A 57671-nucleotide genomic window follows, 5' to 3' on the forward strand; every position below is an offset into this window, starting at 1 on the left:
TGCAAACCGGGTTGCCAAATCGATGATTTACTGCCTTGGAATATCAAAAGCTAGGTGTGGATTGCCGGACGCTTACGCTATAAATACACCGCTAAGCAAAATAAATAATACCATGCTCATCAAACTGCTGAAAAATTAAGGTGCATATAATAGCGTTAAACTGGCTAAATTTAAAGCAACGCATGCTGCTAATCAGCAATAATGCTTAATCAATTTGAGGGGCAAATCAGACACAAAAAAGCCGAGCAACTTAAATACTCGGCTAATCAATATAGATTTATAGCGGCTTACTTGTCAGCACGGCCCATAAACTTATGCTCTGCAGTATTAATACGGATGCGATCGCCCGTAGAAATATGCTCTGGCACTTGAATAATTAAGCCGGTTGATAAACGAGCAGGCTTTGAACGCGCGCTGGCTGAAGCCCCCTTAATTGAAGGGTCGGTTTCCTCAACTACAAGCTCAACACTTGAAGGAAGATCAAGCCCAACTGGCGCACCATCAATCACAATAACGTGCACGCCTTGGGTCTCTTCGTTAACAAACTGAATCTCTTCAGCTATGGCCTCTTTAGCCAAGTTGTAAGGCGTATAATCTTCGTTATCCATAAAGACATACTCATCACCATCAATGTACGACAGCATGGCTTCACGACGGGTTAAATCTGCAAGGTTAAGCATATCGCTGTCTTTAAATGTTTCGTCAACTTTGCTACCCGTGACCACATCGTATAAACGCATACGGTATAAACTACCACCGGCACGACCTTGTGGTACAGAACGTACGATATCTTTTACTACTAATACACGGCCATTAAAGTCAATAGCCGTCCCTTTTTTAACATCACTTGCCTTTGGCATGGGTGAATTCCTATTGTTTTTTTGAATGCGAGAAACATACCACGAAACTGATTTTGTTCAACAATAAAGTGATATGATTAGCTTCTTACTTCGTACTGACTCATAAATCTGTAATTTAGACTTAAACTCGTGTTATCTAGTGGCAAAAAGCTGCTATGGTTAAGTTATCGATTATGACCTCAAGGAATGGCTCATGAACCAACAAACTGTACATACCTATTTAATGAACAAGCCGTTAGTTAAACTAACCCAGCCTTTTGCTAAAGATGTTGATGTGTATAAAGTAAATCATAAAATGTTTGCCACTCTTGCACTTAGCAATGAGGGTGAAACTGACGAAAATGGCGAACCTATTTGGTGGCTAAACTTAAAGTGCGATCCTGATGAGGCGCAATCATTACGGGATATTTTCCCTGCCGTTATTCCTGGTTATCATATGAATAAACGCTTATGGAATACTGTGATTTTGGATGGGACTGTGCCACAGGGTGAAATTGAGCGTATGATTGATAATTCGTTTAATTTGGTGGTCGACAACATGCCTGACAAGGATAAAAAGGCCATTGAAGCGTTACTGTAAATAAGCGTCCATATCGCAACTTTTTACCAATTCGCTTAATTAAGTATTATTGTTGATTATCGAACACAAAAAAGCCGCATAATTTGCGGCTTTTTTACGTTAACTTAAAACATTAATCTTTCTGTTCAGTCATCTCATTTGGAGTGTCAGTTGATTTATCATCACCTTGCGCTAACTCCACTTCAGCTTTATTAGCGGCTGTTGTGTAAAACTTATCGCCCTTGTCAGCCATTGTAAGTAAAGTATCACAAGGTGTAAAAATAGCGTTGCTGTTAGCCAGAGTAGACATATCAGAGCTTATTTTACCTGCGCCTAATTTATCCATATAGCTAAACGGGCCACCTAAGAACGGTGGGAAACCAATACCAAAAATAGCACCAATATCACCATCACGCGGGCTGGCAATAATACCGTCATCTAAACAGCGAACGGCCTCATTAAGCATTTGTGAGATACAACGCTTAGCAATTTCGTTTTTATTTAAACGTGGAGCTGGGGTTACACCTAGTAGCTCATAGACTGACTCATCAACCTTTTTGCCTTTCTTGTCGTATTCATAAAAACCACGACCCGTTTTACGGCCTAAGCGTTTTGAATCAATCATGCGCGAGAAAGCATCTGGGCCTTTAAAACGCTCACCGAGTTCTTTTTCAAGAATTGGCGCGATTTTAGAACCAATATCAATACCGACTTCATCAAGCAGTGCCAACGGCCCTACTGGAAAACCAAACTCAACTAAGGCTGCGTCAATTTTTTCAATTGGCTCACCGGCAAGCATTAAGTTTGCCGCTTCATTGAGGTATGGCGCTAAAATACGGTTAACATAAAAACCAGCCATATCTTTTACCACAATTGGCGTTTTACCTTGCTTACGCGCAAAGTTAACTACACGAGCAATCGTTTCTTTTGAGGTGCCTTCGTGAGGAATAATTTCTACCAGTGGCATTTTCTCTACTGGTGAGAAATAATGTAAACCAATTACATTTTCAGGACGCGCTGCTTTAGCTGCAATTTGCGAAATAGGTAATGACGAAGTATTACTGGCAAAAATTGTGTTTGCTTGGCAATGCTGCTCTACATCAGCAACCATACCTTGCTTCAGTTCTAAGTCTTCAAATACGGCTTCTATCACTAAATCTATGTGTTTAAAACCGCTGTAATCGGTAGTGCCGGTTATACGGTTCATCGTTAACTGCATATCGGCTTTAGACATAATACGGCGTTTAAGACGCTTATCTAAAATTTTGTAAGTGTAGTTCATGGCATTACTTATGCCCTGCTCTGCCACATCTTTAATTCGCACCGGCAATTTAGCTTTGACCGCACTCACATGGGCAATACCTGCGCCCATTAAGCCACCACCTAACACGGCAGTTTTACTAATCGCGGGAGCATCATCATTGCGCCATTCTTTTTTCATTTCAGTGGTTGCAAAGAAAATACCGCGCAGCGCTTTAGACTCATCACTCATTACCAATGTGGCAAAACCTTCTGCTTCGGTTTTATACGCTTTCATTTCATCAAGCTCTACGCTTGCACGTACCGCTTTAATAATTGCAAGCGGCGCAGGGTAATGACCACAGGTTTTTTTAAGAACGTTTTCTTTAGCTTTTTTAAAGATAAAGTTACGACCAAATGGGTTTGACTCTAATAGCTGACTGATCTTATCAAGTTTAGGCTCTTTAGCTTGTGGCTTTTTCTTTGCCGCAAACTCTTTGGCCACTTTTAGCAGTACGCTTTGTGGTACACAATCATCCAATACACCGGCTTTTTTAGCTTGTTTAGGACGAATTTGTTTTCCGGTTAGCATCCACTCAAGGGCTTTTTGAATGCCCACGATTTTAGTTAAGCGCTGTGTACCACCACCGCCAGGTAATAAACCTAGTTGTACTTCTGGTAAACCAATTTTAGTTAAATCGCTATCGGTACCTACGCGGTAATCACAGGCTAAAGCAAATTCTAAACCGCCACCAAGCGCTGCGCCATGTATAGCACTAACTGTGGTGTACGGAAGCTTTTTCATATCAAAAAATGCTTGATGGCATAATTCGCTAATAGCTAATGCATCTTCACGCTTTTGCACGCTGTCTAGCATTTTAACATCGGCACCAGCAATAAAGTTATCGCTTTTACCACTAATAAATACCATACCTTTAACTGCGTGCTCTTTAGCTTGTGCTAATAATGCTTTTAAATCATCAGCAAAGCTATCTCGCAGGGTATTCATTTTCTCACCCGGCACATCAATGGTCACTACGGCTATTTTGTTATCATCAACCGTTAAATTAAATACTGAATCTGTCATTACGCACTCTCCAATACAAAGGCTGCACCTAAACCACCCGCAGCACAGGCAGTCGTTAACGCTAAACCACCGCCACGACGCTTAAGCTCGTATAAACTTTGTGTAATTAAACGCGCGCCGGTTGCCGCAAATGGATGACCATATGCAAGCGAGCCGCCGTTCACGTTAAACTTATCCATGTTAATTTCACCTATGGCTTTATTACGCCCTAAGTGCTCTTGTGCAAATTTATCTGAAGCAAACATTTTCATATTCGCTAAGGTTTGCGATGCAAACGCTTCGTGCATTTCAATTAGATCTAAATCGGCTAACGTAATACCTGCTCTATCAAGTGCGATAGGCGTTGAGTGAGCCGGCCCCATTAGCATGTCTTTTTCTACGCCAATCGCTGAAAACGCAAAACTGCGTACGTAGCCTAAAATTTCGTAACCCAATGCTTTTGCTTTGCTTTCGCTCATCATTAACACTGCGGCTGCGCCATCGGTTAATGGGGTTGCATTGGCTGCAGTGACTGAGCCGTGTTGACGGTCAAATACCGGCTTAAGCTTGGCATAACCTTCAACCGTTGAGTTTTTACGAATATTGTTATCTTCTTCAATAAAGCTTTTATAAGGCGGTAAATGAGCCGTCATTACTTCATCTTTAAGCTTGCCATCAGCCCAGGCTTGAGTTGCCAGTGAGTGAGAACGATGCGCTAAGGCATCTTGATCTTCACGGCTAATGTTATGGGTTTTAGCCATTTGCTCGGCTGTTTGTCCCATTGATAAACCCGTTGAGTACTCAGCAACCGCTGGCGGCACTGGCAATAAATCTTTTAAACGTAGTTTTGAGAATATTTTTAAACGCTGACCAAGCGTACGTGCTTTGTTTAAATCAACTAAGCTACCCGCTAATTTTTTACTTACACCAATTGGCAATACAGATGATGAATCGGCACCACCGGCAATACCTACGCTTACAGAGCCTGCCATAATTGATTCGGCAACGTTTGCTATCGCTTGAAAACTCGTCGCACAAGCACGCGATACAGAGTACGCATCAACCGATACTGGCATCCCAGTACCCAATACAATTTCACGCGCAATATTTGGCGCTTCTGGCATTTGCACTACTTGACCAAAAACCAATTGATCGATTTCTGACTTGTCGAAATTTAATCGCTCAAGCATTTCATTAACTACTAGCTTACCCATATCCAATGCTGGTACATGGTGGAACGCAGTCGCTTGCTTAGCAAAAGGAGTACGTAAGCCGCTTACGATGGCAATACGGTCGCCTTTTGGTGTTTTAAGTATGTTTTGCTCAGACATTTATTATTCTCTCCCGCTGACAGGTCAGACCTGTATGTTTTCTCCGATTCTAAACAACCCGTGTGATAAAGCCAATAGATAAAGGTAAATTAATACAAAAGCGCCATTGTAAATCACTACATACATTGTATGAGGGTAATACAATAGGCTTTTTTAGCTGGTTTTACAAAGTTTTATGTTAGGCTAAAAAATCGTTAAAAAATAACGAACTATTTTTAAAAAATCAGTCTAACTCTTGAGTTATCCACTTATAAACCTTATAACTAGCTCAGTATTTGTTACCTAACCAATTTAGGTATTATTTAAGCTGACGAGGACAGTCTACTTATTATGGCAGCTAACGCATTTTCACAATTAAAAACGTATTTAGACACCCAAATTATTGGCCAGCCTGCGCTCACTCAAGCACTATTAATTGCTATTTTAGCCGATGGTCATTTATTAGTTGAAGGCCCACCAGGGCTTGCAAAAACACGCGCTGTTAATGCCTTAGCAAAAGGTATTGAAGGCTCGTTTCAGCGTGTTCAGTTTACCCCAGATTTATTACCAGCCGATGTGACCGGCACCGATATTTATCGCCAACAAACCAGTGAGTTTGTGTTTGAAAAAGGCCCTTTATTTCATAACCTTATTTTAGCGGACGAAATAAACCGAGCACCAGCAAAAGTACAATCGGCTCTACTAGAAGCAATGGCCGAGCGCCAAGTCACGGTGGGCAAAAACACCTATCCACTCAGTGACCTGTTTTTAGTGATGGCAACACAAAATCCGCTTGAGCAAGAAGGTACTTACCCGCTACCAGAAGCGCAATTAGACCGTTTTTTAATGCACCTAAGTATTAATTACCCAGGTGCTGAGCATGAGCTTGATATTTTACGTTTGACCCGTGGTGAAGCACTTAAAGATGAAGCCCCAGTGCTTGAGCAAATTTCACAACCCGATTTGTTTGCTGCGCGAAAAGCAATTTTAGGTCTGTATTTGGCCGAGCCATTAGAGCAGTACCTAGTGCAACTGATCATAGCCACTCGAGAAGGCGCAAACTTAGATGAGCAACTTGGCCGCTGGATTGAATACGGCGCCAGCCCACGTGCCACGATTGCTTTGGATAAGTGTGCCCGCGCTCATGCGTGGCTAAGTGGCCGTGATTTTGTATCGCCTGACGATATACAAGCTGTTGTGCATAATGTATTACGCCATCGTATTATTCTAAGTTACGAAGCACAGGCCGATGGTATTACTAAAGATCAGGTCATTAGCCGTATTGTTGAACTAGTTGCTGTACCTTAAGTTATGCAAACACACGTTGATTCTCAGGCATGGCTTAAATTAAGCCATAGCCACGGTGTTAATTTATCGCTTAAAGAGCTGATGTATTATAAAGCAAAAGCGCAACTGCTTGAGCTGGCACCTAAAGTTAGAATAAAAAACACCTTAGCAGGGCAATACCTTGCGCCCCACAAAGGCCGAGGTATGGAATTTGCCGAAGTGCGTCACTATCAAAACGGTGACGATATACGCTCTATTGATTGGCGCGTTACCGCGCGCACAGGCGAAACCCACACTAAACTTTTTCAAGAGGAAAAAGAGCGCCCGGTATTTGTGTTTACTGACTTTTCAAACTCAATGCTATTTGGCTCGCAATTACTGTTAAAATCGGTGCAAGCAGCACATATTAGCGCCTTAGTTGCGTGGTCAGCGTGTCAGCGTGGCGACAGAATTGGCGGTATTGTGTTTAATCAGCACTCGCATTTAGAGCTAAAACCCAGCGCTCGTGAAAAAGCGGTATTAAAACTATGCCATAATTTATGCGATGCGCATCAGTTAGCTCTTGAGAACATTGATAAGCCGGCCGCGAATAATTTTAGCGATAACCTCAAACGTTTAAATCACTTAGCTAAGCCCGGTAGTTTGGTTTATATCGTGTCTGATTTTAACGCCTTGGATGACGCCAGCTTCAAGCAACTGGAACTTTTGGCGCGTCATTGCGAACTGATTGGGTGTCATATTAGCGACCCCTTTGAACATCAATTACCTGCTTTTAAACAAACGGTAACCGTCAGTGCTAATAATCAGCAATTTGCCCTGCCCTTAATGGACAAGAGCTTTAGACAACGATTTGCCAAAAATGCCGAGCACGCATTTAGCGCGCGCATTAATCGCTTAACAAAGTCTGGACTCACCCTATTATCATTTGATGCAGCCACTGCGCTGGAACTGCAATTAGTGAGAAAATAAATCATGCAAACCTCTCCACTTGATGGTCTACACGATATTATTGCTCCCACCCAAGTCGACTGGTGGCCACTCGCTCCTGCTTGGTGGGTTGTTATTGCAATTGCTGTGTGTTTATTGTGTAGCTTAATTGTCATTATTTATAAAAATTATCGCTTTAAAAAGCCAAAACGTGATGCCATTGCATTAGCTAATCAACAACAGTCAGCGCAGCAATTACATGTCATTTTAAAGCGTTTAGTGATCACCTATTACGATCCGCGTTTGGCCGCGCAGTCAACAACGCATTGGTGCAACACATTAAACCAACTTTCAGCGATTGGCTTTACAGAAGAAGAAATTTTAAGCCTATATAACGCTAATCAAACACAGGCAGCACTTAGTGATAAATTTCGCCAAGCTATTAAACAATTTAAACTAAAGGAGCCGCTGCATGTTTGAATTTAGCTGGCCATGGCTGTTTTTATTATTGCCGCTACCTTTAATATTGTTACTATTAAAACCCGCCGCCAATGATGCCAACACGCGTCTGCGCATTCCAAGTTTTGCATCACATAATTTAAGCAATCAAAGCATAGAGCCAAGTGCGCGTAAATTGAATATTATCGAGTGGTTGCTGTGGTTATTATTAGTGACCGCATCAGCAAATCCAACGTGGTTAGATGAGCCCATATCGCTACCCAACGAAGGCCGCGATATAATGCTCGCTGTGGATTTGTCAGGGTCAATGACCGAACAAGACATGGCTTACAATGGCCAATATGTTGACCGTTTAACCATGGTTAAAGCAGTGCTAAGTGACTTTATAGAGCAGCGCCAAGGCGACAGACTCGGCCTTATATTGTTTGGTGATACCGCTTTTTTACAAACCCCATTGACGCGTGATGTGAAAACCGTCAGTAAAATGCTCTCTGAGGCGCAAATTGGTTTAGTAGGACGCGCCACGGCGATTGGTGACGCTTTAGGTTTATCGGTAAAACGCTTTGCTAGTAAAAAAGAAAGTAACCGTATTGTGGTGTTGCTTACAGATGGACAAAACACCGCAGGAAATTTAAACCCAGAAGATGCGCTGCTACTTGCCCGTGAAGAAGGTATAAAAGTGTACACTATCGGAGTCGGTTCAGATAACCCGCGCGGCTTTAGTTTATTTAATATGGGCTCTGGGGGCAGTAACCTAGATGAGGGTTTATTGAAAAAAATTGCTGAGCAAACAGGCGGCCTGTATTTTAGAGCAAAAGATGTCGCTGGCCTGCAACAAATTTACGCTGAGCTTGATAAGCTTGAACCAATTAGTGCCGATGAGCAAACCTTTCGCCCACAAACAGCCTTGTTCTATTATCCGTTATTACTGGCCATTTTACTCATAAGTGCAATGGCATTGATAAAAACGGTGCGCGCAATGAAGGAGCCAAACTAATGGATTTTGAATTTATTCGTCCTGCTATTTTATGGCTGTTACTCCCTGCCTCAGGGTTATTTTTTATCGCCTTACTAAAACATAAAAAAACCCAGTCAGCGCCACTTATTGCGCCGCACTTGGCATCATTTGTAATGAGTGAATCAAACAATACAGCTCGCCAGCCGCTGTGGCTGGTTGCGTTATTTTGCAATTTAGCGATTATATTTAGTGCAGGGCCAAGCTTTGAAGAGAAACAAGTACCCGTGTTTCAAAGTAAAAGTGCCCGCGTTATTGTCATGGATATGTCCTACTCTATGTATAGCACCGACATTGCTCCCAATCGATTAATGCAATCACGTTTTAAAGCCCTCGATATGGTTGAGCTATTTAAAGAAGGCGATACCGCGTTAGTGGCTTACGCAGGCACTGCCTATACCATTTCACCACTGACCAACGACGCTAAGACTCTTGCCAACCTTATTCCTAGTTTAAGCCCTGAAATTATGCCAGATAAAGGCTCAAACGTACTCGCTGGCTTAGATATGGCACAAGAGCTACTAAGCCAAGCCGGCTACCTCGATGGCGATATTATTTTGATCACCGATGGTATTGAGCAACAACAGCAAAGCGATGTAAGCCGTTTTACCAACAGTAGCCAATATCGACTTAATATTTACGGCGTAGGCACCGCGCAAGGAGCTCCTATAAAGTTACCTGAAGGCGGGTTTTTAAAAGATAATTATGGTCAAATTGTGGTGCCAACCCTCAATGCATCTTTACTTGAAGGACTTGCAAAAAATAGCGGTGGTCAGTTTGCCGATTATCAGCCAAGCAATAGCGATATTGCCGTTTTTTCACCGCAAGCAAACAGTGAAGTATTAAAAAGTGAAAAACCAAATTTAGCCTTATGGCGAATTGACGCCGGTATTTATGGTTTGCTTATTTTACTGCCTTTAGCTTTGTATTTATTTAGACGTTCTGCATTAGTTAGCGCAGTACTGTTACTTAGCTTTTTACCTCAACAAAATGCGCATGCCGCAGAGCTGCCAACCCTGTTTAAAAATACGGATCAACGGGCATTAGAGGCATACAACAACAAAGAGTATCAACAAGCAGCTCAGGCTCGCTCAAGCGCTCTCAAAGGGGCTGCACTTTATCAGCAAGGGCAATTTGATGCTGCCTTGAATGAGTTTAGCCAAGATAAGTCAGCAACCGGTTATTATAACTATGGCAACGCCTTGGCTAAAGCAGGACAATTAGAGGCTGCCATTGACGCGTACAAACAAGCGCAAGTAAAGCAAGATAACTTTAGTGAAGCCGCTGAGAATCAAGCGCTTGTTGAGCAGTTACTGAATCAACAGCAAGATCAACAAAATCAGCAAGGTAATGATTCGCAAAATCAAGATGAGCAAAGTCAAGATGATGCAGATAAATCAAAACAAGATCAGCAAAAAAATGGCGAGAAAAATAACGCTGATAAAAGCGAAGAGGACAGCCAAAACAGTGAGCAACAGCAATCGGATCAGTCCTCGGAACAATCAAAAGATCAACAAGGCCAATCTGGTGAGCAATCAGACAAACAAAATGAGCCTGACATGCAAGCTCAGTCACAAAACCAACAAAATGAGAATAAAGACGAGAATACACCGCAGCAAGATGAGCCGCAAAATCAACCGAATGAAATGAGTGAGCAACCGCCCTCTGATGAGCAAAAACAGCAGGCACAGCAACAAGCCATGCAGGCACAAGCCGCTGAACTCACTAATGAAGAAAAAGAAAAAGTACAGCAACTAAATCAGTTATTAAGAAAAGTGCCCGACGATCCCGCTATTTTATTAAGAAACAAAATGCAATTAGAAGCCCAAAAAAGACAATATCAACGTCGTCCAACAGGAGTAGAAAAATCATGGTAATGCGATTATTTTGCTGTTTATTGCTATTAACTGCCATGCCATTAATGGCCGCCACCACTTTAGAGGCAAGCGTTGATAAAAACCCAGTATTAGCGGGTGAATTTTTTATGCTTAATATTAGCATTGATGATTCAATAAAAGGGCAACAACCCGACACCTCAGCATTATTAAAAGATTTTGTAGTCGGCCCTATGAGCTTAAGTAGCCGCACTAACATTATTAATGGCAGTATAAAAAAACAAACCTCTTGGTCTGTTAAACTAATGACCCGCAAGGCGGGTGAATACACCATTCCCAGTTTTAGTGTTGCAGGGCTAAACTCGCAACCAATTAGTTTATCGGTTAAAGAGCGCAGCAGCGACGCAGATAAAAATAACGATATATTTTTAAAAACCTCACTCTCAAACAACAGCTTATTTGTACAAGAGGCTGGCGTTTACACCATTAAGCTTTACTTAGCTAAAGAGCTTCTTGATGGCAGCTTAAGTGCGCCAAGTATGGAAGATGCCCAACTTACCCAACTAGGTAAACAAAGCGAAGAGTATGAACTGGTTAACGGTAAACGTTATTTAGTGATCACCCGTAATTATTTAATTCAGCCTCAAAAAAGTGGCGCCTACACTATTGCAGCTCCCGTTTTTCAAGGGCGTATTCAGCAAAACTATCGTCAATTGGAAGTGTCAGCGCTTGGCGATGAGCAGCAAATTGAGATTAAACCTATCCCTGAAAACTATCAAGGAGACTGGTTACCCAGTGAACTGGTGAGCTTAACCGAGCAATGGCAGCCAGAGGATAATACCGTTGAAGCCGGTACGCCGATAACACGTACAATTATGCTCACCGCGCTAGGGGTGACTAAAGAGCAGTTACCCGAAATTGATATGCCTACTATTAATGGTATTCGCAGCTACCCTGATGAAAAAGAAACCAATAATGCGGTACGTGATGGTCGAGTGGTATCACAGCAAAGCGCCTCATTTGCGCTATTGCCACAAACACCTGGCACTTACACATTGCCTGAAATTAGCTTGCCTTGGTATAACACCAAAATAAATCGAATTAGTTATGCGACCTTACCTGAGCGTACTATTACAGTAACACCCAGTACAACAGCGCCAGTGCAAACGCTTGATCCGCCAGCTGAAAACAACCTAAATAACACTATGGCAGAGTCAACGAAGCAAGCAGTTACAGTGCAACAGCAAACTGCCACACCACTGTGGCTAATTATTGTGGCCGCGCTTGGTTATGTTTTATGGATTGCGACGTTGATTTTTTACTTTAATAAACGCCCAGCTAAAGAAGTGCAACAAGCGGCTCAAACAACTAATAAAACAAATCAACAACCATCTTTAAAAGCCCTGCTGGTATTAGCTAAAAGCCATGACGAAAAAGCATTTTACGATGCGCTTAATCAGTATGCGCTAACCCTTACAGGTAAAAAGGTAGGGGCGCTATCCCATTTATGCGCTATGATAAACAACCCAGAGTTCACCGCGCAGGTAAACAATTTACAAGCACAGTTGTACAGTAAGCAAACGGCTAGCGCCAATTTAGACGCTATAGTTAGCATGTTAAAGGCACATCAATCGCAAACAGCTAAGCCATCATCACCTGCGTTAAAAGAGCTGTATTCTTGATCTCAATTGTATTTTGCTTTTTTGACCTATAATAATTTTTAACTAAAAAGTGCTTATGTTTGGAAATAAAAAATCGAATGATCGGGTCTTACTAAATATGGCTGAAAAACAACAACGCTACGAAGCCCTGGTTCACGTTTATCATAAGGAACTCTATCGCTTCGCTTACTGGTTATGTAACGATCCGAATATTGCAGATGACTTAGTGCAAGAAACCTTTTTACGTGCTTGGCGATCGCTTGACTCGTTACTCGATCAAAAAGCAGCTAAGCCATGGTTGCTAACAATTTTAAGACGCGAAAATGCGAGGCGCTTTGAGCGCAAGCAATTTGATTACAGTGATGTAGATAACGACACGCTAGTGGATCAAACCAGTCATTCTTTAGATGATGAAATGGAGCAAACCGTTATTCAACGGCAAATTTCATTGTTGGCCGATGAATACAAAGAGCCCCTACTATTACAAGTGGTTATGGGCTGCTCTGGGGATGAGATTGCAGGCATACTCAATTTAAACAAAAATACGGTTATGACACGTTTATTTCGAGCAAAAAATCAACTTAAAGAGGCACTAAGCCGTGATGATGAACAACTTAAAGGGGCATCAAAATAATGGATGAACTTGAGTTTCGTCGCCGCACGATTGCACAGCCAAACGAGCTAGACAAAGAACTACTGGAATTTGCAAACAGCAGTCCCGATAGACAACAATTTTTAAATGAAAACAAAACATTTGATAAGCAACTCAATGATGCGCTTGATATTCCTGTGCCTGACAACCTTGCTGAACGGATTATTTTAAACACCTCGTTAAAAGAAAAAGCCAGAAAAGATGAGCTTGAACAAAAAGACAACGTTATTGATTCACGCTCACGCTTTAAGTTTGACCGTGTATATTTGGCGTTCGCTGCTTCATTTGTGATTGCGGTAAGTGCGTTTATGTTTAGTACAGAGCAAAACTTGAATCATGCGGCTGGCGAGCATGCATTGGCGCATGTTTATCATGAACTTAACGCGTTAAATAAAACTCAACCGATCAGCTTACAAACAGTCAATGAAAAGCTGGCTTTACTTGGCGGTCAACTTAATGATTTACCTGGGAAAGTTACTTATGTTAACTTTTGCGATTTTCAAGGCGAGAAAGGCATCCATTTAGTGTTTGAATCGGACTTTGGCCCTATGACCGTGTTTATTGTCCCTAGTGATAACAAAGTCTTTGAAATTGGCTCGGGTGACTTTAGTGACTCTCGCTACGTAGGCCATATAAGCCGAGGAAAACAAGCTGATACTGTACTAATAGCAAGCCTAGGCTCACCGGTTGATATGTATAATGAACGTATTGCAGGCGCTATTCGCTGGCTGTAATACCAATTTGTATAAATATTTGAACAATTTAACGAATTAAACTCCCTTATATCTAAGCAAATTGATATAAGGAGATGGGTATTACAAACAATAAAAAAACCGCAACGAGTGTGCGGTTTTTTTTATTGCTAATAAGCTAAAACTTATTATTGGTTACTTACATACATCAGCAACAGCGTTAGCAAAGTAATCGATGTTTGCTTGACTAATTCCCGCTACGTTTACACGGCTAGAGCCCACAATATAAATACCGTAGTCTTTTTGTAGACGCTCGATTTGCTCTTTATTAATACCTAAGAAAGAGAACATACCGTGTTGGCGGTCTATAAATGAGAAATCTTGAGCAATGTCTTTGGCTGCAAGGCTGTCTTTAATTAAGCTACGTAAACCATTAATACGGTTACGCATTTCATCAAGTTCACTGTGCCATAACTGCGTTAACTCTGTGCTGCTTAAAATGGTGTTTACAATGTCTGCACCGTGCGCTGGCGGCATAGAATAAATGCTACGTACCACACTTAATAATACCGAGTTTGAAATATCAGCGGTTGCACTGTCTTTTGCAATAATTGAACACGCACCAATACGCTCACGGTATAAGCCAAAGTTTTTAGAACATGATGAACAAATGATCAACTCTTCAACCGCATTGGCTAAAATACGTAAACCATTCGCATCTTCTTCTAAAGAAGAACCAAAACCTTGGTATGCAATATCAATCAATGGCGTAAAGCCCACATCTTTTGCAAGTTCAGCAATGGTATTCCATTGTGTTTCGTTTAAATCCATACCACTTGGGTTGTGACAACATGCATGTAATAACACAACATCGCCCTTAGGCACCTGTGTTAATGTTTCAACCATTTCATCAAACAATAAATCTTTGTTTTCGTAGTCGTAGTATGGGTATTCTTTAACAGTTAGGCCTGCAGCTTCAAATAAGCTAATGTGGTTAGCCCACGTTGGGTTAGTAACCCATACAGTAGCGCCTGGGTTACAACGTACAATAAATTCTGCTGCAACACGAAGTGCGCCTGTACCACCAGGTGCTTGTGCTGTGCGTACGCGATTAGCTAATAATGCCGGGTGCTCACCAAGAAGAAGATTTTCCATTTGTTGACAGTAATCTAAGTTACCAGCAAGACCAATGTAAGATTTGCTCATTTCATTTTCTAAACGAAACGCTTCTGCTTTTTTTACTGACTTTAATACCGGGGTATTCCCCTGCTCGTCTTTATATACACCAACCCCTAAGTCAATCTTATTAGGGTTAGTATCTTGCTTATAGGCCGCCATAAGGCCAAGAATAGGGTCTGTTGGTAATGGTTTTAATACTGAGAACATTGACTATCTCTTCGTTATTTAGGGGTTAGCTGTTGCGCTAAGCTTAACATAAAAACTCACTCGATTGACCAGTGTTATTTACACTAAAAAGTGAGGAATTTTAATACAGCATGCAATTAATAATGCGAGTGTTGCATTATCAAAAAAATCCGTGTTAAAGGCTTCGCCATCGACAATGCCAATGCACTGCTTTTGCGCATTAAATAGTGGTAAACAGGCCTCTGCTTTTACCTTAGGGTCGCAGGTGTAATACTCACCACCCGCAACCAAATATTGCTCAACATTATTAATGACGCGTCCTTTACCACTGAGTGCCACTTGCACATTATTACTGCCGGTTGCAAATTCAGCAGTGAGCGGAAATAAAGGGCGACTCGGTGCACCAAAATAAGCGAGCTTTAATAACTGCTCGCCTTCAGGGGTGGCCGTATTTTGATAGATGCCATACCAATCTAACTGGGTGTTTTCGATTACATAGTCAACAATCAACTGAAGTTGCGCTAACTTTGCCGTTGTTTGCGTATTTTGGCTAACGTAATCGTTTAAATTAAACGGCTCATCTTGCAAGTAGCCGAATAAACTACATGCGCCACCTTCACCGAGTTCTGGAATTTGATACTGCCAACGCACGGCCGGTGCAGCATTGCTATTTAAGTACTGCTCAAGCTTTTCTAGCTCAGCATTAATTAACTGTTGCTCTACATTAAGCTGAGCTTGCTCTAAATAAGAATTTATCATTTGGCCATCCATACATCTATAATGCCGAAATAGTAGCATGGATATTTTTATAGCGCTAGCCAATTTAAAGCGCTTTTTAAAATCCTTAAGCACTTTTATTCATAAGCACTATTGCGGTACTTAAACAGAGGATGTTTATCTTTGCGGGATTAAAAGGTGTTCAGCTTAGGCGCAAAAATTACGCCTTTGCGTCACAAATTTGTTATTATTTAGCCCAATATTAGATTCAATCTTAGATAGGTTATTTATGAATGATAATCACTTAGTGTATTCAACAGCAACAGGGCGAATTGACCAGCCAAAGCCAGAAAAAGAACTGGATGTAAAACTATTTAAAGACGGGTCTATTCGCATAGAACGTCAAACCAAAGGTCGAAAAGGTAAAGGCGTAATGCTAGTTGTAGGATTAGATCCCCAACAGCACGATTTAAAAAAGTTAGCAAAAACAATAAAAAGTAAGATGGGCCAAGGTGGCGCAGTAAAAGAAGGAGTTATTGAAGTACAAGGTGATGATCGCGATAAGTTAAAGGCGATTTTAGAAGGATTAAAGTTTAAGGTAAAAATTGCGGGTGGTTAACCCGCAATTTTTGTTCTATTCAGGGACTTTTAACGCAGCTAATTGATCAAACAACACAGGGATATCGGCTTCGGCTACGGGCTTACTAAAGTAATAGCCTTGCACAATAAAACAATTATTGTTTAGTAAAAATTCAACTTGCTCTATTGTTTCAACCCCTTCAGCAACCACATCAAGCTTGAGCTTTTGTGCCATCGCAATAATCGCAGCGGTGATCTCCATATCATTATCATCTTCAGGGATATCTTTAACAAACGAGCGGTCAATTTTAAGAATATCAACAGGAAAACGTTTAAGATAACTCAACGAAGAATAGCCTGTACCAAAATCGTCAATGGAAATTGAAATACCCAGCTTTTTCAATTGATGTAACTGATCAATAGCCGCCTCAACATTACCCATTAGCATGCTCTCAGTCAGTTCAAGGTGCAGGCTTTTAGCATTAATTTGCGTCTCTATGATTATTTTTTTCAGCATAGGTACTAAGCTTGCGTCTTTAAACTGCCTTGCTGACAGGTTTATCGACATGTTGCTCGCTCTACCTTGTTGCTCTAGTCGTTTAGTGAACTCACACGCTTGTTGTAACACCCACTTACCAAGTTCCACAATTAAACCCGTTGCCTCAGCAATAGGAATAAATTTAGTAGGTGGAATGAATCCCTGCGTAGGATGGAACCAGCGAAGCAATGCTTCATATCCCACTACACTATTATCGCGACAATCAACTTGTGGCTGATAATGCAGTGTGAGTTGCTTTTCTTTAATTGCATGGCGCAACTCATTTTCAAGGAATAATCGCTCATTGGCGGCTGCATTTAGATCTTGGCTATAAAAGTGGAACGTATTACGCCCTTTCGCTTTTGCTTCATACATGGCTAAATCGGCATGTTTTAATAACTGATCTTCTTCTAAGCTATCAAATGGCGCCAAGGTAATACCAATACTGGCACTAACAATGACTTCGTTACTACCTAATTTTATTGGCTGATTTAACGTTTTTTGAATGGTGTCAGCGACTTCCGATGCTTCTTTTTGATGCTCAATACCACTGAGTAATACCGCAAACTCATCACCGCCTAAACGGGCTATAGTATCTTCTGCTCGTAAGCGCTGCTTTAAGCGCGTTGCCACTTCAACCAATAGTTGATCGCCTGCATCGTGACCTAAAGTATCGTTAATACGCTTAAATTCATCCAAATCAAAATAAAATAAAGCAAACGAGTAACGCCCTCTTTCAGCAAGCGCCATCGACTTTCTAAGCTGCATTCTAAAGAATGTACGATTAGCAAGCCCGGTTAATGTGTCGAAGTAAGCGAGCTGTTCCATTTTGCGTTGGCTTTCTTTTACAAATGAAATATCTTGCGCTGAAGCAACGTAACTGGTGATTTTTCCACCATCTTCACGAATAGGTGACACACTCAGCGATACCCATATGGGTGGCTTGTTTTGCGCTTCAATAAGGGTATCTCCTCGCCAGTAATTACGGTTGCGCAAATCAATGTCAATATCCTCTACCAGCATGGTCATTTCATTAGCAATAATAGTCAGAAGTGGCTGGCGCAGGAAATCACTTTCTGCAAAGTCGGTCATTTCCAGCATTTTTGGATTAACATATTCAATCACAAAGTTTTCATCAGTAATCACCACACCCGTGCCCGAGAAGGCAACCGCTTTAGACAAGCGATTTGCAGCCTTTTCTGCAATTTCTTTTTCTATTATGCGCTGGTTTAAGCCATCGATGAGTTTGCGGATTTCAATGGTCATATCTTTGAATGAACCATTAAGCGTGCCAATTTCATCTTTATTTTCTTTTGGAAAATCAATTTCTAACTGACCTTTACCAAAGTTAGTAACCGCATAAACCAGTGAATGTAGGCGTCTTAAAACTAGTTGATAAAGTGCTTGGTGTAATAACAAAGCAACTAAAATGGCATACAGAATAAACAAGCCAAAAAACTTCAGTTTTAAGTCTTTCAGTGCCGATAGTGTAGAAGAGCGCTTTTTATATACGCCCACGTACCAATTTACACCTTCAACTTTATGGATATTTATAATGTAGTCTTCACCATTTAATGAAAACGAGTCGGCATATTCCGGCAATTGTATTTGCCCTGCATTATCAATAACTCGCTTTAGCTCAGGAGAAATAAAATCGCCAGGTAGCAGCTTTTTACCCGCCTCTCCGTATTGTGCATAACTATCGGCTCCTAAATTAGGGTGCGCCAATAGCTGCCCTTGCTTATCGAACACCACTAAGTGTTTTTCTTTTCCGCCAACGGGCAATTGCGATATGAGAGAATCGAGAGAAATATCACTACCCGTAACTCCTAAAAACTCATCATTTTTATAAATAGGTACAATTAAACTAACGACCCACTTATTCCAAACGCCATCGTAATACACTCGTGACCACAGCGGCTCGCGTTGTGGGTTTGTTAACGATTTTGCGTAATTAAAACTTTTGCTTTGATTAAAGGTGTAATCTCCGGGGACATTAAGTGCCCAATTTGGTGGCGCAACACGGATAAAATTATCTTTGGTGATCAGGTAAAAATTATAAAAATCTTGAATTAACGTGGGGGAAATCACTTTCCAAAGCAATTCAGAATCTGCAATTAACTGTTTATAAAAAGGAGAATAAGCATTTTCGGGAATGAACGCCGCAGATAAGCCATCGGCAGATGCGCTGCGCACTGAACCATCATTGGTGACTTGCATAGTCGGGGCATTGTTATTCTTAAATGATAATTGCCCCTCAAATAACTGCTCGCTAACAACAATATTAGCTTGCTCAGCTATTTTAACTTTGGTCGCTATCAAATTATTAAACTGGTTTATTAATAATTCATTTGATTGCTTTAATACCTCATGCTCTTCAAATACAAGCTGTTTCTCTTCTGATTTGAGCATTAATGCAGCCGCACAAATACCTGCAACTAAACAAATGCCAGAGATCAACAGTGATAACTTGACACTGAGTGAGTTTATTCCAAATCGAGATGGAGGGCGTCGATACACAAAAGGCCAACCTTATTTATAATTATTATTTTTGCGAGTAGTAGAAATATACCAGATCTCAAATCAGAATTATAAATTATTTGTAAAGTTTTTAAAAAACAATATGTTTTGTATATATATCAGGTAAAAAACCTATTTAATATAAGTGCTTGTTGACATTAGAGGTTACTCTTCATACATTAAGGGCATGAATATAAAATACTCACTTACTTTCTTATCTTTTTTTAGCTTCTTTATATAGAAGAGGCTTCCCTGTTTGTGAGATAAAATCAATCGAATAGTAAAGCCTCCCAACTGGGAGGCTTTTTTGTTTACGCTGTTAAATACAGTGACATTTTTGGAATGAGGAAAACCAAATGAGCAATGATGTTTTAGACACGCTTAGGCACGATATAAATGAAATCGATTCTGACCTACTTGTGTTATTAGCGAAGCGACGCCGTATTAGCCATGGTGTTGTTGAATATAAGATAGCGAATAATAAACCAATTCGTGATGAAGCACGTGAATTAGCATTACTCGAAAAATTAATCGGTTATGGTAAATCTCTTGGTTTAGATGCCTACTATGTAAATAATGTTTTTCAAACCATATTAGAAGACTCAGTATTACATCAACAAGCTATGCTGCAAAAAAACCTCAACCCTGATGCGCTAAGTGAAACCCATCGGGTAACCTATTTAGGCGGACAAGGATCTTACAGTCAACTTGCGTGTCATAAGTACTTTAGTCGCCGACCAGGAAAATTAATTGAAATTGGCTGTAGTTCTTTTGATGAGATCACCGGTAAAGTAGAAAATGGCCAAGCCGACTTTGGCTTGTTACCGATTGAAAATACTAGCTCAGGCAGTATTAATGAAGTATTTGATTTACTCCAACACGCGCAAGTCTCTATTGTCGGCGAAGTCACTCACAGCGTAGAGCATTGTTTATTAGCCGCCCCAGACACAGAACTTAACCAATTAACCAAAGTGTTTGCTCACCCGCAACCGTTTGCTCAATGTAGCCGTTTTTTACAAGGGCTTGGCGATTTGCAGCATGAGACCTGCGATTCAACATCGAGTGCATTAAAATCAGCACTTGAAACACCTAACAGTGCGGCTATTGGCTCTGCACAAGCAGGTAAAAATGTAGGGCTTGAAGTCATTAAGGCCAATCTTGCTAATCAAAAAGAAAACCATAGTCGCTTCATTGTGGTTGCACGTAAACCGCTACATGTATCTAAACAAATCCCCACTAAAACCAGTTTAATTATGGCAACTAAGCAGCAAGCAGGCTCACTCGCCGATGCGCTGATGATTTTTAAACAGCATAATATAAATCTAGTAAAATTAGAGTCTCGTCCTGTACCAGGAAATCCATGGGAAGAAGTATTCTATGTGGATTTAGAAGCGAACCTTGCTGATAGCCAAGTGAAACATGCGTTAGAAGAGCTTAAAGAGCATACCCAGTACGTACGCGTATTAGGCTGTTATCAAAGCGAATCACTGCAAGCAGTGAGCGTACAAAGCTAGTCTAAAGCAACATTAAAAAAGGGCCTGCGGGCCCTTTTTTAGTTTTAATTAATCTGTCACGTTTAATCGAGTACTTTGGCGTCGTTCGCTTTATTTAATAAACTGCGACTTTGTGTCAAAAAGTGCGCTGTGGAGTCAGAAAAGTAGGCTTTTGCATCAGCAAAGGCATCGATTAAGGCTGGCTTATCCCCTGCTTTTAACTTTTTAAGCGTCTCTGAGAACAAACACTGATACTGCGCTAATAAGCTTTCTACATTATCAAATTGCGCCAGCATAATATCAGTATACAACTCTGGCGATTGCGCAAAGAGACGACCGACCATCATCAGCTCTAACTGATAAATAGGTGATGAGCAACTACGCAGCTCTGCCAGTGTATGTCCTTGTTTTGCTAAAAACTGACCGTACACAAAGGTGGTTAAATGGCGCATAACCTGAATGATTTGCATCGCTTCATCGTGTTTTTTAGCATCAAGTTCTACTAACTGACAGCCCCAAATTTGTAGCTGCTTTAATAAACCTTGTGCCATTTCAGGATTACGCCCTTCACATACCACCACGGTTTGTTTCACCCAATGAGAAATATCAGGACCAAACATGGGGTGTAAGCCAACAACAGCGCCATTGTGAACTTTTTTGAGCACATTTAACGGCGCTTGTTTAACCGATGTAATATCAACCAGCAAACAATCATCATCGAGTTTAGGTAACGCGTTAACAACCGTTTCGAGGGCATTAATTGGCACACTGATCATCACCAGTTTTGCGCCTTTTAAAATCTCTGCTGCCTGTAATTGCTGGGCTTTATCTAAAACTTTAACTTCGTAACCCGAGCGCTGAAATTGTTTTGCAAATAGCTGCCCCATTGCCCCTTCACCACCAACAATGACAATCGGAGATAGTTGTGAGTCGGCACAAGCTAATTTGGCCTGTTGATTTTGATAAGCTTCACGCATCATGCGCCTGAGAATGTCTTCGACTAAATCAGGGTTTACACCTTGATTAATTGCCTCTTGGCGTCGTGCAGCTAATAAATCAGCTTCTCTATCGGGTGCATGTAGTGGCGCGCCAGTTTGTTGTTTTATTGCGCCAATTTGTTGAGTAATACCATTGCGCTTTGCAAGTAAGGCAACCAGTTGCGCATCGCATTCATCTATACCTTTTCTTAGCTGCGCTAAATCACTTATCTCTGCCACGTTCTCATTCCATCCAAAAAAAGCAAAATCGTAAATTAATAATTACAAAAAAGTAAACTAATCAATACGATAAATACTAACAGGATACGTTAGGGGTTAAAAGGCTAATTAGTGAAAAGATCAGTATGAGTCACTCAACTGCGACCAAGGTAGGATAATTAAATGAATAGAACACAGCTTGCGTAAAGTGAATTAAAAAGCATATAAAAATGTAAGTCTATGCCGAGTTTAAACAATGAAAATTAAAGTGGCTTAATAGCCACTTTAATTAGCACTTTTTATCTAATATTCCAATGCCATAGTCGCAAGCGACATAACACTTTCAAATGATTCTGCACCGGCGATAAATAGGCCATTATGGCAAAACATAGCATCATCTATACCGGTCACTGCTTGAAATTCACTATCAGATAATCCAGCCCACGGTGCAGGTAATGGCTTTCGGTCTTCAAACGAGCCTAGCTCTGCAGGTACCGTTTGCACTATCCACTTACCAGAATGCGATGGATACACTACATATAGCGCCTCTTCTGATAAGCTATGTACGGTTTTTTTCCACGGCGTATAACGCTCTAGTACGATTAATCGTGGATCGTCTGCCTGTTTAATTGCTTGAGCAACAATCTTTTTAGCATTTAAACCACCCTGCGCTGAGGCAACAAAACGAAGCAGCAAAGTGTGTGCAAATTCAACCGCTTGATCAAAAGCAGCATCAAAATTACTTTCCTCTTCCCATGTTGGGTTAAACATAGAAATTGTTTGGCTTAAACTAATGCCTGTGGCAACACCTTCAACATGACCACAATCAATGGCATCAATAGTTGATACAAGCCCTGCATCAACTGCATTCGCCACATCTTGATTATCATCACATATTGCTAAGCCATATTTTTTCCACACCAAGCCAAATGACGAAAAAGGAATCCCATTTTCGCGAGCACCGGCACCGCCGCGCTGATGATGATCAAACCGGTCAGTTTGAGGGTCATATTGGCCGCCGACATCAATAACCACATCAGCGTCATTAATAATCGCATTATCGCGTGTGCGGATCAGGGTAAAAGAAGGGAAAATAATTTTAAGCGCAGCGATACTAAAAACATCATCTGCATGAAAATTGCCGTTGTGCGTAACTATCGTTTTATCATTCATTTTTGTACATCATTTTTTGCAAGAAGTGAGAAGATATTGTGCTTTGAAGTGAACCACACTTTAACGCATGCTGGTTAAGGTGTGTATTGGTTTTTAAATGTAGCGATATAAAAATTGCAATAGCATTAAAACCAAAACGGGTTGCAACCCAAAGGTTGCAACCCGTTTTTTTGCGTTGATAAACAGCGCGTATTAGTTAAGTTTTTCTCTAATACGTGCAGATTTACCAGAACGCTCACGTAGATAGTAAAGCTTAGCACGACGAACCGCACCGCGACGCTTAACTGTTACGCTATCAATAAGAGGGCTGTGCGTTTGGAATACACGCTCAACACCTTCACCGTTCGAGATTTTACGAACTGTGAATGCTGAGTGAAGACCACGATTACGCTTAGCGATTACAACACCTTCAAAGGCCTGTAGACGCTCTTTAGCACCTTCTTTTACTTTTACCTGTACAACTACTGTATCACCAGCGCCGAATGCAGGTACGTCTGTTTTAAGCTGCTCATCTTCAAGCGCTTTAATAATATTTTGGTTTACTTTTGCCATTATGTTTCTCACTTTCCTAGGTGTAACTGTCTTCTAGCCACAAGCTTTTTGGTACTCTTGCTGAAATTTCGCGAGTAATACCGCTTGCTCCTCAGTCAGAGCTAGGTTATGCAACAAGTCAGGACGGCGAAGCCAAGTTCTACCTAATGACTGCATAAGCCGCCATTTTGCTATCTCTTGGTGGTTTCCGCTGAGTAATACAGCAGGCACCTGTTTGTCGTCCAATGTTTCTGGCCGTGTATAGTGAGGACAATCTAGCAAGCCATCCGAAAATGAGTCTTGCTCTGCTGACTGGTTGTGTCCTAACACCCCTGGCACTAATCGCGCTACTGCGTCAATTAATGTCATGGCAGGTAGTTCACCCCCACTCAAAATAAAATCACCAATTGACCATTCTTCGTCAACGTACGACTCTATTATTCTCTCGTCTATACCTTCATAGCGACCGGCAATTAAAATCAGTTTTTCAGAGTTTGCGAGTTCGCTAGCCCCTTGCTGATCTAATTTGCGCCCTTGTGGCGACATATAAATTACTTTTGCACCATCACCTGCAGCCTGTTTGGCTTCAAGAATGGCTTGTTTTAATGGTTCAACCATCATTAACATGCCTGGCCCGCCCCCGTAAGGACGATCATCTACGGTTCTATGCTTATCAGTTGCATAGTCACGTGGATTCCAGCAGTTAAAATCGATTAAGCCATTTTTAACAGCACGACCGGTTACACCTTGCGTTGTAATTGCATCAAACATATCCGGGAAAAGGCTGATAACCCCTACCCACAACGAACTTGTTTGACTCATTAAAAGCTTGGATCCCAATCTACAGTAATTTCTTTCGCATCATATTTAACTTCTTGAATAACTGAATCAGTTAAAAAAGGAATTAAACGTTCTGCTTGGCCAAATGCATCTTTACTGTTTGCTTTCACAACCAGTACATCATTTGAGCCTGTCTCCATAAGGTCATCAACAATGCCTAAGTTATAACCTTTATCAGTTACAACCGACATGCCGATGAGATCTCGCCAATAGAATTCACCTTGCGGTAATTCTGGTAGCTGCGCTGAATCAACAGAAATTTCTACATTGGTATAAGCCATTGCTTGGTCTCTGTCATTTACTTGCGCAAACTTAGCGATAAAGCCTTTGTTGTGGCGACGCCAGTCGACCACTTCTAAGGATTGCCATTTACCTTGCTGCCCTATCAACCACGGGCTGAAATCGAAGATCCCTTGGGGATCATCAGTAAATGAATGCACCTTAAGCCAGCCCTTTATACCATATGGGGCGCCGAGCTTTCCTACGACAATTATTGATGAGGTGTTCTCTTGACTCATGGTTACACTTACGCCTATTAAGCCGCTTTACGAGCGTCTTTAACTAATTTAGCTACACGATCTGAAAGACCTGCGCCTTGACCTAACCAGTGTTCAACACGTGGTAAATCTAAACGAAGTTTTTCTTCTTGACCTGAAGCAATTGGGTTAAAGAAACCTACTTTCTCGATGAAGCGACCGTCACGCGAGAAACGGCTATCCGCAACCACAATTTGATAGAAAGGGCGTTTTTTAGCGCCACCACGTTGCAAACGAATAGTTACCATACCGTCCTCTAAATAGATTGACTGTTTTCATTAATAAGATTTACTCCCCAGTATGGGGAGCCGGTGAATTGTACGAGTTTTTAGCAACAATGCAAGTAAGAAGTGATGCAAAAAGCCAGTTTAGTAGATTAAACCGTGATCCAAGATGAAAAAGTATATGAATAAGCTATTCTGTGCATAGTTTATTCAACAATAAAGAGGCATTTTGCCTCTTTATTGATTACTTTTTATCTCGTATTGAAGGTATTAAAGGTTAAATTATTAAAATTTTGGACCACCGCCACCCATCATGCCAGGTGGTAACATCCCTTTCATGCCACGCATCATTTTTTGCATGCCACCTTTACCTTTCATCTTCTTCATCATTTTTTGCATTTGCGTAAATTGCTTAAGCAGTTTATTGATCTCTTGTACTTGAGTACCAGAGCCCGCAGCAATACGCTTTTTACGCGAACCTTTGATGATTTCTGGGCGTGCACGCTCTTTTTTGGTCATAGAGCTAATAATCGCTTCCATTTGAATAAAGGTTTTATCACCCATTTGCCCTTTAACCGCATCTGGGATGTTTTGCATGCCAGGCAGTTTATCGAGCATCGACATCATGCCACCCATGTTTTTCATTTGCTTTAGTTGATCAGCAAAGTCATCCAGCGTAAAGCCATCACCTTTAAATACTTTTTGTGCTACTTTTGCCGCTTGTTCTTTGTCTACTTTCATCTCGACTTCTTCGATTAATGAAAGTACATCACCCATGCCTAAAATACGTGAGGCGATACGATCAGGGTGGAAAGGTTCAAGTGCATCAGTACGCTCACCAACACCCATAAACTTAATTGGCTTACCAGTAATATGACGAATAGATAAAGCAGCACCACCTCGGGCATCACCATCTGTTTTAGTCAGTATCACACCGGTCAGCGGTAAAGCTTCGTCAAATGCTTTTGCTGTATTTGCCGCATCTTGACCTGTCATTGCATCAACAACGAATAGCGTTTCGATTGGATTAATTGCATGATGCAAGGCTTTAATTTCATCCATCATGTCGCTATCAACATGCAAACGACCCGCAGTATCGACTAATACAACATCAATAAATTTCTTTTTCGCATGAGAAATGGCGGCAGTTGCAATATCAACTGGTTTTTGCGAAATATCACTTGGGAAAAATTCTACATCAACTTCTGTTGCTAAGGTTTCTAATTGCTTAATTGCCGCTGGACGATACACATCGGCACTTACCACTAGCACAGACTTCTTCTTGCGCTCTTTTAAAAACTTAGCCAGCTTACCCACACTGGTGGTTTTACCCGCACCTTGAAGACCAGCCATCATCACTACCGCTGGCGGCTGTGCGTTAAGGCTTAGCTCTTCGTTGGCTTCACCCATAGCTTTTTCAAGTTCTTCACGAACAATTTTTATAAATACTTGGCCAGGGCTCAAGCTTTTGGTGACTTCAACACCAACCGCACGCTCTTTAACTTGCTTTACAAACTCGCGAACAACAGGCAACGCCACATCGGCTTCTAAAAATGCCATTCGCACTTCACGAAGTGTATCTTTAATGTTGTCTTCAGTTAAGCGACCACGGCCACTAATATTTTTTAGGGTTTTACCTAATCGTTCTTGGAGGTTCTCAAACATGTAACGGTTCCGAAAAGACGTTTATATCAACTCTATTAATAAGGTCGATGTTATTAAAATTCAATTGAAAATAGTATACCGTAAATGGTGGCATACAATACAGTGCTGAAGTGCTGCTTATTGAGTTTCTTTTTACAGGGTCTATGCATTTGCGTTGCTATAAAATACAATGACCAGATAACGAACACGAATTATTTGACTTCAATTAAGTGGCCAAAGCAAAATGCTGATTATTAGTTTAACTATTATTGCCAGTTTATTTTATGTGTTAGCAACGTCTCACGTGCTTTCGCGATTGTTTCATCGTCAGGGACCAAGCCAAAAAATTACTATAATACTGAGCACTGTCGCTATTTTGGCGCATATGCTGCTTTTAGTAAACTCGGTGTTTAGAGCCGATGGCCAAGATTTAAGTATTGTTAATGTTGCATTACTGACTTGTTGGGTAATAGTGCTTTGTGTCACCACCGTCTCTTTGAAGTTTCCTGCGACACTGCTATTACCTGTTGTATACGGCTTTGCTGCCCTGTTAACTATTGCTAGCCTGTTTATTCCTCATCACGTTTTACTTCATAGCATTAATGTAGAGCTTGCGTTAGTTGCGCATATTTCACTGTCGTTATTAGCCTACTGTATCTTAATTATTGCCACCCTTTACGGCGTACAATTTTACTTTATTGATAAACGTTTGAAACGTAAGGACCTGGCAATAGTACATAGCCATTTACCGCCATTAATGGTGGTAGAGCGTCAACTTTATCAACTATTAAATTTAGGCACAGTATTATTAAGCGTGGCGCTGATTACAGGGTTTGTATTTCTTGATGGCATGTTTGCCAAAGAGTTTATTCATAAAACAATCTTATCTTTAGTTGCTTGGGCTATTTTTGCCACGATTGCCGTTGGCCATGTTAAACGAGGTTGGCGAGGGAAAGTGGTGGTAGTGAGTATTATGATTGCCGCATTTACACTCACACTCGCTTATTTTGGCAGCCGTTTTATACAAGAAGTGGTTCTAAATAAGTTTTAACTTGACTCTGAAAGCTCACTCTAGCTTAATACGCATTGGTTTATAAAAAAAGGATCCATCGTTGGACGACATATCGACAAGTACGCTGTTTATCATTTTAGGTTTATTGGTACTTTTTTCTGCTTACTTCTCCGGGTCAGAAACCGGAATCATGTCAATCAACCGTATTCGTTTACGACACCTCGCTAAAGAGAATCATCGTGCTGCGAAACGCGTTAGTAAATTACTCAGTCGACCTGACAGGTTGATAGGTCTTATCCTTATTGGTAATAACCTCGTCAATATTGCGGCTGCCCAAGTTGCCACCATTATTGGTATTCGCTTGTATGGTGATTTAGGTATTGCTATAGCAACAGGTGCATTAACACTTGTGGTGCTGATTTTCGCTGAAGTAACGCCAAAAACACTGGCCGCCCTCTATCCTGAGCGAGTCGCTTTTCCAAGTTCGGTGATACTCAAAGGGTTACTAAAAATTCTCTTCCCATTTGTTGTCGTTGTTAACTGGATGACCAATGGTATATTGCGCTTATTTGGTATTAGCGCTGCACAAATAGATGAGCACAGCATGAGTAAAGAAGAATTAAAAACCGTGCTAAATGAATCGGGGGCGCTGATCCCCGCTCGTCACCAAAGTATGTTGACCTCTATTTTAGATTTAGAACAAGTTACCGTTGAAGATATTATGATCCCTCGCAATGAAATTGTGGCGATTGATATTAATGACGATTGGAAAATAATCAGTAAACAACTTACTCACGCTCAACATACTCGGGTGCTTTTATACCGCGACAATATTGATGATGCTGTTGGCTTTATTCACTCTCGTGATGCGCTTCGCCTTTTAACTAAAGAGCAGTTTGATAAGCCTTCGCTATTGCGTGCGGTACGTGAAATTTACTTTATCCCTGAGGGCACCTCGTTGAACACTCAGCTACTAAAATTTCAGTTATCAAAAGAACGTATTGGTATTGTTGTTGATGAATATGGCGACATTCAGGGCTTAGTCACTCTTGAAGATATTCTTGAAGAAGTTGTGGGTGATTTTACTACCACTCAAACTCGGACGCCGAGTGAAGAAGTAACAACACAAAACGATGGCTCTTACATTGTCGACGGCGGTGCTAACGTTCGCGACTTAAATAAAGAAATGGGCTGGGAATTCCCATTAGACGGCCCTAAAACATTGAGTGGCTTGATTGTTGAGTACTTAGAAGATATCCCCGATGCTAATTTAAGTATTCGTATTGCAGGCTATCCGGTTGAAGTACTTGAGGTAAAAGAAAACATGATTAAACAAGTCAAAATTCAACCAAACAAACGTAAAAAATAAACCAATAAAAAAGGAGCCTGCTGGCTCCTTTTTAATCTAATCTAAAAGAACAATCGCTCTAACCAACCTTTATCTAAATCATCTTCGCAGCGTCTTAGCTGTGCGCCATAACGGCTTGCCCGATGTTTTACTTTATTGGCAACGCTCATTAGCCATTTTTTCTTACGATAGGTGCCTCGTTTATAACCGCCCCATCCCTCATGATAATTTAAATACTGTGCGTAGGCGTCCCACTTAGACACACCATTAACTTTATGGGTTTTATAAACAAACCACGCCATAAAATCAATCGCATCTTCAAATTCGTCTCTGTCGGCGCCACTGTTACCTGTTTCACGAATATAATCAGACCAAGTAGGCGTTTTAGCTTGAGAATAGCCATAGGCATCGCTTGCACGACCAGTAGGGATTATCCATAAGAAGTATTCCATAGGCGGTGCTGCATCGTGGCGAAAAGAACTTTCTTGATACATCATGCTCATTAACACATGTTTTGGGGAGCCCCACTTTTCCTGCGCGTCTTTGGCATCAAAATACCAGTCAGATTTCTCTTCGAAAATTTTACAAATATCTTCTGGTTGCTTTGGGGGAGCTGTTGCACACCCAGCTATAGTGAGCAGCAAAGATAAGGTAATAATATTTTTTTTCATTTTTTAAGATCTCACTGAACTTTTTAAAAAAGTGTGGGTCTGAATCTATGAATGCAGCAGTACAGCATTGTTTCATCCCTAAAGAATATTTACGCAGCTACTATGAGCTGCGTTTTTTTTGCCTGCTACTTACTTGGGTCTGTTGACCTTTCAAGGTTACATTTGCAGCAGTTTGTTTGGTATTTAGGCAAGGCAAAGCCTATGTGGTGTGGTTATTCCCCATAAATAGGCGATAACGCAGCATCAATGCCAAGCAGGTGCTGCCCTTAGGGTTCAGCCTAGGAGCGATTTACTCTTTGTTGCTCGGTTTTTACTTATTCTTACATGGATGTAAGCCAGTAGAATAACGCAGGAGCAGTTATCGAGCCCACTAGGTTACAAACCTCGCGCCGCGATTAAACCGTTCCTAGTCTGAACAAATTGTAATCCGCAAAGGTCAACAGACCCTGAAATACGTATCTAAAAATGCGGTAAATGGTTGTTTATCAGCGTGTTCAATTGCCTTTTGGGCTTGGTACGACTCTGCAGCTTGTTGCTCTAGCCACGATTTTGAAAATTCAGTATAACTTGCTGTTTCATGGCTTTGTTTGTACTTCTGAGCAAGTGACAGTGCAAAGTGGCCATTATCTAACCCTGACGCTTTTAACTGCTCAACATAACGACCAGAATACGTTAATGCCGGATCATGAATCCAAGTCGCCATGCGCTTAATAGTGTTTGAGTAATAATCAACCCCGTACGCGCTATCCATCCACTTAGCAACATCAACGAGCTGATTAAATATTTCATCACCCCATGATTCAAGACTGCGCTGCTCATTATTAAAATTAAGCATTAGGCCTTTTTCTCGACCTTGGTTTACTACTGTATCAAGATTTTCAGTGCTTCGCGCTTGCTCTTCCCAGTCCATAGGCGCTGAGTCTTTTAATAAGCAATAGGTTAAAAATACATCTAAAAAGTGTATTTGCTCTAAATCAATGCCAACTTCACTAAATGGGTTAACATCCAATGCACGAATTTCAATATATTCTATACCCGCTCTTAGTAATGCATCAGTGGGTGTTTCACCATTTTTAGCATTACGCTTAGGGCGAATTGGCGAGTAAAACTCATTCTCTATTTGTAGAATATTTTTATTTAATTGCTTTGGCGTCGAACTGGTGTAATCGTCAATACTGCCGTAAATATCTGAAGGCGTATTTATGGCTTTTTTAAGCCCTGCAACATATTCATCTAATGAGTTGTACATTACCCGTAATGACGATTGTGCGCTATTGGTATAGCCTAAATTACCTAATCGTAATGCGGTACCCACTTCTAAATATAAAGTGCCTTTACCGAGTTTTTTAAACGGTAAATCGCTTTTACGCCCTTGTAAAAAAGAGCTACATAATGCCGGCGATGCGCCAAACATGTAGCTAATTAACCACAGTTCGCGTTTAAAGTTACGAATTAACGCCAAGTAACTATCCGATATAAAATCTTCAAGTTTCGCGTCACTTTGCTTTAATGAATGCAGTGACTGCCATAGCGTTTCTGGAAAAGAAATATTGAAATGCACGCCTGCAATCGCTTGCATCATACTGCCGTAACGGTTCTTCAAGCCTTCGCGATATAGGGTTTTCATTTTACCGACATTAGAGTCGCCAAATTGTGCCAATACAATATCGTCTTGATGATTTATAAAGCACGGCATACTAATTGGCCACAACAATTCATCGCCCATATGTTCTAGGGTGAACTTTTGTAAATCTTTTAGCTGCTGCAAAGTTTGCTTTGATGACTCGCTAACCGGTGTAATGAACTCAAGTAAAGACTCAGAAAAATCAGTGGTAATATGCCCATTGGTGAGCGCACAGCCCACACCTTGAGGATGAGCCTGTTTAGAAATAGAACCATCGTGATTAATTCTTAATGATTCTCTCTCAATACCGCGCATAATGCCTTTAATAGCCTGTTGATTATCTGCATTAGATAGCGCGTTGAGCGTGTTCTTTAAATTATAAGTTGTCAAAAAAAAGTTTCCTCGAGCCAAGTGGCTTAATCATAAGGTTATGGGGTCTTTTTACCTTTACTCAAGATTAAACGATGAAAAAACTATATGAATTTATTAGATATAGTTTTTACTGGATTTTAAACACGCTTTGTTTCACGCTATAAAAGATAATCTTGCCATTGCGACCACGAATATACAATTTCTTTTACATATTATTTGCCACAATACATCGTAACCTCAAAGCACTATTTCTCCCCGTACGAAAGGGTGAATCACTTGCTAAAAGTTTGGCATAACTAAAAAAATCAATTACTCTTAAAGTTGATAAAGATCATAAAAACATTAAAAAAAATGTCTTATTCCTGCTATTTTACACATATCACTAACGTACATTAGTTTTAGTAATTACAATAGCCTCCATAATAAAGAATGATAAAGAGTCACTATGCGTCGTAATCAAAGCTTAATAGATGAAGAAGTTAACTTCGAAGAACACCAAGAGTTGGTTTCAACCACTGACTTACGCGGTGTTATTACTTATGCCAATCATGAGTTTTGTAGTATCGCAGGCTACGAGATGGATGAGCTGATAAATAAAAATCACAATATCGTTCGCCATCCTGATATGCCAAAAGCTGCATTTAAAGAAATGTGGGACACCTTAAAACAAGGCCATTCGTGGCGTGGCGCAGTAAAAAACTTATGTAAAGACGGCCGCTATTATTGGGTTGATGCATTTGTAACGCCTATTTTTGAGCATGGCCAACTGATTGGTTATCAGTCTGTGCGAATAAAACTAGAGCAACGCGCAAAACGCAGAGCACAAAAGCTCTATGCCAAAATTAACGCTAATAAATCATTATTCAGCTGGCGCGAACGCACATCATTGAGACAAGGTTTAAGCATTGCGGGAATTTTAATTTGGTTAGCAAGTGTCGCAATATGGGGCTCAATTTCGCTTGCCGCGATTAACTTATTAGTATGTATTGTTATTTTAGTTTTAAATTATGATGAGCTGGTAACAACACCAGCGACCCTCAAACAACAAAAAAGCCAAGCAGACTCTGTATCTCGTTATGTGTTTAGTGGCTCGCACCCACACAGCATTAGTGAGTATAGAGAGCAGATGCTCAGTGCTAAATTAAGAACGGTACTGGGACGGGTAAAAGATTCAACCTTGAGTTTTAATACGATTGCCCAAGGGTTAGATCAACAATCGACGTTGACCGAGCAAGGTATTTCTTCTCAAGGCACTCAGCTAGAACAAATTGCTTCAGCCATGTCACAAATGAGTACCACGATTGGTGAAATCTCTAACAATACCAATAACACAGCTGATAAAGTGGGCATTACTTATCAAAGCTGCTCTGATATCAAAAATCATATTGCAGATAACAGTAAAATGGTGTCTGACTTAGCTGTACAAGTTGAGCAAGCGGCCGCCACAGCAACGGGGCTTGCCTCTGAAGCAGATAAAATTGGCCAAGTCATGAGTGAAATAGAAGGGATTGCTGAACAAACTAACTTATTGGCACTCAATGCGGCTATTGAAGCGGCACGCGCCGGTGAGCATGGCCGTGGTTTTGCCGTTGTTGCCGATGAAGTAAGAGCGCTGTCGTCACGTACTCAAAACGCCACAGCACAAATTCACAGCTCAATTAAAGAAATTCAAGATACCTTGTTTAGCTGGTCTAAAATCATGCAGAGTACAAAACAACAAGCCGATGACTGTGTTAATACAACAGGACAAACACAACAAGAGCTTGATAGTATTTTTATTCAAATTAGTGAAATTTCACAGCTCGCCACCGATATTTCAGCCGCAGCAGAACAGCAACAGGTTGTAAGTAAAGACATTGGTAGCAATGTTGAAAAGATTAAAGGCTTAGGGGATGACAATTTACAATTGAGTTTTAGCGTAGCGCGCGGTGCGGCTGAACTAGTGGAAGGCTCAAGAAAAGTGAATGATTTATTACTGACTTTTAAGGTTTAACCAACTCCCTTAATAAAAACAAAAAAGCCGCTGAAAACAGCGGCTTTTTGCTGTGCTCAAATTATCGACTCGTAAACACTAAGCCGTCTTCGTTAGCATCAATGACAATGATACAACCTGGTTGAAAGTCATTATTAAGCAGTTTTTGTGCTAATGGATTTTCAATGGTTTGCTGTATTGCCCGTTTAAGCGGACGAGCGCCATAGACAGGATCAAAGCCACTGGCAGCAATTCGCTCAAGAGCAGCATCTGTCAACTCAAGTAAATACCCCATCTCTGTTAATCGTTGACGTAATTTGCTTAACTGAATATCTGCAATTTCTTTAATATGACTATGTGAAAGTGAGTGAAATACCACAGTTTCATCAATACGGTTAATGAACTCGGGTCTAAATTCATTATGTAAAACACCCATGACTTTTGCTTTAAGCTCGTCATAGTCATTACTTCCCGCTTGCTCTTGAATGATATCTGAGCCCAAGTTGGAGGTCATAATGATAACCGTATTTTTAAAATCAACCGTACGCCCTTGGCCATCCGTTAAACGCCCGTCATCAAGGACTTGTAATAAAATATTAAACACATCTGGATGCGCTTTTTCTATTTCATCAAGCAAAATAACCGAATAAGGTTTACGACGAACAGCTTCGGTTAAATAACCACCTTCTTCGTAACCTACGTACCCTGGAGGCGCACCGACTAGACGTGCGACTGAGTGTTTTTCCATAAACTCAGACATATCTATACGCACCATGGCACTTTCGGTATCAAACATATAGCCTGCTAGTGCCTTGGTAAGTTCTGTTTTACCAACCCCTGTAGGCCCTAAAAATAAGAACGAGCCAATTGGACGATTGGGATCAGCAAGCCCTGCACGCGAACGACGAATGGCATTAGCCACCGCAACGACGGCCTCATCTTGACCAATGACTTTGTTATGTAACTGCTCTTCCATTTGTAATAGTTTTTCACGTTCACCTTGGAGCATACGCGCCACTGGGATCCCGGTCCAACGTGATAAAATTTCTGCAATTTCATCTTCGCCTACCTGATTTTTAAGCAAGCTCATTTCTTGCATTTCTGCTTGTGATGCTAAATCGAGTTTGCGCTCAAGCTCAGGTATACGTCCATATTGCAGTTCAGACATACGCTGCAAGTCACTTGCTCTGCGAGCCACTTCTAAATCAAGTCGTGCCTGCTCTAGCTCAGCTTTAATAACCTGCGTGCCTTGTAAAGACGCTTTTTCTGCATTCCATACTTCATCTAGTTCACGGTATTGCCCTTCAAGCTCAGTGATCAGCTCGACCATTTCTGTACGGCGCTTTTGACTTGCTTCATCTTTCTCTTTGGCCAATGCGTTATCTTCAATTTTTAATTGGATAATGCGACGCTCTAATTTATCTAAAGCTTCTGGCTTTGAATCAATTTGCAAGCGAATAGAAGAGCCCGCTTCGTCAATTAAATCGATTGCTTTATCGGGTAATTGGCGATCACTAATATAACGATGCGATAACTGCGCTGCGGCAACGATTGCAGGGTCGGTGATCTCCACTGAATGGTGTAATTCGTAACGCTCTTTCAAGCCACGCAGAATAGCAATGGTGTCTTCTACTGAGGGCTCTTCTATTAATACCTTTTGGAAACGGCGCTCAAGCGCAGCATCTTTTTCAATGTATTTACGGTATTCATCTAAAGTGGTTGCGCCTACGCAATGGAGTTCACCGCGTGCTAAGGCAGGTTTTAACATGTTACCCGCATCCATAGCGCCATCACTTTTACCCGCTCCAACAATGGTATGAATTTCATCAATAAATAAAATAACTTGGCCTTCTTCTTTAGCCAACTCATTAAGTACTGATTTTAAACGCTCTTCAAATTCACCTCGGTATTTTGCACCAGCAACTAATGCGCCTAAATCAAGTGATAATACGCGCTTGTTTTTTAAGCCCTCAGGCACTTCACCATTAATAATACGCTGTGCAAGCCCTTCAGCTATGGCTGTTTTACCCACCCCTGGCTCACCAATTAACACAGGGTTATTTTTGGTACGGCGTTGTAATACTTGAATAGTGCGGCGAATTTCATCATCACGACCGATTACAGGGTCAAGCTTACCTTGCTCTGCACGCTCAGTTAAATCGATGGTGTACTTTTCAAGTGCTTGACGTGTTTCTTCCGCATTAGGATCGTCAACTTTTTGGCCACCACGAATCGCTTCAATTGCCGTTTCAACCTTACTCGCCGTAATGTTAAGTGCTTTAAAAACACTGCCAAGCGGGCCTTTATCTTCACACGCAACTAATACAAACAACTCACTTGAAATGTATTTATCTTTACGTTTTTGGGCGTATTTATCACATAGGTTTATCAGTGAAACCATGTTATTTGACAACTGTACATCGCCACCAACGCCTTCCACTTTAAATAACTTTTCTATCTCTTGTGATAATTTAGTGTTGAGTTCATCAACGCTGATGCTCATTTGTGCAAATAGTGCACGCACACTTGAGCCACTTTGTTTTAACAAAGCGTACATTAGATGCACAGGTTCAATAAATTGATGATCGCGACCTAGCGCTAATGATTGCGCATCTGAAAGCGCAGACTGAAATTTACTTGTAAATCTATCTAAACGCATGGGGGTTTACCTATAAAAAAACGAATTACTTAATAGATGGGTATGTTAGCGGGATTGTTCAAGGTATTGTGGGAAAAATAATCACCTAATGATTATTTACTTGCGCCAGATCAAACTTGCCATACGACCGGTTTGGCCATCGCGCCGATAAGAAAAAAACAAGTTAGCTTGAGAAACAGTGCAATATTCACCCCCGCTAATGTTTATAACGCCCTGTTGATTAAGTAAAATAGTTGCTATTAGATAGATATCAGCTAAATACTTTTCATTATTTTGAGCTTTGAACGCGCTGTGCATTAGGGGGTTATTTGCTGTAAATAACTCGACTACCTCTTGGCCGACTTGAAATTGATTCGCCCCTATTGCAGGACCTAACCACGCATGTAAATTCGCTGGCTCATGTTTAAAACAGCTAACTGTATTATTAATAATTCCTTGCACTAACCCTCGCCAACCGGCGTGAATTGCAGCCACTTCTTGGCCATCGCTTGAGGTAAGTAAAATAGGTAAACAGTCAGCGGTCATTATAGCTAAAGGTTGATTGCGTAACTGCGTGTAAAGCGCATCCCCCGTCAGTATGTGATTAGCGTCAAACGCTTCATCCACTAAAATTACATCAGCGCTATGAACCTGATTTAACCAAACAGCAGGATTAGGTATGTAACTATTTACATGCGCTCGATTGGTTAATACATCTTGGCTGTTATCACCTACATGTAACCCTAAATTCAAACTATCAAATGGAGGCTTTGACACACCTCCATCCCGTGTAGTACTCAATGTGCCTACACCCTGAATAGGTTGCCATGTAGCTGATAAGCCAGACATAATTAACTAGCTATATCTGGATTTGCTTTTGTATCTTCGCGCAGTGCTTGTGTCATCTGGACCATATCATCAGGAATAGGTGCTTGCCAGGTCATCATTTCACCGGTAATTGGATGAGCAATGCTTAATTTTACAGCATGCAGCGCTTGACGCTTAAAGCTACGCAGTAACTCAAATAACTCAGGCGTTGCCCCTTTTGGTGGACGAGGACGGCCGCCATAAGATTGATCGCCAATTAAGGGATGGTTTAAGTACGCCATATGCACGCGAATTTGGTGTGTACGTCCGGTTTCAAGGCGTAAACGCAAACGAGTATGGGCGCGGAATTTTTCGGCAACACGATAATGCGTAATAGCTGGTTTACCCATTTCATGAACTGCCATATGCGTACGCTGCGTAGCATGACGACCAATTGGTTTTTCAACCATACCACCGGCTGTCATAGTGCCATTACATAACGCTTCATATTCACGTGTGAAGTTTTCGCGCTTTTGCAGTGCTTTAACTAAATGTGTTTGTGCCTGAATCGTTTTAGCAACAACCATTAAACCTGTTGTGTCTTTGTCTAAACGATGCACAATACCCGCTCGTGGTACGTTAATAATTTCTGGATAGTAGTGTAATAAAGCATTTAACACCGTACCATCAGGGTTACCTGCGCCAGGATGAACCACTAATCCCATTGGTTTGTTGATCACTAAAATATCATCGTCTTCATAAACGATGTTTAATTTGATATCTTGTGCTTCGTATTCACGAGGTGCTTCTATTGTTGTTTCAACAGCTACAACTTCACCACCGAGTAGTTTTTCACGCGGGGTGTTGAAAATTTCACCATTAACGGTGATTTTATCATCTAAAATCCACGTTTTTATCCGTGATCGTGAATAATCAGGGAACAATTGCGCTAATACTTGGTCTAGACGTTTACCACCTAAGTCTGTTGGGACCTCGGCTTGGAGAGATATTTGCTCTGACATTAGTAACTTTACCCAATTTACCAGTGCAAGCTTTGCTTGACTGGGTTAGAATCGCTTTTAATAAAAGCATAACATAATACGCATAGTTTACTCGGTTTTACCCACTTGGCCTAGCCGAAGACATCGAAGGTAACAAATAAAATGATAAATAAAATAGGGAAACGTGCATTCGCCATTGTTTTTTCAGTTTCAGTGCTTAGTTTAGGGGCCTGCTCGTCTGCACCTGACCAAGAAGATATTCAACGCGTACCCAACAGATCGGCACAAGCACTATACGAAGATGCAAAACAAACGCTTGATTCTGGTTTATACGCTCGTGCAATTGAATTATTAACGGCAATTGATTCTCGCTACCCGTTTGGTCCGTTTTCAAAACAAGTCCAAATGGATTTAGTGTATGCACATTACCAATCAGGTAATACAGAGCAAGCGCTTGCTACAATCGACCGTTTTATTCGCTTAAACCCAAACCACAAAGATTTAGATTACATGTACTACATGCGTGGCTTGGTTAATATTAAGGCGGATAAAAATGCTTTCCAAGAATACTTTGGTGTAGACAGAGCTGACAGAGATGCTAAACGCACCCGTGTTGCTTATACCGACTTATCAACTTTGGTTAAACGTTTTCCAGAAAGTGATTATGCGCCAGAAGCAAAACGTCGTTTAGTTTGGTTATTAAACCGCATGGCACGTTATGAGCTAAAAGTGGCAACTTACTATTACGAACGTGAAGCCTATTTAGCAGCCGCAAATCGCGGTAAATATGTGGTAGAGCACTACTCACAAAGTAGTTATCTTGATGCGGCACTCGCCATGATGGAAAAAAGTTACGAGAAGCTTGGCTTGACTGAACTAAGTCAGCATGCAGAGCAAACGCGTAAATTTAATAGCAGAAATAAATAACACGAAAAAGGCGCTAGTTATAAAATTAGCGCCTTTTTTTTACGAGGTTTATTCGACTATATAGCCTCTTCATCCTCTTCTGCAGTACGAATTCGAACCACACGTTCTACGTCAGTGACAAATATTTTACCATCACCAATTTTGCCAGTTTGTGCTGTTTTAACAATAACATCAATAGCACGTTCTACGTCTTCATCACCGAGCACAATATCTAGTTTTACTTTAGGTAAAAAGTCAACCATGTACTCAGCACCACGGTATAGCTCTGTGTGGCCTTTTTGACGCCCAAAGCCTTTTACTTCACTTACTGTCATACCCGTGATACCTACATCTGATAGGGCTTCACGCACATCATCGAGCTTAAACGGTTTAATGATTGCTTCTATTTTTTTCATAGTAATTACTTTTGAAAGCTTCAGTTGCCTCGATTTTAGACAATCATGAGGTTCATAGCAAACAAAGAGATTGAATAGCACCGGTGAAAAATAAACATGGTATGATTATTTTAATAAAAATAACTATACTAAAACATCACCGAGTTAATGAGATTTATATGAAAACTAAGCACCGTGGATTTACCCTATTAGAGTTAATGGTCACCGTAGCCATTGTTGGCATTATAGCCACTATTGCGTTGTGGAACAGTAGCGATATGCTAGAAGAAAATCGAGGTGAAAATTTTTTATTAGAACTAAAACGTAATATTAGTTTTGCACGCTCACAAGCGGCTAGTACCGATGAGATAGTTATTATTTGTCCAGCACCTTATGCTGATGTGAAAGGTTCAGCTGCCAATTTTAAGTGCACCACTGAGTGGGCTAGCGATAATGTTGTCGTCACCTTTGTCGATGGTAATAATAATGGGCAATATGACAGTGGTGATAGTTTAATAAGAGTCATGGAAAAAACCAACCCCAACGACAAAGTGACATTTTCTGGGGGTAGCCAAATCCGCTTTAATACCAGTGGCCGCATTACTACTGCGCCAGGTAACTTTGTTTTTTCACCTAATGGTAATCAAAATAATAGCAAGGCACTCACACTTTCCCAATCAGGCACCGCTTTTTATTTAGGTAATAGTAAATAGGGTGATTATAAATTGAACAACACTTGCCATAATTTAAGTTTTTACTAAACTTGTAAGAAACATGTTTAGATTGAGGCTTCAGGGATGAAGTTACCTTTATACTTTTCTACCCACCATGGTACAACATTAATAGAGCTGCTAGTTAGCCTCGCGATTGTTGCCATTGTAGGTCAAATTTCCTTGTCTTATTTACCCAACTTTTTAGCGCTCAACCGCGTGAACAATCAAGTTAGCTTATTACATAAAAATATTAATTATGCTCGTCTATACGCTATAGAAAAAAACAGCTACGTTACTTTGTGCGCATTAAAAAGTAATAAATGTACATTAGACGACTGGCATAACCAGCTCGCTATATTTGTTGATAACGACAAGTCAACGTCGCTTGGCGATGACGAGCAGCTGATCAGTACATTTGAGCACACAAATGAAGCCGATACGTTAACATACCCACGAGATGCCATTACATTTAGGCCAGATGGTACACTAAATGGTTTTCAAAATGGTACTTTTATCTATTGCCCAAATAACGAAAAAGCAAGCCTTGAGGGGCTTGCTCTGTCAATAAGTCAAACTGGGCGAATACGAATAAAATCTACCAACAAATGCCAAAAATAACTAACGTTATCTACCCCAGCAATAGTTGATGTCGGTATCGCCTTTACTACCCGTTGCTCCTTTTAAGCCAACGTCATTAATGGTTAATGACGTGCAATCAGCATCCCCTTTCACGGCACCATCAATGGGCTTCGCAGTGATTGTAAATTCATTGCTATTAACCACATTAATTGTTAGCTCAAAATGCCCGTTTTCAGTTTTACTTTGAATACCTAAGTCACTAAACGAAGTTGAATAGACTCGGTTATCTACAAAGTACTGCTCCTGCTTGTTTGCAGCATCTAAAAGTGCAGATGCCGCTTCTGCACGTGATGCGCGTTTTACATATTCACTGTAATTAGGCACGGCAATGGCGGCTAAAATACCCACAATTGCCACGGCTATCATCAGCTCAATTAAAGTAAATCCAGTGTACTTGGCAACCATCTAATGACTCCTAATTATTCACTTCATCGTTTTCTTCACGTTTGTAAATATACATTTGCTGAGTTTTAAAGCCAAACCCAATAGGCTGAGTATCGTTAACTAGCTGAATTTTACCATCTACTATTTTTAAATTAGGCCCAATAATTTCAATTGGTCTAAACGGATTCTCTGCATTTTTGCCTTTTATGCCTGGGCCAATTAAATAAAATTGGCTTTGTACGTCAACCGTTGTGTCATCGTCGCATTTACCGTCTGAATTACCGTCAACACAGGAGGCACCAAAATAAAGTTGCGGCGTATCAGGGACTTCATAACTGGTGGCAAATTTTAACTCATCATATACTTTAGTGCCGTAATGCAAATGAAATGCATATAAAGAGCCACCGCCACCGGTTAACGAACATTGGTTTAGTCCAGTATCCGATGCAGGACTAAATGAAGTAAAATACGCAACGCCTCCTACCACGGTTGCCGCAGCAAGCGATTTTTCGCCGGGCGATAACGTATAATGCCAGCCTTTAAATGTATTTGTCAGTTCAACTTCTAGATTTATAAACTCACTAACATTACTTAATGCATTACCAAACTTATCTTCATTCATCGACATTAAATCTGTAAATAAAATAGTTTCAGGAGCGTTATTTTTAAATGATTTTGTGAGCGTATTTTCATCCCTTATCATAAAAAGCTCATCGGCTGTGGTTGAATTTACCGGGTTAGTGCGGTTACCACTGCCAATAACGATGGCATCGTAAGGAGTTTCAACACGTGAAGTAACACCCTCTTTTTGAGTCACTTTACTAAATATGGTTCGCGCTATGGCTGGTTTATAAAAAAAGCGCCTATCTTTACCATCAGCAAGCGATGCAAGTTTAAAGTGGCTAAATTCATTTGTTTGACTACCTGGCATATCAACACGCCAAATGTCGCCACCGGTATCTGCTGCGTAAATTCTATCAATATAGCCATCGTAATTAGAGTCAAGCAATGTAACGTCTGCGGCAATACTGTGTTTACCAGTAAAGCTATTGTTACTGCGCAGTGACCAAAGCTTTTTACCGGTTTTAGCATCAACAATAAACACATCTCGACCCATTGAGTCTGCATCGCGTTTATTCCCTTTGTCTTTATCTTTAATGGTGTCGTAGCCACCGCCAAAAATCAAAACGGGCTTATCACCAAAGGCCTTTATAAACGCAACTTGTGGTTTCGACCAAGACTGACCAAGCTCTTCAAAACCTGAATCTACCCCGCCTTTAATACTCCACATTAAAGAAGGTGAGTCAGGCTTAGTAATATCTAACCCATAATAGTTTTTACCGCCACGTCGCATGCCTGCAAACGCCCATACAGCATCACCTTTACCCGCATTAACAATGCCATCATTAATACCATCGGCATCTAAACTCTCATTTTTAGAGTACACGCTAATAGGGCCATCCATGCCATATTTTTTTCCGGCCTCTTTGGCTCTAAGCGGCTTAATAATATTAAATAACGCTGAAGGTATGAATGCCCAGCTTTCAGTTACTTCATTCTTACTATCATCATCTTTAAACATGTGTAAAAAGCCTGCGTTTGTACCGACAAGTATACGAACATCATTATTGCCATAATCAATCGCCACAGGTTTTGAATGTAAAGGGTCGCCAAAAATGTCAGCTCGCTGGGTGCTTGTAGTATTCTCATTATCAACATCAACACCACGTGCCCAGTTTATTGTTGAATCAAGATCGCTTTTAGGCACATTAAAAACACCAGCAGCTTTTTCTTTGTCACCATAAACTTGCACTAGGTTAGATATATTAAATACCCCAATATCTGAAATTAATTTACGCTTACCCGGATCTAAACTTGTCAGCATCGCATTAACTCCACCGCTTTCAACGGAGTTGCCATCAGCTAAATTGCCCTTCGTCCAAAATGTTTTAGCGTCTTTTTTAATTAATCCGTCACTATTTAATGCAAGCGTTAATGTAGAGTCTATGAGTTTATTTCCCATCACTTTTATTTTTTTTAAATTACCACGCCATCGTGTTCCAACTTCAGGATAAAACATAGCGAGATAAACCGCATCCTTACTACGGGTCTGATCGACATTGTTACTTGCAAAAGAAGGCGATGTAAAGGTGCTGTTTTCTTCTCGTATTAAGGTAATGGTATTTTTAAGTGCCGAGGTAAGAGTAGCGGCTGTATCTGCTTCAAAATAATCGCCACCGCCAACTTTAGCCGCTTCCTCCAATAATTTAAGTGCATCTTCATCCATCCCTCCACCAAAGCCAATAGTAAATAACCTTGCAGTATCAATCGTTTCAGTAGTTTGAGGATATAAATCAACATCAGTATTATCGTTGCCATGTAAAATTTTGGCTAGCGCTACTAAATAACTACGATAACTCCCAAAAGATCCCGCATTACTTTTAAAAACGTTATTATAGGTACTCTTTATACTATTATCTGCTTCATCATCATTCTGAGGTTCGCCGTCGGTCATTAAAATAATATTGATGGAGTTATCACAGCGCAGCGAATTTTCGTTGTTTTTTCTAAAAGGCGACTCATACTTTTGGCTATTTTCTGCACTTGTGTCTCTATCATCAACATTTTTTGCAAACTTAAGGTTTTGCCCTGAAATGTATAAATACGCTTCCCATAATGTTTCTGTTAAGGGCGTTGAGCCATAAGCAGGTAATTCATTAATTCTATCAACCAACGTATCTTCGTCTGTGCCAACTCTAGCAAGCACATAACCACCACCAGGTTCGTTACCTGCGTTATAATTAAAACGCATTAAACCAAAGTCAATATCATTATTGTCCTTTATTAAACCTTTTACAGCTCTTTTTGCAACCTCAAGCCTTGTTCCACTTTCAACTTCATCAACACAACTTGGTTGATAGTTTCTGTTACCAATATTTATATAACATTGTTCATTATATTCGTTGTAGCTATCTTTACTTTCATAACAGCTTGGTAGTTGTTCATAATAAGGAGGAAACCAAAGAAACCCCCTCCTTTTTATAAAACAACGCTCGCTTGTGCCTGCTGATGTAACTTCCTCATCCATACTTCCTGACGTATCAAAAATAAACAATACCCGAGGTTTTTCATCTACATTGACATCTTTATTTACATACAGCTCTATGTCTTCAGCTTTGCTCGGCGCTGTAAAAAAAAGGCACATAAAATAAGTAAATATAATACTTGCTGCTAGTTTCATGTTAAATCCCCTTACCTTTATCGGCCATTTCTTGCGCTATACCCGTTACAACTGTTAGCTGGTGCTTGCTCTTAGAGCCATATTCAATAGTAGTGGTGACTTGCATCATGTTGCAAACGACCCCCTCTGTAGGGTTGTATCTACGCGGGCAGTTAAGCTCCATTACTCCCTTATTTAAATTGGTCATGGCACTTTGCATACCATCATGAGTAGCTATCGTTTTCCATTGCTCAGGGATCTCGTTCTTAGTTAAGAAAAACTGGCTAGCGCCGCCTTTATTAGCCTCTTGTGCTATCACTCGTTGAACCTCGCCGACTAGCATGTTTTCTGCCACTTCCCGCTCTTGTGCTGCATTGGTAATTTTAATGTCGATGGTACTGCTACTCATTAATGTAACGGCAATACCGGTTACTGCTATTACCATAATTAGAGCAGTAATAAGCACTACTCCCTTTTGCTTATGCTGTGTAGGTGTGTGTGTTACATACGCCATAAATTTGCCCCTACATTATTTAAACGAATAGTGGTAGTAAATACAGTACGCCTATAGTTATCAGTAACTTCAAGCTTACGCGCGTTTTCATCTTCACCGAGTGTATATATTTGCTTTTTGCTATTTATGCTTGGATCGGGTTGCAATGTTCTTACTAATAAAAATATCTGCACGGTTAAAATACCTTGTTGATTGCCCCACTCAGCTGCAGTCATTTTGTTTATGCTGCGATACGAATCGACCTTGCCATTACCATTAGTATCGAGACCAAAAATAAAACGCATATTTTCAACCCCTTCCATGATTGTTTCGGTGGTCATACCGTTGCCAGTTAGGCGTTTTCGCATCAATGCGGGCACTGTTAGTTTTTTATTATTTACGGTATAAGTTTGTTCGCTAATATAATAAACATGGTGGCTGTAAGGCCACACAGTGGCATTGACATTAAGTGTGTTGGCATCAACCTGATCTTTGACAAAACGAGCAAGTTCTTGTTCGGCCACAAAATAATAACCATTATTAGCTGTTTCGTTAACCGCGTTAGTTACATCTAATTGGTGCCCTTGCACAAACTTAATTTGTAAAATATCAGTGCCCGATACAGGGTTATTAACACAATTAAGTTCACTTGGACTTGCCGCTGTTTTTGCATAAAGGGTTTTAAAGTTACTACTGCTGGTTAAATCAGGAAAACTGCCATTGTTGAGACCTTCAAAGCAATCACCTGTTGGACTTGCTAATGATGAGGTGTTTATTGCAGTAAATGAATTGCCATAAAATGTGCCCCAAAAGCCTACTTGTTCTATATCGCGTTGCATAATATTAATCGCTAAACGCCCTGACTCTTGCAGTTCACCTATTGCCATGGTGCTTTTGGTGGTTGTTTTCATACCAATATAAGTAAACATGACGCCACCTAAAATTAGCCCGCCGATGAACAAAGAGATCATCATTTCAATGAGTGTAAAACCTGCTTGCCTCATTTTAGCTCCTAACATAAACATAGCTGGTAAGTACTACTACACGGCGTTTTTTATCAGCTGTTCCGCAATCAATATTTGCTGTATTTTCATTTGCAGTGAATTCTTGCCTACCCTGCCATGATACAATTACTTCAATGTTAAACGCTTTACCGCCAGAGCCTGCTACCGCTTCGGGATTAACACACACGATTGCATCATCAAGAGACCCTGTATTTTCACGAGCACGAATGGCACGCTTCCATTGCTCTATGTCTAATACAGCGATTTGCGCACTGCTACACGAATCTGTAAAGCAAGTATTGGATGAATTTAAAGTTGTTTCACTCGTAAAGTTGCCTTTATACTGAGTTACAAGCGCTGAGGTATCATTAACACGTATACGTTGGATAATATCATTACCAAGCGCAACAGCAGCAGCACGTTGCATTGAATCAAAGCTTGCTTGTTTTGCTTTTGCTTGCAGGGCTACAGCCCCCAATAAACCAAAGCTAAGAATAATAAACGCAATCAGGACTTCAATAAGGGTAAAACCTTTTTGCAATTTCAACGTGCTCAAAGACATAGTAAAACCAAATAATAATTATCTGATACTAAGTGTATGCAATAAAAAAATAGATTCAACTAGCACCACGACCAACGGTTAATTATGTTGATAAGCGGTTAATAGGTTGGTGTGCTAAAGTACGCTTTTTACGCTTTTGAGCGCTCGACGACTAACGGCTAAAAAAGGTGTACACCCTTTGAGTTCAATAACATGTTGATGGTTTTTAAGTGTATGGAGTGCCAAAATTTTATTTTTATTCACTAAGGTATTTCGATGAATTCGCAATAAGTGACGAGGATATTGCATTTCAAGTTGCTTTAAACTGTCTTCAATTAAAGCCTCCCCACCATCGAATACGACTTTTGTGTACTTTTCCTGTGCATAAAAATAGAAAATATTTTCTATTTTTATGCTTCTTACGGTGCCTGCCAATTGATACGTTACTTTTTCTGTTTGTTGCTGTTGCAGGTGTACTCTGTTTAAACGTCCTAGCTGTTGTAATGCATGTTGCAAACTTTTTTCTGATATAGGTTTTACCAAATATCCGGCTGCATTTAACTGCATCGCATCAAGTGCATGCTCAGGATGAGCGGTTATAAAAATAATCGCCGGAGGTACCGCTAGATCATTGAGTTGATTGGCCACTTCGATGCCATTTAAGCCTGGCATATCAATATCTAAAAACACTAAATCAGGCTGCTGCTTTTTCATTTGTGTTAAAGCGTCATTGCCATTACTAGCCTCTCCTTGCACATGAATGGATGTATGGTTCTCAGCGAGTAAACGCTTCAATCGTGCCCTTGCTAAGGGCTCATCATCTACAATCAATACATTCATAACGTATTCTCTGCTTGTTTTGGGATGACTACTTTGACTCTAAATTGATTATCTTTGTTGGTTATTGTCAGTTGCGCCCGACCTTTATAATAAATACTTAAACGAGAACGAATATTATCAAGAGCCATACCGTTATGCTCTCTAGTATTTTCAGTTTCAGTAGGTACAGGATTAGTTACAATTAAGGTTAAATAATGTGTTGTCACATGCAGTTCAATACTTATAGTAGCACCACTTTGGCTTGGCTCAATGCCATGACATACTGCGTTCTCTACCAAAGGTTGTAATGTTAGATATGGAATATATAGCGCAGGGAGATGTTCTGGTAATAACCACTCAACCTTTAAGCGCTCTGCAAAGCGCCATGATTCAAGCGCAATATACTGTTTAGTTAATGTTATTTCATCACTGAGTAATACACTTTGACCTGAACGCATTGCAGCTTGAGACAGCGCTGCTAGTGCTAAAATTGCATGCTCTGCAGCTTCAACGTCATGATGCGTTAATTCTGCCGCCGTATTCAAGCTATTATATAAAAAGTGGGGTCGGATCCGTGCCTGCAAAGCATCAAGTTCTGCACGAGAAAGTGCTTTGGTTTGCTGCTCTTTTTCAAAATGAATAAGCAAAAATTGTACAAACAGTAAGGTAAGCAAAAATACAATAATGCAATTACGCAGCACAAAAAACGTCAGTTGTTTTTCGTTTTCAATATCAAAAGCAATATGAGAAAACACCAGACTAAATACAGCAGTACTGAGATTATATGAAGCAATAAAAAAACTGATCTGAATAAACTGAGTCTGTTTTGCGAGTAATCGACGACAAAGATATAAAAAAGAGGTACTGACCAGCACAGTTACATGGAGAAACAAACTGATCGCCCCCAAATGCAGCCATATGTCATCGCCAGCAGTAGGAGCAAAAGCTAATATAATAGCCACAACCTGTGTTACTACGAGGGATGCAAGCACACCACGCTCATTAAAAAGGGCCGAAAAAAGTAACGCATCTGGTGACAGTTGCTTACCCATTCGACCCTCCTTTTATGATTTATCTCTAAATTAACGCAGCTCTACTGGTACAGCAAAAACAATGTTTTCTTCTTCACCAGGATTTTCTGTTACTTGGTTACCACCGAGCTCTTTTAAGCGGGTAATCACTTGCTGCACTAGCACTTCAGGTGCTGACGCGCCTGCGGTAACCCCCACACTATTGATACCATCAAACCATGACGCTTCAACATTGCTGGCATCGTCAATTAAGTACGCACGCGTGCCCATTTTATCAGCTAGTTCTCGTAAACGATTGGAGTTAGAGCTATTTTTAGCGCCTACAACCAATAGCACATCGACTTTGTCTGCTAAGTCACGTACTGCATCTTGACGGTTTTGAGTTGCATAACAAATATCATCTTTACGCGGACCATCAATAGCAGGAAACTTGCTGCGTAAAGCATCAATCACATCCGCAGTATCATCTACCGACAAGGTTGTTTGGCTGCAATAAAAAAGGTTATCTGCATTCTTAACATCAAGCTTTAACACGTCATCAACGGTTTCAACTAGGTAAATGCCACCTTGTTGATTGTCGTATTGACCCATAGTGCCCTCAACCTCGGGGTGTCCATGGTGACCAATTAAAATGCATTCAATGCCTTTTCTGCTGGCACGGGTAACTTCCATATGCACTTTAGTCACTAACGGGCAGGTTGCATCAAATACTTTAAGCTCACGGCGTTTTGCTTCACTGCGTACAGCCTGTGATACACCATGAGCACTAAATATAACAATACTGTCATCCGGTACCTGATCAAGCTCTTCAACAAACACAGCGCCGCGATTTTTTAAGCCATCAACCACATAACGATTGTGTACCACTTCATGGCGCACATAGATTGGTTTTTCAAAAATATCTAAAGCGCGCTCAACAATGCTAATTGCGCGGTCAACACCGGCGCAAAAGCCTCGTGGATTAGCTAATAATATTTCCATTAACCTTGCACCTCAATAATATCAACTTCAAACGTTAAGCGCTGGCCCGCTAATGGGTGATTAAAATCGATAGTAACTGACTCGCCTTGCACTTCACGCACCAAACCCGGAAGCTCGGTGCCATCAGGTTGAGTAAACGCAATAATAGCACCTACTTTAGCCGGCGTTTCTACACCAAACTTACTACGGTCCACATAATAAATATTATCTGGGTTTGGTTGACCAAAGGCATCTTCCGGCTCAAGCTCAAATGTTTTGCTCTCACCGGCCGTTAGGCCAAGTAAACATTTTTCAAAATTAGCGGTTAAGCTGCCATCACCCATAGTGAGCTTAGCCGGCTTGTTATGCACTTTCGTTGAGTCAGCGGCAGAGCCATCTTCTAGTTTAATAGAAAAATGAAAAATAACGTCTGAGTTTTCACCAATTACAGCTTGGCTCATGCTTTATGCTCCTTTGGATTTTCGCCGGTAAAGGCGTCAAATAGTAATAATGCAGCACCAATACAAATAGCGCAGTCTGCAATATTAAATACGGGAAAATGTGAGTCTTCGTAAAACACATGTAAAAAATCAATAACGTAACCATAAGCAATGCGGTCGTATAAGTTACCAATAGCACCAGCTAAAACTAACGAGTAAGCACCACATAATACTTTATTAGAGGCTGGAAGACGTTTTAACCACCACACCAACAAACAACTAATCGCGATTGCTATTGCACTTAAAAACCAACGCTGCCAGCCACCCGCTTCGCTTAAAAAGCTATAGGCTGCACCGTAGTTATGTACATAAGTGATGCTAAAAACAGGCAGTAAATTAATTGACTCACCATACGCCATGGTGTTTACAACCAGTGTTTTACTGGCAAAGTCTATTACAAGCAGTAATAGACTCAACCAAAGCCACACTAAACCACTTTTTTGGGTTAGTTTGCTCACTAAAAACAACTCCTAAGCGAATTGACGCTTTTCACCTTCACCGTCAACGTTACTTACACAACGACCACAAATTTCAGGATGAGCAGGCTCAACACCTACATCTTCACTGTAATGCCAACAACGCTCACACTTTTTAGCATCTGTTGCTGATACGCTAATGTATAAACCATCAATTTCAGTAGTTTGTGAATCTGCAGGTTGACTATCTACCTCGGTAACGTTAACCGCAGAGGTTAACAACACAAAACGTAGCTCATCGCCTAACGCCGCAAGTTTTGCTGCAAGCTCTTTGCTGGCAAACAGGTTTACGGTTGCTTGTAATGTTGCGCCAATCACTTCTTCTTTACGTGCAGCTTCTAACAGACGGTTCACTTCGTCACGCACATTTAAAATAGCTTGCCAGTCTTCATTACTAAACTTGGTCGTTGTTGGTGCTTGTAATCCCTCATACCATGTTGAAGTAAACACGTAGTCACTGCGCTCACCTGGAAGTGCTTCCCAAATTTCTTGCGCTGTAAAGCTCATGATTGGTGCCATCCAACGCGTCATTGCTTCAGCAATATGATAAAGCGCTGTTTGACAAGAACGACGTGCATGGCTGTCGCTTTTTGCCGTGTACTGACGGTCTTTTATAACGTCTAAGTAGAACGAACCAAGCTCACCGGTACAGAAGTTCATTAGCTTTTGCGTTACTAATAGCATTTGGTAGCTATCGTAAGCCGCTAAAATATCATCTTGTAACTGTGCTGCGCGCCCTACAATCCACTTATCAAGCTCAACCATATCATCAACAGCAACTTGATCCGTTTTTGGATCAAAACCACTTAGGTTAGCAAGTAAGTAACGGCTGGTGTTACGAATACGACGGTAACGATCTGCCGAACGTTTGAATATTTCATCGGATACAGTCATTTCTGCCGTGTAATCAGTTGATGCTACCCATAAACGTAAAATATCAGCGCCCAGTTTATTCATCACATTTTGTGGCGAAATAACATTGCCTAATGACTTAGACATTTTGCGGCCGTTTTCATCAACCGTAAAGCCATGCGTAAGCACTTGCTTGTATGGTGCATGACCATTAATTGCCACTGAAGTCATCATTGATGACATAAACCAACCACGGTGTTGATCAGAACCTTCAAGGTATAAATCTGCAGGACCAACTAAATCTTCACGCGCATCAACAACACAGGCATGAGTCACACCTGAGTCAAACCACACATCTAGCGTGTCTTGTACTTTCATGTACTGTTTAGCGTCTTCTTCACCTAGCAAAGTAGCAGGCTCTAGGTCATACCATGCTTGAATACCTGATTTTTCGACAAGTACTGCAGCTTGTTCAATCAGCTCTTGAGTATTTGGGTGTAATGCACCCGTGTCTTTATCAACAAACAATGCAATAGGTACACCCCAGGTACGTTGACGCGAAATACACCAATCAGGGCGGCCTTCAACCATGTTGGCAATACGGCTTTCGCCCCATTCAGGTAACCATTGAGTATTTTTAATTTCAGCCAGTGAATCTTTGCGTAAGTTAGCCTGATCCATGCTAACAAACCATTGTGGTGTGGCGCGGAAGATAATAGGCGTTTTATGGCGCCAACAATGTGGGTAGCTATGAGTTAATGCATGATGATGCATTAGGGCATTATTTTCTTTTAATACCTCAATTACACTCGCATTGGCTTTAAACACATGCTGACCGGCAAATAATTCAGTGTCAGGTAAGTACACTCCGTTTGCGCCAACTGGGTTAGCTACTTCAAGATTATACTCAAGGCCTGCCACGAAATCTTCTTGACCATGACCAGGTGCAGTATGTACAACACCCGTACCAGAATCTGTGGTTACGTGTTCAGCTACAATAACCGGTACGTTAAAGTCATAAAATGGGTGTGCAACGTTTAAGTTTTCAAGTGCTGCACCTTTAACATAGCCAAGGATATGGAAGTGGTTAAAGCCAAAACGATCCATCGCATCTTTAACAAGCTCAGAACCTAAAATCAGACGCTGCTGAGCACCTTCATCGTCTACTTGTACTAGCGCGTATTCTAAATCAGCATGCACAGCAACCGCACGGTTAGCTGGCAAAGTCCACGGTGTCGTAGTCCAAATAACAGTCCCTACACTGCCAGTGCCTTGATGGCCATCAGCTAAGTTAAACGCATTTATTACTGCGTCTTGATCAGCAAAAGTAAAACGTACATCGATAGCTGGCGATTGTTTATCTTGGTATTCAACTTCTGCTTCTGCTAATGCAGAGCCACAATCTGTACACCAATGCACAGGTTTTGCGCCTTTGTGTAGATGGCCATTTTTTATAATGCGACCTAGTACACGAATTGCATTGGCTTCAAAGTCAAAGTTCATGGTTAGGTAAGGCTTATCCCAATCACCAAAAACGCCTAAACGTTTAAAGTCTACTTTTTGGCCTTCCACTTGCTTTTTAGCATAGGCACGACATTTTTCGCGAAATTCTGCAGCAGTTACCTTAACACCGGGTTTACCGACTTTTTTCTCAACCATTAACTCGATTGGTAAACCATGACAGTCCCAACCCGGTACGTATGGCGCATCGAAGTCTGATAAGGTTTTAGACTTAACAATAATATCTTTTAATATTTTATTTACTGAATGGCCTAAATGGATATCGCCGTTTGCATACGGAGGGCCGTCATGCAAAATGAAAGTTTTTTTACCTTTCTTTGCGCTGCGAATTTGACCATACAGGTCGTCTTCATACCATGCTTTAAGCATTTTTGGTTCACGTTGTGCCAAATTGCCACGCATTGGAAACATTGTTTCCGGTAAATTCAAAGTATGTTTGTAGTCGCTCATTAATCCTACTTTCCGTCTCTATCGGCTACCTAATTTAAACCAAAACACTGCTTAGCGGCGGCAACATCGGTTGCTATTTGTGCCGTCAGTTGTGTTAATGTCTCGAATTTTTTCTCGTTGCGGAGTTTTTCAATCAACTCCACATGCATAAATTGTCCATAAATATCTTGTGCAAAATCAAAAAGGTGTACTTCTAATAAGGCACGAGTTCCATTAAATGTGGGTTTGTTTCCAATGTTAGCTACCCCAAAAACGTGTTTTCCTGCGATCATTACTTGAACCGCGAATACGCCATTAACCGGACAAACTTGACGCTTTAGCGCAATATTTGCCGTTCTAAAACCTAATTCTCGGCCTTTTTTCCAGCCGTGAATAACACGCCCAGATATCGCATAATTATGCCCAAGCATGACTTTTGCACTAACCAAGTCACCCTCAGCAAGCGCTTCTCGTATTAAGGTACTGCTTACTCTAGCATTTAATTGCCTAAAGCTGGCAGTGCTTTTAACACTCATTCCCGCTTGAGTACCCATATTAGCCAATAGGCTAAAATTTCCTTGGCGCTGTTTACCAAATCTAAAATCATCGCCAACCGTTAATGCTTTAACGCCCAGCTTTTTAATTAAAATATCGCTCACAAACTGCTCTGCATGCATATTTGCAAACGCTTGATTAAAGCTAATACAAATAACGCGCTCAATCCCCAAGTTACTCAATAGACGAAGTTTATCACGCAGTCGAGTAAGCCTAGCCGGGGCATTGTTTTTTGCAAAAAACTCTTGTGGCTGAGGCTCAAATAACATTACAGTGCTGGGTAAATTATTTTCTTTGGCATCCGCTAACAGCCCTTTTAATACGGCAGCATGACCCAAATGAACACCATCAAAATTACCAATGGTTAGCACACAACCAAAGTGTTGTGGGCGTATATTGTGTATACCTCTAATTAACTCCATGCCACCTAATGCCTTTTTCAGCGAGCGATAAAATGCGACCTTGGGTCGCAGAGTGTCCGATTATAATCTTTTTTTTAATTTGATTCAGTAATTGCTACACTTTTTATCGTATTTAGTCTAACGCCCATCAAAAACAACATAAAAAAGTAACTAACAACCGCAATAATTAATAACACAACCAACAACATAACTTGTTCACTAAAGTGCCAGCTAGGCCAATCATAGTGTCTACTGGTAAACCACACTAGCGCGCCCATCGTCACACTCGCCAGCAAACACTTCAAAGTGAAGTAGCCACTCATGCTGGAGAACTGGTAAACATTCTCTTTTTTAAGCTGTCGGTACAGTAAGTAGGCATTACAACTAGCCGACATAGAGGTTGCCAGGGCTAAGCCTAAATAGCCAATAAAGGGCGCCAGCATAATATTAAACACCATGTTAAGCACCAAAGTGACAATACCAATGCGCACCGGTGTTTTCGTATCTTGGCGAGAATAAAACCCAGGCGCCAACACTTTAATTAACATAAAGCTGACTAATCCCACCGAGTAGGCAACCACCCCTAAGCTCACTGCCTTAACGTGATCAATGCCAGCCTCTTTAAACGCGCCGTGATCAAACAGAACAGTAATAATCAACGGGCTTATAATCATCAGGCCTACCATTGCAGGGAGCCCTAAAAAAATCACAAATCGCACTCCCCAATCTAGGGTATGTTGAAAGTCGCTACTTTTTTTACTGCTGTGTAATTTTGATAGCGCAGGTAAAATAACCGTCGCAATACCGATACCAAATAAACCAAGTGGGAATTCAATCAGTCTATCTGAGTAATACAGCCAAGCGATAGAGCCTGTCATCAATAATGAAGCTATTACCGTATCGAGTAATAAGTTAATTTGACTAATTGATACACCAAATAACGCTGGGAGCATTAACTTGCGTACTTTTTTCACATTTTCATCTTGCCAACCCCAGCGCGGGCGCGCTAGCATTTTTGCTTTATACAAAAACGGCAGTTGAAATAATAGCTGTACCACGCCTCCTAAAAACACGCCAACAGCTAACGCATAAGCGCCTACAGAAAACTGATCATGTAATAAAATGGCACAACTAATAATGGATACATTGAGTAACACCGGGGTAAAAGCCGCAACGGCAAAACGATTATAAACGTTCATCACCGCGCCACTGAGCGCCACAAGGCTTACAAAAAACAAATAAGGAAAAGTCAGTTTTAATAGCGAACTGGCAAGCTCAAACTTTTCTGCGTCAGGGCCACCTTGCCACCAATCAATAAACCAACCAGTGCCGAATAAAGCAGCAATAACAGGTGACGCTATCACACCAAAGAGTGTCACTATCAGTAAAATAGTGCCTAACGTGCCGGCGGCTTGGGCAACAAATATTCTGACCTTCTCATCGCCTTGCTGCTGTTTAATTTCACTTAATACCGGTACAAACGCCTGTGCAAAAGCCCCTTCAGCAAATAAACGGCGTAAAAAATTAGGAATACGGTTTGCAAATAAAAACACATCGGCCGCAGCCCCTGCCCCCAACAAGTTAGCAACAACAGCATCACGCACTAGCCCTAAAATACGCGAGATCATTGTCATTGCACTTACAATCATCCCGGAACGAAACAAACCTTTTGACACTATAAATCCATATTAAAAATCAGCAATTAAGTTAATTATGCCATAGTCTTTTTTATAAATCGCTTTAAAGCACTAGGCTCGAACCCCTTGCTTTGTTACAATAGCGCCATTAACTGCTAAAGCGGCAAATTGATGTTCGTTATAAGGAGCAGTTTTTCTTGGATTGTTAAAATTAAATTGACATTCATGATAAAAACAGGCATATTCCACGGCCTTTAATTTAAGCTTTATTTAAGATTGTTAGGAGCAAACCTTGGCTAACATCAAGTCTGCAAAAAAACGCGCTATCACAAGCGAAAAAAACCGTCAGCACAACGCAAGCCGTCGTTCAATGATGCGTACTTACTTCAAAAAAGTAATCGTAGCTATTGAAGCTGGCGATAAAGAAGCTGCACAGCAAGCTTTTTCTGTTGCTACACCTATCCTAGACCGTTACGCAACTAAGGGTCTAATCCACAAAAACAAAGCTGCTCGTCATAAGAGCCGTTTAGCTGCTAAAATTAAAGCGCTATAATTGTTTTTGCAAGATTAAAAAAACCGGCTTTTGCCGGTTTTTTTTTGCCCAAAATAAATACGCCTCTTAAACGTTATCAAGCTCTGGATAAAACTTTTTCAATATCGCCGCAATTTTCTTTGGTGAAAATGGTTTAACCACAAACCCTTTTGCCCCTCTATCTATTGCATCCTTCACATTTTCAACGCCTGAATGAGCCGACACCATCACCACGTTTGTCTCTGGTGATAAGTCATTAATTTGCGCAATAAGTTCTTTACCATCGCCATCAGGTAGTTCTATGTCTAAAAATATAATATTAAAATTGGCTGCGCGACACTCGCTAATACACTGCGCGGCCGTAGACGCTTCTTTTACATTCTCTATCCCTAAATGCATTAATGTTTGACTTAGAAAGCTACGCACAGTGCTAACATCGTCAACTATTAAAATAGATAGCTGCGTATTCATATACAATCCTTATAGGCTAAAACCATGTCTGCGAAGTTGGTGATTTGCTTAAAATACAAATATTTACTTTATTATAGAGGGCTAAGCTAAAAAGGCCAGATTTGCTTTATGTCGAAAACCACAAAAAAAGTCGCCGCAAAAAAAATAAAGCCGCTACTGTTAAACAAAGATCCAGTAATAAGCTTGCAAACACTGGCTCACAATTAAAACTACACTCAAGTAGCGCAAAGTGTGGCATCAAGTTGACCCTGCTTTTTATTTTCACGATATTATTACTTATACTTGTTTTAGTGCCAAAGCCAAGTTTACTTACTTATAAAAAATCGTCTATGGTAAGCCAAAGTGTGTATTGGCCTGGGTTGTTTTCAAGCGAACCAAAACTACTGGACTCAACCCTAAACCCGCGACTGGATAAGGAGCATAGAACCCTTTACCTATGTATTGATTTACAGCAACCGCAGAGCTGTCAAAAATATCGAATTATTGCTGAAGAGGGATTATTTTCGGTATTAATGACCTACTTTTAGCATTAAAAAAACTAATCTGAAAATTTAAAATTACTTGGTTGAAAGCTGTGCAAAAGATCAACATAATGGCGCTCCTTTTTTCAACAACTGAACTATTGAAACGACCATGCTAAACGAGCTAGATTGGCTTTTAAATACATTACTACTTGCACTAGGTTTAGGTGCATTCTTTATCAACCAACTGACACTGCTTCGCGTTGCTGCGATTAGTGCCTGTGGTTTGTTATTCCTATCATTTAGCTTAGATCTTATGTCGTCGAGTATTATTTCAAATATGAGTTTAGTGTTGATCAACACATTTT

At 40.7% G+C, this 57671-nt stretch carries 52 protein-coding genes and 1 other annotated feature (1 of these 53 running past the window's edge); of the genes, 19 read left to right on the plus strand and 33 right to left on the minus strand.

What is annotated here, in order from left to right:
• Nucleotides 1–287: 287 nt before the first annotated feature.
• The gene (gene efpL, locus AAEY57_RS06780; RefSeq protein WP_028835370.1) at nt 288–860 is read right to left on the minus strand and encodes an elongation factor P-like protein EfpL; all 573 of its coding nucleotides are present in this window, start codon (nt 858–860) and stop codon (nt 288–290) included.
• A 193-nt stretch (nt 861–1053) separates the two neighbouring features.
• On the opposite strand from efpL, the gene AAEY57_RS06785 reads away from it, so the two are divergent.
• Nucleotides 1054–1440 carry an MmcQ/YjbR family DNA-binding protein gene (locus AAEY57_RS06785; protein ID WP_028835371.1) on the plus strand — a complete coding sequence of 129 codons (387 nt, stop codon included), beginning with the start codon at nt 1054–1056 and terminating at the stop codon, nt 1438–1440.
• Between the two features lie 112 nt (nt 1441–1552).
• Here the strand turns inward: AAEY57_RS06785 and fadJ are convergent, their stop codons facing one another.
• Complete coding sequence (gene fadJ, locus AAEY57_RS06790; RefSeq protein ID WP_036956868.1) at nt 1553–3745, minus strand: fatty acid oxidation complex subunit alpha FadJ; 2193 nt, start codon at nt 3743–3745, stop codon at nt 1553–1555.
• Complete coding sequence (gene fadI / locus AAEY57_RS06795; protein WP_013464510.1) at nt 3745–5055, minus strand: acetyl-CoA C-acyltransferase FadI; 1311 nt, start codon at nt 5053–5055, stop codon at nt 3745–3747. Before fadI ends, fadJ begins: the two co-directional genes overlap by 1 nt.
• 330 nt (nt 5056–5385) lie before the next feature.
• Here fadI and AAEY57_RS06800 point away from each other — a divergent pair, with 330 nt between their 5' ends.
• The 8 genes from AAEY57_RS06800 to AAEY57_RS06835 are packed head-to-tail and all read left to right on the plus strand — an operon-like array spanning nt 5386 to nt 13604.
• Nucleotides 5386–6342: an AAA family ATPase gene (locus AAEY57_RS06800; protein ID WP_036956867.1), complete on the plus strand. Its 957-nt coding sequence runs from the start codon at nt 5386–5388 to the stop codon at nt 6340–6342.
• A 3-nt stretch (nt 6343–6345) separates the two neighbouring features.
• The gene (locus AAEY57_RS06805; protein ID WP_024602812.1) at nt 6346–7290 is read left to right on the plus strand and encodes a DUF58 domain-containing protein; all 945 of its coding nucleotides are present in this window, start codon (nt 6346–6348) and stop codon (nt 7288–7290) included.
• Nucleotides 7291–7293: 3 nt separating this feature from the next.
• Complete coding sequence (locus tag AAEY57_RS06810; protein ID WP_013464506.1) at nt 7294–7728, plus strand: DUF4381 domain-containing protein; 435 nt, start codon at nt 7294–7296, stop codon at nt 7726–7728.
• Complete coding sequence (locus tag AAEY57_RS06815; protein ID WP_028835374.1) at nt 7721–8704, plus strand: vWA domain-containing protein; 984 nt, start codon at nt 7721–7723, stop codon at nt 8702–8704. Before AAEY57_RS06810 ends, AAEY57_RS06815 begins: the two co-directional genes overlap by 8 nt.
• Nucleotides 8704–10599 carry a vWA domain-containing protein gene (locus tag AAEY57_RS06820; protein WP_350607071.1) on the plus strand — a complete coding sequence of 632 codons (1896 nt, stop codon included), beginning with the start codon at nt 8704–8706 and terminating at the stop codon, nt 10597–10599. The genes AAEY57_RS06815 and AAEY57_RS06820 overlap by 1 nt, the downstream gene beginning before the upstream one ends.
• A complete protein-coding gene (locus AAEY57_RS06825) occupies nt 10593–12239 on the plus strand; it encodes a BatD family protein (protein WP_036956864.1) in 1647 nt (548 codons plus the stop codon). Before AAEY57_RS06820 ends, AAEY57_RS06825 begins: the two co-directional genes overlap by 7 nt.
• Before the next feature lie 55 nt (nt 12240–12294).
• On the plus strand, nt 12295–12852 hold the full coding sequence (locus AAEY57_RS06830; protein WP_036956862.1) for a sigma-70 family RNA polymerase sigma factor: 558 nt from the start codon (nt 12295–12297) through the stop codon (nt 12850–12852).
• Nucleotides 12852–13604, plus strand: coding sequence for a DUF3379 family protein (locus AAEY57_RS06835; protein WP_028835377.1), 753 nt, complete (start codon nt 12852–12854; stop codon nt 13602–13604). Before AAEY57_RS06830 ends, AAEY57_RS06835 begins: the two co-directional genes overlap by 1 nt.
• A 153-nt stretch (nt 13605–13757) precedes the next feature.
• On the opposite strand, the gene AAEY57_RS06840 is transcribed toward AAEY57_RS06835, so the two are convergent.
• Nucleotides 13758–14948 carry an amino acid aminotransferase gene (locus tag AAEY57_RS06840; RefSeq protein ID WP_008464755.1) on the minus strand — a complete coding sequence of 397 codons (1191 nt, stop codon included), beginning with the start codon at nt 14946–14948 and terminating at the stop codon, nt 13758–13760.
• Between the two features lie 78 nt (nt 14949–15026).
• Entirely contained in the window at nt 15027–15686 is a 660-nt protein-coding gene (locus tag AAEY57_RS06845) for a GAF domain-containing protein (protein WP_036956860.1), read from the minus strand.
• Nucleotides 15687–15933: 247 nt separating this feature from the next.
• On the opposite strand from AAEY57_RS06845, the gene AAEY57_RS06850 reads away from it, so the two are divergent.
• Nucleotides 15934–16263, plus strand: a complete 330-nt coding sequence (locus AAEY57_RS06850) for an SUI1 family translation initiation factor (protein ID WP_036956858.1) — start codon at nt 15934–15936, stop codon at nt 16261–16263.
• Between the two features lie 15 nt (nt 16264–16278).
• Here AAEY57_RS06850 and AAEY57_RS06855 read toward each other — a convergent pair whose 3' ends face one another.
• Nucleotides 16279–19281, minus strand: a complete 3003-nt coding sequence (locus AAEY57_RS06855; RefSeq protein ID WP_036956854.1) for a bifunctional diguanylate cyclase/phosphodiesterase — start codon at nt 19279–19281, stop codon at nt 16279–16281.
• Nucleotides 19282–19470: 189 nt separating this feature from the next.
• Nucleotides 19471–19593, plus strand: a sequence feature (Phe leader region).
• 44 nt (nt 19594–19637) lie between these two features.
• On the opposite strand from AAEY57_RS06855, the gene AAEY57_RS06860 reads away from it, so the two are divergent.
• Entirely contained in the window at nt 19638–20795 is a 1158-nt protein-coding gene (locus AAEY57_RS06860) for a chorismate mutase (RefSeq protein ID WP_013464497.1), read from the plus strand.
• A 62-nt stretch (nt 20796–20857) separates the two neighbouring features.
• On the opposite strand, the gene tyrA is transcribed toward AAEY57_RS06860, so the two are convergent.
• The 7 genes from tyrA to ffh all read right to left on the minus strand — a co-directional run bounded on the left by tyrA (nt 20858) and on the right by ffh (nt 26939).
• Entirely contained in the window at nt 20858–21991 is a 1134-nt protein-coding gene (gene tyrA / locus AAEY57_RS06865; protein WP_036956852.1) for a bifunctional chorismate mutase/prephenate dehydrogenase, read from the minus strand.
• 282 nt (nt 21992–22273) lie between these two features.
• The gene (locus tag AAEY57_RS06870; protein ID WP_036956850.1) at nt 22274–23143 is read right to left on the minus strand and encodes an MYG1 family protein; all 870 of its coding nucleotides are present in this window, start codon (nt 23141–23143) and stop codon (nt 22274–22276) included.
• 192 nt (nt 23144–23335) lie between these two features.
• Complete coding sequence (rplS, locus tag AAEY57_RS06875; protein WP_011327636.1) at nt 23336–23695, minus strand: 50S ribosomal protein L19; 360 nt, start codon at nt 23693–23695, stop codon at nt 23336–23338.
• A 33-nt stretch (nt 23696–23728) separates the two neighbouring features.
• Nucleotides 23729–24496, minus strand: coding sequence for a tRNA (guanosine(37)-N1)-methyltransferase TrmD (trmD, locus tag AAEY57_RS06880; protein ID WP_008114471.1), 768 nt, complete (start codon nt 24494–24496; stop codon nt 23729–23731).
• Nucleotides 24496–25032, minus strand: a complete 537-nt coding sequence (gene rimM / locus AAEY57_RS06885; RefSeq protein WP_008114470.1) for a ribosome maturation factor RimM — start codon at nt 25030–25032, stop codon at nt 24496–24498. The genes trmD and rimM overlap by 1 nt, the downstream gene beginning before the upstream one ends.
• Before the next feature lie 17 nt (nt 25033–25049).
• Nucleotides 25050–25298, minus strand: a complete 249-nt coding sequence (rpsP, locus tag AAEY57_RS06890; RefSeq protein WP_008114468.1) for a 30S ribosomal protein S16 — start codon at nt 25296–25298, stop codon at nt 25050–25052.
• A 261-nt stretch (nt 25299–25559) separates the two neighbouring features.
• Complete coding sequence (gene ffh / locus AAEY57_RS06895; RefSeq protein ID WP_008464738.1) at nt 25560–26939, minus strand: signal recognition particle protein; 1380 nt, start codon at nt 26937–26939, stop codon at nt 25560–25562.
• A gap of 223 nt (nt 26940–27162) precedes the next feature.
• Between ffh and AAEY57_RS06900 the strand changes: the two genes are divergently transcribed.
• Nucleotides 27163–27969, plus strand: coding sequence for a cytochrome C assembly family protein (locus AAEY57_RS06900; RefSeq protein ID WP_350607080.1), 807 nt, complete (start codon nt 27163–27165; stop codon nt 27967–27969).
• 61 nt (nt 27970–28030) lie between these two features.
• Nucleotides 28031–29299, plus strand: a complete 1269-nt coding sequence (locus tag AAEY57_RS06905; protein WP_013464491.1) for an HlyC/CorC family transporter — start codon at nt 28031–28033, stop codon at nt 29297–29299.
• A gap of 41 nt (nt 29300–29340) precedes the next feature.
• Here the strand turns inward: AAEY57_RS06905 and AAEY57_RS06910 are convergent, their stop codons facing one another.
• Nucleotides 29341–29949 carry a transglycosylase SLT domain-containing protein gene (locus tag AAEY57_RS06910; RefSeq protein WP_013464490.1) on the minus strand — a complete coding sequence of 203 codons (609 nt, stop codon included), beginning with the start codon at nt 29947–29949 and terminating at the stop codon, nt 29341–29343.
• Between the two features lie 436 nt (nt 29950–30385).
• Nucleotides 30386–31963, minus strand: coding sequence for a glutamate--cysteine ligase (gene gshA / locus AAEY57_RS06915; protein ID WP_350607083.1), 1578 nt, complete (start codon nt 31961–31963; stop codon nt 30386–30388).
• A gap of 427 nt (nt 31964–32390) precedes the next feature.
• Here gshA and AAEY57_RS06920 point away from each other — a divergent pair, with 427 nt between their 5' ends.
• Nucleotides 32391–33938, plus strand: coding sequence for a methyl-accepting chemotaxis protein (locus tag AAEY57_RS06920; RefSeq protein WP_350607086.1), 1548 nt, complete (start codon nt 32391–32393; stop codon nt 33936–33938).
• Between the two features lie 61 nt (nt 33939–33999).
• Here the strand turns inward: AAEY57_RS06920 and clpB are convergent, their stop codons facing one another.
• The 3 genes from clpB to rluD form a co-directional block, all read right to left on the minus strand.
• Nucleotides 34000–36576, minus strand: coding sequence for an ATP-dependent chaperone ClpB (gene clpB / locus AAEY57_RS06925; RefSeq protein ID WP_024602825.1), 2577 nt, complete (start codon nt 36574–36576; stop codon nt 34000–34002).
• A gap of 96 nt (nt 36577–36672) precedes the next feature.
• Nucleotides 36673–37404, minus strand: a complete 732-nt coding sequence (pgeF, locus tag AAEY57_RS06930; RefSeq protein WP_350607088.1) for a peptidoglycan editing factor PgeF — start codon at nt 37402–37404, stop codon at nt 36673–36675.
• 2 nt (nt 37405–37406) lie between these two features.
• Entirely contained in the window at nt 37407–38384 is a 978-nt protein-coding gene (gene rluD, locus AAEY57_RS06935; RefSeq protein WP_350607091.1) for a 23S rRNA pseudouridine(1911/1915/1917) synthase RluD, read from the minus strand.
• A gap of 141 nt (nt 38385–38525) precedes the next feature.
• On the opposite strand from rluD, the gene AAEY57_RS06940 reads away from it, so the two are divergent.
• Nucleotides 38526–39290, plus strand: coding sequence for an outer membrane protein assembly factor BamD (locus AAEY57_RS06940; RefSeq protein WP_013464484.1), 765 nt, complete (start codon nt 38526–38528; stop codon nt 39288–39290).
• Between the two features lie 56 nt (nt 39291–39346).
• On the opposite strand, the gene AAEY57_RS06945 is transcribed toward AAEY57_RS06940, so the two are convergent.
• Nucleotides 39347–39685, minus strand: a complete 339-nt coding sequence (locus AAEY57_RS06945; protein WP_013464483.1) for a P-II family nitrogen regulator — start codon at nt 39683–39685, stop codon at nt 39347–39349.
• Between the two features lie 158 nt (nt 39686–39843).
• On the opposite strand from AAEY57_RS06945, the gene AAEY57_RS06950 reads away from it, so the two are divergent.
• Both AAEY57_RS06950 and AAEY57_RS06955 read left to right on the plus strand, forming a co-directional pair.
• Nucleotides 39844–40377, plus strand: coding sequence for a GspH/FimT family pseudopilin (locus tag AAEY57_RS06950; protein ID WP_350607094.1), 534 nt, complete (start codon nt 39844–39846; stop codon nt 40375–40377).
• 84 nt (nt 40378–40461) lie between these two features.
• On the plus strand, nt 40462–40995 hold the full coding sequence (locus AAEY57_RS06955; RefSeq protein WP_350607097.1) for a GspH/FimT family pseudopilin: 534 nt from the start codon (nt 40462–40464) through the stop codon (nt 40993–40995).
• A gap of 6 nt (nt 40996–41001) precedes the next feature.
• On the opposite strand, the gene AAEY57_RS06960 is transcribed toward AAEY57_RS06955, so the two are convergent.
• From AAEY57_RS06960 to murJ, 13 genes are all read right to left on the minus strand, one after another.
• Nucleotides 41002–41421 (minus strand): type IV pilin protein, encoded by a 420-nt coding sequence (locus AAEY57_RS06960; protein WP_350607100.1) that lies wholly within the window; start codon nt 41419–41421, stop codon nt 41002–41004.
• Between the two features lie 10 nt (nt 41422–41431).
• Nucleotides 41432–44641: a pilus assembly protein gene (locus AAEY57_RS06965; RefSeq protein WP_502935489.1), complete on the minus strand. Its 3210-nt coding sequence runs from the start codon at nt 44639–44641 to the stop codon at nt 41432–41434.
• 1 nt (nt 44642) lies between these two features.
• The gene (locus tag AAEY57_RS06970) at nt 44643–45134 is read right to left on the minus strand and encodes a pilus assembly PilX family protein (protein WP_290168746.1); all 492 of its coding nucleotides are present in this window, start codon (nt 45132–45134) and stop codon (nt 44643–44645) included.
• Nucleotides 45122–46117 (minus strand): PilW family protein, encoded by a 996-nt coding sequence (locus tag AAEY57_RS06975; protein ID WP_350607103.1) that lies wholly within the window; start codon nt 46115–46117, stop codon nt 45122–45124. The genes AAEY57_RS06970 and AAEY57_RS06975 overlap by 13 nt, the downstream gene beginning before the upstream one ends.
• A gap of 1 nt (nt 46118) precedes the next feature.
• A complete protein-coding gene (gene pilV / locus AAEY57_RS06980) occupies nt 46119–46679 on the minus strand; it encodes a type IV pilus modification protein PilV (protein WP_350607105.1) in 561 nt (186 codons plus the stop codon).
• 114 nt (nt 46680–46793) lie between these two features.
• Entirely contained in the window at nt 46794–47498 is a 705-nt protein-coding gene (locus tag AAEY57_RS06985; protein WP_350607108.1) for a LytR/AlgR family response regulator transcription factor, read from the minus strand.
• On the minus strand, nt 47495–48529 hold the full coding sequence (locus tag AAEY57_RS06990) for a sensor histidine kinase (protein WP_350607110.1): 1035 nt from the start codon (nt 48527–48529) through the stop codon (nt 47495–47497). The genes AAEY57_RS06985 and AAEY57_RS06990 overlap by 4 nt, the downstream gene beginning before the upstream one ends.
• A 30-nt stretch (nt 48530–48559) precedes the next feature.
• Nucleotides 48560–49489, minus strand: a complete 930-nt coding sequence (ispH, locus tag AAEY57_RS06995) for a 4-hydroxy-3-methylbut-2-enyl diphosphate reductase (RefSeq protein WP_013464473.1) — start codon at nt 49487–49489, stop codon at nt 48560–48562.
• On the minus strand, nt 49489–49929 hold the full coding sequence (gene fkpB, locus AAEY57_RS07000; protein ID WP_013464472.1) for an FKBP-type peptidyl-prolyl cis-trans isomerase: 441 nt from the start codon (nt 49927–49929) through the stop codon (nt 49489–49491). The genes ispH and fkpB overlap by 1 nt, the downstream gene beginning before the upstream one ends.
• The gene (lspA, locus tag AAEY57_RS07005; protein ID WP_013464471.1) at nt 49926–50426 is read right to left on the minus strand and encodes a signal peptidase II; all 501 of its coding nucleotides are present in this window, start codon (nt 50424–50426) and stop codon (nt 49926–49928) included. The genes fkpB and lspA overlap by 4 nt, the downstream gene beginning before the upstream one ends.
• Nucleotides 50427–50438: 12 nt before the next feature.
• Nucleotides 50439–53267: an isoleucine--tRNA ligase gene (gene ileS, locus AAEY57_RS07010; RefSeq protein ID WP_090494031.1), complete on the minus strand. Its 2829-nt coding sequence runs from the start codon at nt 53265–53267 to the stop codon at nt 50439–50441.
• Between the two features lie 29 nt (nt 53268–53296).
• Complete coding sequence (gene ribF / locus AAEY57_RS07015) at nt 53297–54223, minus strand: bifunctional riboflavin kinase/FAD synthetase (protein WP_024602833.1); 927 nt, start codon at nt 54221–54223, stop codon at nt 53297–53299.
• Between the two features lie 74 nt (nt 54224–54297).
• Nucleotides 54298–55836, minus strand: a complete 1539-nt coding sequence (murJ, locus tag AAEY57_RS07020; RefSeq protein ID WP_502935490.1) for a murein biosynthesis integral membrane protein MurJ — start codon at nt 55834–55836, stop codon at nt 54298–54300.
• A 295-nt stretch (nt 55837–56131) separates the two neighbouring features.
• Here murJ and rpsT point away from each other — a divergent pair, with 295 nt between their 5' ends.
• Nucleotides 56132–56392 carry a 30S ribosomal protein S20 gene (rpsT, locus tag AAEY57_RS07025; protein WP_008114420.1) on the plus strand — a complete coding sequence of 87 codons (261 nt, stop codon included), beginning with the start codon at nt 56132–56134 and terminating at the stop codon, nt 56390–56392.
• 66 nt (nt 56393–56458) lie between these two features.
• On the opposite strand, the gene AAEY57_RS07030 is transcribed toward rpsT, so the two are convergent.
• Nucleotides 56459–56842 (minus strand): response regulator, encoded by a 384-nt coding sequence (locus AAEY57_RS07030; protein WP_350607116.1) that lies wholly within the window; start codon nt 56840–56842, stop codon nt 56459–56461.
• Between the two features lie 633 nt (nt 56843–57475).
• On the opposite strand from AAEY57_RS07030, the gene AAEY57_RS07035 reads away from it, so the two are divergent.
• Nucleotides 57476–57671: the 5' portion of a hypothetical protein gene (locus AAEY57_RS07035; protein ID WP_013464466.1), read on the plus strand. The gene runs 50 nt beyond the window's last position; the window shows 196 of its 246 coding nt (coding positions 1–196); its start codon is at nt 57476–57478; the stop codon falls past the right edge of the window.

Source organism: Pseudoalteromonas sp. MER144-MNA-CIBAN-0113 (genome assembly GCF_040308965.1).
GTDB lineage: Bacteria > Pseudomonadota > Gammaproteobacteria > Enterobacterales > Alteromonadaceae > Pseudoalteromonas > Pseudoalteromonas tetraodonis.

Coding starts and splice junctions, on each gene's coding strand:
- efpL (WP_028835370.1), bottom strand. CDS start 860: ATGCCAAAGGCAAGTGATGTTAAAAAAGGGACGGCTATTGACTTTAAT.
- AAEY57_RS06785 (WP_028835371.1), top strand. CDS start 1,054: ATGAACCAACAAACTGTACATACCTATTTAATGAACAAGCCGTTAGTT.
- fadJ (WP_036956868.1), bottom strand. CDS start 3,745: ATGACAGATTCAGTATTTAATTTAACGGTTGATGATAACAAAATAGCC.
- fadI (WP_013464510.1), bottom strand. CDS start 5,055: ATGTCTGAGCAAAACATACTTAAAACACCAAAAGGCGACCGTATTGCC.
- AAEY57_RS06800 (WP_036956867.1), top strand. CDS start 5,386: ATGGCAGCTAACGCATTTTCACAATTAAAAACGTATTTAGACACCCAA.
- AAEY57_RS06805 (WP_024602812.1), top strand. CDS start 6,346: ATGCAAACACACGTTGATTCTCAGGCATGGCTTAAATTAAGCCATAGC.
- AAEY57_RS06810 (WP_013464506.1), top strand. CDS start 7,294: ATGCAAACCTCTCCACTTGATGGTCTACACGATATTATTGCTCCCACC.
- AAEY57_RS06815 (WP_028835374.1), top strand. CDS start 7,721: ATGTTTGAATTTAGCTGGCCATGGCTGTTTTTATTATTGCCGCTACCT.
- AAEY57_RS06820 (WP_350607071.1), top strand. CDS start 8,704: ATGGATTTTGAATTTATTCGTCCTGCTATTTTATGGCTGTTACTCCCT.
- AAEY57_RS06825 (WP_036956864.1), top strand. CDS start 10,593: ATGGTAATGCGATTATTTTGCTGTTTATTGCTATTAACTGCCATGCCA.
- AAEY57_RS06830 (WP_036956862.1), top strand. CDS start 12,295: ATGTTTGGAAATAAAAAATCGAATGATCGGGTCTTACTAAATATGGCT.
- AAEY57_RS06835 (WP_028835377.1), top strand. CDS start 12,852: ATGGATGAACTTGAGTTTCGTCGCCGCACGATTGCACAGCCAAACGAG.
- AAEY57_RS06840 (WP_008464755.1), bottom strand. CDS start 14,948: ATGTTCTCAGTATTAAAACCATTACCAACAGACCCTATTCTTGGCCTT.
- AAEY57_RS06845 (WP_036956860.1), bottom strand. CDS start 15,686: ATGATAAATTCTTATTTAGAGCAAGCTCAGCTTAATGTAGAGCAACAG.
- AAEY57_RS06850 (WP_036956858.1), top strand. CDS start 15,934: ATGAATGATAATCACTTAGTGTATTCAACAGCAACAGGGCGAATTGAC.
- AAEY57_RS06860 (WP_013464497.1), top strand. CDS start 19,638: ATGAGCAATGATGTTTTAGACACGCTTAGGCACGATATAAATGAAATC.
- AAEY57_RS06870 (WP_036956850.1), bottom strand. CDS start 23,143: ATGAATGATAAAACGATAGTTACGCACAACGGCAATTTTCATGCAGAT.
- rplS (WP_011327636.1), bottom strand. CDS start 23,695: ATGGCAAAAGTAAACCAAAATATTATTAAAGCGCTTGAAGATGAGCAG.
- trmD (WP_008114471.1), bottom strand. CDS start 24,496: ATGAGTCAAACAAGTTCGTTGTGGGTAGGGGTTATCAGCCTTTTCCCG.
- rimM (WP_008114470.1), bottom strand. CDS start 25,032: ATGAGTCAAGAGAACACCTCATCAATAATTGTCGTAGGAAAGCTCGGC.
- rpsP (WP_008114468.1), bottom strand. CDS start 25,298: ATGGTAACTATTCGTTTGCAACGTGGTGGCGCTAAAAAACGCCCTTTC.
- ffh (WP_008464738.1), bottom strand. CDS start 26,939: ATGTTTGAGAACCTCCAAGAACGATTAGGTAAAACCCTAAAAAATATT.
- AAEY57_RS06900 (WP_350607080.1), top strand. CDS start 27,163: ATGCTGATTATTAGTTTAACTATTATTGCCAGTTTATTTTATGTGTTA.
- AAEY57_RS06910 (WP_013464490.1), bottom strand. CDS start 29,949: ATGAAAAAAAATATTATTACCTTATCTTTGCTGCTCACTATAGCTGGG.
- AAEY57_RS06920 (WP_350607086.1), top strand. CDS start 32,391: ATGCGTCGTAATCAAAGCTTAATAGATGAAGAAGTTAACTTCGAAGAA.
- clpB (WP_024602825.1), bottom strand. CDS start 36,576: ATGCGTTTAGATAGATTTACAAGTAAATTTCAGTCTGCGCTTTCAGAT.
- pgeF (WP_350607088.1), bottom strand. CDS start 37,404: ATGTCTGGCTTATCAGCTACATGGCAACCTATTCAGGGTGTAGGCACA.
- rluD (WP_350607091.1), bottom strand. CDS start 38,384: ATGTCAGAGCAAATATCTCTCCAAGCCGAGGTCCCAACAGACTTAGGT.
- AAEY57_RS06940 (WP_013464484.1), top strand. CDS start 38,526: ATGATAAATAAAATAGGGAAACGTGCATTCGCCATTGTTTTTTCAGTT.
- AAEY57_RS06945 (WP_013464483.1), bottom strand. CDS start 39,685: ATGAAAAAAATAGAAGCAATCATTAAACCGTTTAAGCTCGATGATGTG.
- AAEY57_RS06950 (WP_350607094.1), top strand. CDS start 39,844: ATGAAAACTAAGCACCGTGGATTTACCCTATTAGAGTTAATGGTCACC.
- AAEY57_RS06955 (WP_350607097.1), top strand. CDS start 40,462: ATGAAGTTACCTTTATACTTTTCTACCCACCATGGTACAACATTAATA.
- AAEY57_RS06960 (WP_350607100.1), bottom strand. CDS start 41,421: ATGGTTGCCAAGTACACTGGATTTACTTTAATTGAGCTGATGATAGCC.
- AAEY57_RS06965 (WP_502935489.1), bottom strand. CDS start 44,641: ATGAAACTAGCAGCAAGTATTATATTTACTTATTTTATGTGCCTTTTT.
- AAEY57_RS06970 (WP_290168746.1), bottom strand. CDS start 45,134: ATGGCGTATGTAACACACACACCTACACAGCATAAGCAAAAGGGAGTA.
- AAEY57_RS06975 (WP_350607103.1), bottom strand. CDS start 46,117: ATGAGGCAAGCAGGTTTTACACTCATTGAAATGATGATCTCTTTGTTC.
- pilV (WP_350607105.1), bottom strand. CDS start 46,679: ATGTCTTTGAGCACGTTGAAATTGCAAAAAGGTTTTACCCTTATTGAA.
- AAEY57_RS06985 (WP_350607108.1), bottom strand. CDS start 47,498: ATGAATGTATTGATTGTAGATGATGAGCCCTTAGCAAGGGCACGATTG.
- AAEY57_RS06990 (WP_350607110.1), bottom strand. CDS start 48,529: ATGGGTAAGCAACTGTCACCAGATGCGTTACTTTTTTCGGCCCTTTTT.
- ispH (WP_013464473.1), bottom strand. CDS start 49,489: ATGGAAATATTATTAGCTAATCCACGAGGCTTTTGCGCCGGTGTTGAC.
- fkpB (WP_013464472.1), bottom strand. CDS start 49,929: ATGAGCCAAGCTGTAATTGGTGAAAACTCAGACGTTATTTTTCATTTT.
- ileS (WP_090494031.1), bottom strand. CDS start 53,267: ATGAGCGACTACAAACATACTTTGAATTTACCGGAAACAATGTTTCCA.
- ribF (WP_024602833.1), bottom strand. CDS start 54,223: ATGGAGTTAATTAGAGGTATACACAATATACGCCCACAACACTTTGGT.
- murJ (WP_502935490.1), bottom strand. CDS start 55,836: ATGACAATGATCTCGCGTATTTTAGGGCTAGTGCGTGATGCTGTTGTT.
- AAEY57_RS07030 (WP_350607116.1), bottom strand. CDS start 56,842: ATGAATACGCAGCTATCTATTTTAATAGTTGACGATGTTAGCACTGTG.